Source organism: Paenibacillus sp. JJ-223 (assembly GCF_927798175.1).
Taxonomy (GTDB): domain Bacteria; phylum Bacillota; class Bacilli; order Paenibacillales; family Paenibacillaceae; genus Paenibacillus; species Paenibacillus hubeiensis.
This window is the reverse complement of record NZ_CAKMMP010000027.1, coordinates 1-51,316: the sequence shown is the minus strand read 5'-3', so window position 1 is coordinate 51,316 and position 51,316 is coordinate 1. Positions and strand designations below refer to the sequence as shown.

Here is a 51,316-nt window from a genome sequence, read left to right as displayed (position 1 = left end):
TTTTTAACGACGCGGGGTGGAGCAGCCCGGTAGCTCGTCGGGCTCATAACCCGAAGGCCGCAGGTTCAAATCCTGCCCCCGCAATTGAACTTATTTTAATAAGGGATCGTGGAACCGTGGTGTAGTTGGCCTAACATGCCTGCCTGTCACGCAGGAGATCGCGGGTTCGAATCCCGTCGGTTCCGCCACTTGAATATTCATCAGGGATGAGAATCCGTAAATGGGTTCGTCGAAGCATTCACTTCGAGAGCATAAGCTGCGCAGTCTCGAACGAAGTGAGAGTATCCCGTCGGTTCCGCCACTTTTATGATTTTGCCGGTGTAGCTCAACTGGTAGAGCAACTGACTTGTAATCAGTAGGTTGGGGGTTCAAGTCCTCTCGCCGGCACCATGATTTTCTTTTAGCGGTTTGAATAAAACCGGGTCCGGTTGGACAAACTATAATGTTCCTACATTGCGTTGGAACAACGTATGGCGGTCGTGGCGAAGGGGTTAACGCACCGGATTGTGGCTCCGGCACTCGGGGGTTCAAGTCCCCTCGATCGCCCTTTATCTTAACTTTATAGGGGATTAGCCAAGCGGTAAGGCAACGGACTTTGACTCCGTCATGCATAGGTTCGAATCCTATATCCCCTGCCATTATTTTTTCGGTGAGAGCCATTAGCTCAGTTGGTAGAGCACCTGACTTTTAATCAGGGTGTCGAAGGTTCGAGTCCTTCATGGCTCACCAGTTATATTATGCGGTCGTGGCGGAATTGGCAGACGCGCACGGTTCAGGTCCGTGTGGGCTAACCCCCCGTGGAGGTTCGAGTCCTCTCGACCGCACCAATCATATGCGGACGTGGCTCAGCGGTAGAGCATCGCCTTGCCAAGGCGAGGGTCGCGGGTTCGATTCCCGTCGTCCGCTCCAAATATGCGCCCTTAGCTCAGCTGGATAGAGCGTTTGACTACGAATCAAAAGGTCGGGAGTTCGAATCTCTCAGGGCGCGCCATATTTACTCTCAAGTATCGGGATGTAGCTCAGCTTGGTAGAGCACCTGGTTTGGGACCAGGGGGTCGCATGTTCAAATCGTGTCATCCCGATTTTTTATAAGATGCGGGTGTAGTTCAATGGTAGAACTCCAGCCTTCCAAGCTGGTAGCGTGGGTTCGATTCCCATCACCCGCTTAACGAATCGCAAAATAGCTCTTGCCTTGTGCAGGGCTATTTTTTGTTTTGTATCGAAAATATATGGTCATCCGATCAATGATTTGAATTTGATAACAGACGTGATCTTTGATTAAATAAATGAAGTGAATGAACAACGATCAGGGGGGATTCGAAGGATGAAGCGGGCACTTGTTATTGGAGGACATGGAACATTGGGCAAGGCGGTTGTTGCCAAGCTGCAGGAATGGTCAGTGGAAGTTGTAACTGCAGGCAGAAATTCGGGGGATTATACCGTCGATATGACTTCAACCGATAGTATCAAGACGCTTTTTGAAACGGTTGCCAATATTGACTACGTCATTGTGACAGCAGGCCAGACTCATTATGCCAAGCTGGCTGACCTCACGCCCGAGAACAACATGATCAGCGTGCAGAGCAAGCTGCTTGGTCAAGTCAACATTGTGCTCATCGGTCAACACTACATTAACGATAAGGGAAGTTTTACACTGGTCAGCGGAATTATCAAGGACCATCCGATCGAACAGGGTGCTTCCAGCGCGATGGCGAACGGGGCTATTGATGCATTTGCCAAGGCGGCTGCTTATGAACTGCCAAGAGGTATCCGTTTGAACTCCGTCAGTCCGAATCTGTTTGTGGAATCGGCCGAGAAATACCGTGATTTCTTCATTGGGTTTAACCCGGTGCCCGTTGAGCGCGTCGCCAATACGTTCATTCAAAGCGCGCTTGGCATTGAAACAGGGCAAACATTCAAAGTGTATTGATACTGCCACATTTATATAGGAAAAAGAACATCTGAAAAGGATCGTTTATCTCACCGCAAAGTGCTAGTGGACAAATAAAGGCCTCATTTCATTGATCTTAAGGATCAGAAATGAGGCCTTTGTTTCATGCTATTTTTACCAGCCAGCAGGTGGGTAATCGTTCCGGCTGTTCTGTCAAAAGTGGAGATGTATCAGAAACGCGATGCTCAAACAACATACCCCGTAGATTCCATTAATAACGTTCCAAAATAAGTTGGGTTTTCAGGCCGTCTCCCGGAAGAAGCCAGTTTTCGTTCTCCAGCAGCTGCATCAGTTGGGCACGGAGGCCGGATACCGTAGACGCGTCGTCTGTCTTGAAGGAGACCTCCACGATGTTCTCAACCCCCGTGCCAGCTTCATTCAGAATCGGCCACACTTCAAGCGTCATTTCTTGACCGTTCCAAGTCCCTTCATAACGCTCGAACGTAATCGGGCCGTAGGCACGGGAAGCGGACAATTGTTGTTTGCCCCAGTTGGAAGCAGACCAGTTTTTCAGTTTGCCCGGCAGTTTGTCGAGCAGCATTTCCAAAGCCTTGCTATCGGAAGGAAGCTGCGCGCCGCTTGTTATGGCATCGACTTTTTTGGTATTGGAGAAGCTCAGGGTCTGTTTGCCGTAGCCCCAATCGATTTCAGCCTCGTAATTATCGTCAGATGCGTCAAATCCCTCCTGGTTAGCCAGCGTCAACGCTGCTTCGACATCACCATTAATGATCGGGTAGCGCTTTTTATAGGTCAGCTCGTAATTGTTTTTATCTTCCTTCTTGCGGAAGCGTACGTTCCAGCCCTGCTCGTCCAATCCAAGGGAATCGGTGTCAAAATATTCTACGCCAATGGCTCGTGGCGAGCTGTCCAATCCAAGCGTTTGCAGTACGTCGCTGTTTGGTTTGCCGTCGGCATTCAGCACGGCTTCCGGCTTGGCCAAAAACTTGACTTCATAAGCGGGTACCGCGTTGGCCGCAGCCGATGCCTGAGGAGTTTCGAGCACCGTCAGTCCACTTCCCAGCGTCATGATGCTCAGCATGATTGAAGCGGTGACCTTTTTCCATGTTTTCAAAACATTCACTCTCCCTAAACTTGGATTAACGTACAGAACCAATGTAGCGTTCTAATATCTTGAATCCATCAAATGGAGGGCCTGTTTGCGTTAATCCTGCATAGATTTGATGAATGGTCCCCGATAGTTTTTATTCATAAGATCAAAAACGGACAGGCGGAAAGTGGGTGCTCATCTCGCGCAGCATTTCCTTAAAACGGTTCACCTGCACGGAGGCATGGCGTTCTTTATTATGCACGGCATAGATATGGCGGGAGGCCTGTTCTCCTGGAATAGGGAGCACCTGGACAAGCCCTTGCCGTTCCTCCCACTGCACGGCCATCCGCGACATGAAGGACACATGCCCGCCGAGTAGAACCAATTGTTTGATCGCTTCGAGCGAATCCATCTCCACGGCAGTGCGCAGACGGACGGCATGCTGCTCCAGCCATTGGTTGGTCAAACGGCGCGTGCTGGATTCATCCCCATGCAGGGCAAAAGGAATCCGCGCAATATGCTCGGGCTGCAATTCTTCCAGCTGCGTTAACGGGTGCTGCGGGGCACAGATCAACACCAGGTCATCCGCACACAGTGGCTCTGCGTGCAGTAAAGGTCTCACGAACGTTTCGGAAGAGATGATGCCGAGATCGATCTGGTGCCCGATGAGCATGTCGCGGATGGCGGACGAAGGTTTGACCGACAGCACGATGCGAATGCCCGGGAATTCCTGCGAAAATGCATTGAGCATGGCCGGCAGCAAGTAGGTTGCAGGCACATAGCTTGCCCCAATATGCAGACTGCCCCGATACAGGCTGTCATATTCCCGTACGACGCGGCGGGCTTCCTGGGTAAGGGCATTGATTTTGACGGAATAGTGCAGCAGGGCCTGTCCTGCCTCGGTCAGAAAGGTTTTGCCATTGCGCGATTCAAAAAGCCGCACGCCCATTTCTTCCTCCAATGATTTCATATGAAACGTAACAGTGGGCTGTTTAATGCCCAGAACTTCGGCGACGCTCGTCATGTGGTGATGTTTGTCGATCAGTTCGACGATTTGCAGTTTGATCAGATTCAAGCGAAAGGCACTCCTTCCATATTACATATCTCCTCTATAGATTTAATCTATGAACATCAACAGAATTCATCTAAAAAGTTAATTCCAATTTTACATTCGGCTCATACAAACCGCGAAGGCAGGCGTTAGACTAAGATCAGAACAGAGGACAGGCAGGGGTGCTCATGAAACTAGAAATCAGAAACGTGCAAAAATCGTTTAACCGGACGCCGGCGCTGTTTCCCACCGATCTGACGCTGGAGCATGGTCAGTTCACAACACTGCTCGGCCCGTCCGGCTGCGGCAAAACGACGCTGCTGCGTATACTGGCCGGATTGGAGCAGCCGGATGCGGGAGAGATTTATGCCGACGGCGAGTGTATCTATTCCGCAGACAAGCGAATCGATGTGCCTACGCATAAGCGAAATCTCGGCATGGTGTTTCAGGATTTTGCCTTATGGCCCCATATGACGGTATATGAGAACGTAGCATTTGGACTGCGGGCCGGCAGGCAAAAGGGCGAACTGCATCAGAAGGTCACTGAAGCGTTGGAGATGGTACGTTTGCAAGGCATGGAGGATCGTTATCCTCACCAATTGTCGGGCGGACAGCAGCAACGGGTTGCTTTTGCCCGGGCGGTGGCAGTCAAACCAGGCGTCATTTTGTTCGATGAACCGCTTAGTGCGTTGGATGCGGTACTACGGGAGGAAATGCGGCTGGAGATGATGGCCCTGGTACGCGACATGGGATTGACGGCGTTGTACGTCACTCACGATCAGGTCGAGGCGATGTCCATGTCGGATGAAATCGTTGTGATGCAAAAAGGGAGGATTATGCAAAAGGGCGCTCCCGAAACGATCTATTCCTCGCCAAGCAATGCATATGTCGCTTCGTTCATCGGCAAATCGAACTGGCTCACCACAGATCAATCCATGATTCGTCCGGAACATGTATTTTGGAGCAAGAGCGAGCATGATGACCTGTGCTATCAGGGCGAGGTGATCGATGTCAGTTATGTCGGTGAACGCTACGAAATTCGGGTACAGATCGACGGTCTTGGCATCTGGACGACCTACTCAAACAAAAGAGTGAAAGCCGGTGAGCGCGTCAAGCTGTATGTGTCGCCGGACCGGATTTGCCGTATGGGTGAAGAGCCTGCGGAGCGCAAGGTAGAACACAGCGCTAGCGGGGCTAGCGCATAGAGGACAGTACGGTAGCCATGCAATGTTACATTTTCGCTGAAATCGATAAAAACAAATTGAACAAAACCAAAGGAGAGGTATTCCAAATGATGAATGTTAAAAAACGCAAAAAAGGCGCCATGCTGCTGCTGACGGCAGTAATGAGCATCAGTTTGTTCGGCTGCAGCACGGGGAACGGGGCAACGGGCACAAGCGCACAGGGCTCTGGGGAGAGCAGCACGGCGGCGGCAGGGGCAGAGGCACCAGCCACATCGACTACCGGTGGGAAACTCGTATTGTACAGTGCCGGCCCGCAGAAACTGGCGGATAACATCATCCATGGTTTTACAGAGAAAACGGGCATTGAAGTCGAGATGTTCCAAGGAACGACAGGCAAAATTTTGGCGCGTATGGAGGCTGAGAAAGCCAACCCGGTGGCCGACGTTGTCATTCTGGCCTCGTTGCCTTCCGCACAAGCATTGAAAGCAGATGGCCTGACACTGCCATATCCAGAAGCCGCGAATAGCGACAAGCTGAACAAGGAATGGTCTGATGCCGAAGGCAACTACTTCAGCTCCAGCGCTTCTGCGCTTGGCATCGTGTACAATACGAAACTCGTCACAACGCCGCCAACGAGCTGGGCCGATCTGGCTACGGCAGCTTGGAAGGACGCCGTCAACATTCCGGATCCTACCCTGTCCGGGTCCGCCTTGGACTTCATCACCGGTTATTTGAGCGCAAACGGGGATAAAGGCTGGGACTTGTTCAGCCAATACAAAGCGAACGGCGTTGCCATGGCTGGTGCCAACCAAGAGGCGCTTGATCCGGTCATCACCGGAGCGAAAAGCATCGTAGCGGCAGGCGTGGATTACATGGCGTATTCCTCCAAAGCGAAAGGCGAACCGCTGGATATCGTATACCCATCGGAAGGAACCGTGGTCAGCCCTAGACCGGCAGCGATCCTGAAATCGAGCAAAAACGTAGAGAACGCGAAAGCATTCATCGATTATTTGTTGTCCGACGAAGCACAGAAACTGGTTGCAGATGCTTACCTGATTCCAGGACGCGAAGATGTGGAAGCGACTAACCGTGCCAATCTGAAGGATATTCCTCAGCTTAAAGTCGACTGGAACTGGATGAGCGAGAATGGCGACGACACAGCGGCACGCTTCTCGGAGATTTTCAAATAAACGGCTTCGCGATCTGAGGTGAACAAGCAGTGAGACCTGTTGCAGTGGACAACAACCGTATTTTTCGGAGAGTGGGCGTCATTCTCGCCCTCTTTCTGCTAACCGTAAGCATTGGCGTGCCGCTGCTGCTGATTTTCTGGCAGAGCGTGTACGTGGACGGGCAGTGGGATTGGATGGCCCCGCTAAGAACTATTGCCGGACACCAATTGTCCGGGGTGCTGTTGAATTCTGTTTGGCTGGGCATATGTGTAGCGGCGGGTACGACGCTCTTGTCGCTGCCGCTGGCTTGGATGATGGCAAAGACGCGCATGGGACGGCATCGCTGGGTCGACGTCATATTGATGATTCCTTTCATGACCCCGCCGTATATCGGCTCCATGGGCTGGATTCTTTTCATGCAAAAGGGGGGATATCTGCAGCAATGGTGGCCTTCTTCCGCAAGCTGGACCGAGCATTTCTTCAGCTTCTGGGGCATGGTGCTGATCATGAGCTTGCATCTGTTTCCTTTCTTGTACCTGCTGCTCAGGGATGCGCTGATCCGCATCGGCGGAAACCTGGAAGAAGCGGGAGCCGTGCATGGCGCGCCGGCAGGGTACCGGTTCAGACGCATTATTTTGCCGCTGCTGCTGTCTTCTTACGGCATGGGGATCATGCTTGTGTTTGTCAAAACGATTGCGGAATTCGGAACGCCGGCGACGTTTGGCCGCAAGATCGGGTATTACGTCATGACTTCGGAGATCCACAAATATATCTCCAGTTGGCCCATCGATTTCGGCAAGGCGACCTCGCTCGCTTCGATCCTTTTGTCGGTATGTCTCGTGATGTGGTATATGCAATCGGCCATGAGCCGCAAGTTCACGTACCGCTTGGTCGGAGGGAAAGGCCAGCGTTCCAAAACCTATTCCCTTCGCGGCGGAGCTGGCTGGTTGTGCGGTTTGTATATGGCGGCATTGCTCATATTGTCGGTCGGCATTCCCTATTTCTCGATCATTGCCGCTTCGACGATGAAACTGCGCGGCACGGGGCTCTCCTTCAACAATCTCACGTTGGAGCATTACGGCACCCTGCTCACATGGGGTTCGGTCAGTATGAAAGCGATCCTGAACAGTCTGGGATTGTCGCTCGCGGCTTCTACGGTGGCCGTTATTTTCGGCACGGGTTTCGCGCTGGCCATTGGCCGCTCGTCAACGCGCATGCAGCGTGTCATCGACCTGTTCAGCTTGTTGCCCAACACGGTACCGGGCATCGTTATGGTGGTGGGACTTATCTTGTTGTGGAACGCACCGTGGATGCCGGTTAATCTGTACAACACGTACGGTATGGTGGTGCTAACCTATGTGGTATTGTTTCTGCCCTATACGGTACAGTACGTCAAGTCGAGCTTTACCCAGATTGACGGCACATTGTTTCAGGCTGGTCAGGTGTTCGGCGGAAAGCCGCTATATATTTTGCGGCGAATCCTGGTGCCGCTCATCGTTCCCGGCATGCTGGCCGGATGGATGATGACCTTTACGATCGCGGCGCGGGAACTGGTTGCTTCGCTGCTGATCCTGCCACCTTCGATGCAGACATCGGCTACCTATATTTTCGCTCAGTTCGAGCAGGGGCAAGTATCGCTTGGCATGGCGATGGCCGTCGTATCGGTCGGCATGACGGTGTTGATGCTGCTGGGCATTGAGATTTTGAATTCAAAGAGAAAGTGGAATGCATCATGATGAAGTTGAAGGTATGGGGCGGAGCGGGCGAACATGGACGTTCTGCCTACCTCCTGAGCGGAAGCCATGTTCACCTTTTATTGGATTGCGGGGTGAAGAAGGAAGGAGCCGGGGAATACCCGCTGATCGATCCGGAAATGGTTCCGCAGCTTGGAACGGTATTGTTGTCCCATGCCCATGAGGACCATTCGGTGGCGATTCCCCTGTTGTACCGGATGGGTTATACGGGAGAAGTATGGACGACCCGGGAAACTCGTGAACAGCTGAAATCTTATTTTCAATCATGGCGAAATAACATGGAACGTGCGGGGAATGAGCTGCCTTATACCGAAGCCGACGAGCAGGCCATACGTTATCGTTACTTGGAAGACGAATCGGAGAGCGCGCAATGGTTCGAAATTCTTCCCGACGTTCAGGCCATGTGGGGAAAGAGCGGGCATCTGGCCGGTTCGGTATGGCTGGGCCTACGGATGGAGGGCAAACGTATTTTCTATTCGGGGGATTACACCTCCGAATCCATGTTGCTGCAGGATGACTGTCCGGCAGACACGTTACTTATGCATGATGATCAATGGATTCATGAGCAACGAACGGGTACAGAACATGGTGAACGTTTGGGCCGGGAAGGAGTCGCTGTATCGTCCAAGCATCGCCCCAAAACGCTGGAGCATGTCAAACCGTCGACGGAAATTGCGAGCTTATCGCACGAGGCATTTATCCCGCATGTCATGGATTTGACCATCATGGATGCCGCTTATGGGACCGATTCCGAAACGCAGCAGGACAAACTGATGCAGTTGCATGAGGCGTTGCGGCAAACGTTGGACCGCGGCGGCAAAGTGCTTCTCCCCATGCCTGCGGTAGGGCGCGGACAAGAGCTTGTGCTCTGGGCACGGCATCAGTTTCCGGGCGTACCCCTAATTGTGGAACCGAAACTGGCTGCAGGCATGATGCAGTTACTCCACTCCCCATACTGGTTGAAGAAATCCGGGGACTTGGGGCCAGGAACGGCAGTGGATGCCATCAAAAGGTTCCTGAACGAAGGAGGCTGGAGCTCGCCAACCACGAATGAGGAGCGCCAGCAGCTGCTGGAACGGACAGGACCGTCCTTATGGTTCATCTCCGACGGCATGCTGCAGTCCACGCTGGCACGGTGGTATTACAAGCAGTTTGCCGATGACAGCAAAAATCTTGTGCTGATTACCGGGCATGCCGCGAAAGGGACTTTTGCCCACCGGTTGTTGGAAAACCCCAAGGGGTACGGTGCTTGCGATGTACGGAAAATACGCTACAAGGTGCATCAAGGCGTGCGAGATGTCAGAGGTATGCTGAACCGGATTCCCGCCAAACACACGGTGCTTGTGCATGCGGATCGTGCCGAAACCGATCGGTTGAAGCAGACGCTGCTTAAAGAGCGTGACGGCTTGCAGCCGGAGAAGGGGCTTTTGCATTCATTGGGCCCTGGAGAAGAACTGATTCTATGAACCAATGACATGATGCGAATGGAATGACCTGCTGGGTGCTGGATGCACCTAAGCGGGCATTTGGCGTTATGTGCGGTTCGCCATACTTTTTGGGCGTTTTATCATATTGCAGCACAAAAAAACAACCTACATACGACCATCCATTTAGGTAGACCGAAACATATCGCTGAAATGATCCATTATTTACAGAAGGATCAAGAGCTTTGGGTTAATGGAAAGCAGCATACGATAGACAATGCTTGGGAGCTGCTGCAAGTCATGGGTTACTCCGATATGGAACCAATTTGGATCAAGCAATGGTAGTTGGAGTAAATCTAAGAACAATGCAGATTTGCCTCGTTTTCGAGGATAAGCGGTACATAAAGGAGTTGTTCCGATGTTTGGTATGAGTGTAATATAATTTCATATTATTATTGACTTGTGAAATTTTATATCATATACTGAGTAAAATTTGTTCGAGAGATCGGATTCAATCGGCTTGCGGGAGGTATGGGGGAATGGATCGTGGCAGTTTTCCGATGTGGGAACAGTATCGCAAGAAACGGGAACATTTGGTGATCGGCCTGATGTCGGGCACGTCACTGGATGGGACGGATGCGGCACTGGTGCGAATCCGGACGGATATAAGCGGTGCCTTGCAACAGATCGAGCTCGTTGATTTCATTTGCGTTCCGTATTCGGACACATTAAGAGAGCGGTTAATTCGGCTGTGTTCGCCCGAAACGGCCCGCATCGATGACCTTACGACCGCGCATTTTGGCGTTTCCGAGTGGTATGCGCACAGCGTGAGCGAGCTTATTCGTTCGGCAGGCATATCCCTTGCCGATGTCGACGTAATCAGCATGCATGGCCAGACGGTGTGGCACGCGCCGGAGGAAGCGGCTTTTCCCGGCCCGGCGGACACACTCCTTAACGTCAAATCGACTCTCCAGATCGGGGAGTGTGCCGTCGTTCGTGAACGGACCGGACTACCTGTCATCGGCAACCTGAGAGCCAGGGATATGGCTGCCGGAGGTGAAGGTGCGCCGCTGACGCCGTATGCGGATGCGCTGATGTTCCGAAGTCCAGCCGAAGGAAGGCTGGTACAGAACATCGGGGGAATCGGAAACGTAACTGTTTTGCCTCCGCTTTCTTCAATGGAAGAGGTATCGGCTTTTGATACGGGACCCGGAAATATGGTCATCGACGCGATTGTTCGACAAGTTACCGAAGGACGGCAGCATTATGACCCGAATGGCAGCATCGCTGCCAGAGGGAAGGTGGATACAATATTATTGGAGCAATGCCTGGACGATGAATATTTCCGCAAAATGCCTCCAAAGAGTACCGGCCGTGAAGTTTACGGGGCTGCTTACGCCGAACGTATCATGCAATGGGCACGGCAGCATTCATTATCGTTGGAGGACACACTAGCCACCACGACTTACCTTACCGCAGAGACCATTGTGCGGTCTGTGGAGAATTTCGTTCTGCCTAGAATGAACGTAGCTGCTATGCTGGCTTGTGGCGGGGGGACTTCCAACGCTACCCTGATGCGCATGATCCGCGAGCGCCTTCCCGCGAGTATTCGCCTTGAGCTTACAGCTGATCATGGCGTCCCGGATGACGCACGTGAGGCGATGGGTTTTGCGTTGCTAGGACATGAAGCGCTGATGGGAAGGGCGAATACCCTCCCAGCTGTGACAGGAGCGTCAGCCCCCGTAATTTCGGGCATCCTGACGTTATGACTCAGGTGGGATTGTACTCTTTACACTCAGATTAGACTTTTTAGAACGAATAAGACAAAATGATTGTACATGAATCAGTACGGAAGGGAGGCGCAGATGGAAGGCATGAAAGGCGGGCTTGTGCGTTTGCGCGCTATATTGGATGATTTGACCCCATCGGAACGGAAGATCGGGGCTTATATTTTGGAGCACCCTGAAGAAACGGTGCAGTCTTCGGTTGCGCAGCTGTCGGAGCGCAGCGGGGGCAGTCCGGCGGCGATTATCCGCCTGTGCAAATCGCTGGAGGTGACAGGCTTTCAGGAACTGAAGCTGAAGATTGCCGGGGATTTGCAGACAGGGGAGTCGTATGAATATACGGAGATACGTCCACAGGACTCCATGGAAAGCATCATTCAGCACGTCTCGGCGAACAACATTCAATCGATTAAGGACACGGTTCACATTTTGGATCCTCGCATGGTGGAGCAGGCAGTGGATGTGCTGCAGAAGGCAAACCGCATCTTTTTCTACGGCGTGGGAGCGTCCAATCTGATCGCTTTGGATGCACACTACAAATTTATGCGCATCAACCGTACGAGCTTCTCGTTCGCCGATCCGCACATGCAGATTTCATCCGCTACAACGCTCCGGGCAGACGACGCCGTCGTCTGCATCTCGTATTCGGGCGAAACGGGCAGCGTCGTGTCTTGCTTGAAGCATGCACGCGAAGGCGGAGCAGCGACGATCAGCATTACGAAATGGGGCAGCAATACGTTAAGTTCGCTTGCGGATGTTCCCCTGATGATTACCTCCATGGAGAGCAATATTCGCAGCGGGGCCACCTCTTCGCGCATTGCGCAGCTTAACGTGATCGATATCCTGTATCTGGCGGTCGCCAGCAGGGACTATAACCAATCGGTTCAGTATTTGGAGAAGAGCCGTCAGGCCATCCTGGAACACAAATAAATTGCAGTCAACCGGGCGCTCGATCCCTAGGGCAACACACTTCGGCAAGCCACGGCCAATAACCCTTTTCTAACGTCCGTATCGGCACGAACGTTAGAAAAGGGTTTTTTGTATTTTTGCCATATTGCAAAGCTGACCCATAGAGTTGAGTATTGGTCTACTCTATAAAAAAAAGAGCCCGGACCATGCCGGACTCCAAGCTGCAAGCTTCATCCTTCAGCCTGCAGCTCGCATGCGTATAAACGATTGCATGCCCGCTTGCGGCACGCCGCGCGTTCTGTATTGCCGTCATGAAGAGCCGGCAATGGCGCTGCGGACAAACCCGCCAGCCGTATCCAGCCTTTTCACAGCTTCCGTCGCGTCCACATTGGCCATCAGCATGACGATGGCCGTTTTGACGTGTCCGTTTGCTTCCGCGAACGCTTGCTCCACTTGAGGTTCGCTGGCATCCGTTGCCAATCGGATCATACGCTTGGCCCGATGGACAAGCTTTTGGTTCGATGGGTTCAGGTCGACCATGAGATTGCGGTATACCTTGCCGAGCCGAATCATGGCGGTGGTGGTCAGCATATTCAAAATCATTTTTTGTGCCGTTCCAGCCTTCATGCGGGTAGAACCCATCACTACTTCCGGGCCGACAACAGCTTCGATGCTAATGTCCGCCAAGCTGGACATGGGGGCGCCTGCGTTATTGCTCAGGCTGATCACTCCGGCCCCCAATTCGCGCGCCCGTTTCATGGCACCCAGCACGTATGGCGTTCTGCCGCTGGCAGCGATACCGACTACTATGTCATGATCATTCACGCCATGGTCATCGAGATCAGCCGCACCGGTTGATTCGCTATCTTCGGCCCCCTCGACCGGGTCCTTCACGGCACGGAAGCCTCCGGCAATAATACCTTGCACCATGCTGGGCGGCGTGCCATAAGTCGGCGGACATTCCGAAGCATCCAGAATGCCGAGCCTGCCGCTGGTGCCTGCGCCAACGTAGAACAGTCTGCCGCCGGAATGGAAAGCTTCGACGATGCGATCGGCCGCTTGGGCAATGACTGGAATAAGCGGCTGAATCAGCTCGGCAATGCGGCGATCCTCCCGATTGATCAGTTCAACGATCTCCGCAGAAGGCAGTACGTCGATCTGATCCGTTAGCGGATGGGGTTGTTCGGTCAGCAATGAGTTAAGCATGTGATTCATCAGTATGGCCTCCTTGTCTCTTCTATCTGGTATCGTGCAGGGAGCGATGGAACCGTGCCAAGCGTGCCGCGCCAATGGCCGGAGGTGGAGCATGCTCCGTCTGCACGTATTCGAGTCCTTCGTAGTACCGGGAAAGCTGCTGCATAAAGGCCTCTCGGTACAATGGAGAATGACGAAATAACGATCCGGACAATACGACGGGTGCTGCAGGGAACTCCGGGTCTCGGGCAATCAGCGCTCGTGCGGTCTCGGCGAGGTGCCTTGCCTCGTCAGTGACCAAGTCGCTCGCGACAGGGTCTCCCGCTTCAGCCGCCGCGATGGCGAGGCGGGCGAGCGAAGCGGTCTCCTTTTTTCCCCAACCGTTGTGATATACGCGATCCTTGAGCTCTGTTGGTTCCTTGAGCCCCAGTTCTTGCAAGAGAAGCGAAGTCAACCGGGTTGGTGGCAGAATGCCGTCATGGCTCTGCATGACCGATTGAAGTGCGCGCTGCCCGATGCGATAACCGCTGCCTTCGTCGCCCAGCAAATGTCCCCAACCACCCGTGCGATAACGGGTGCCTTCAGAGTTGAATCCATAGACGATGGACCCCGTGCCGGAAATGCAGAGAACGCCGCGCGTACTACCCAAAGAGGCCATAAGAGCCGTTTCTCCTTCAGTCACAATCCAGACAGGGCATGTGTTAAACGCTTCCGGTAAACGTCTTTTCATGTATTGAATCACGACATCACTGATCATCTGACGTTCTTGCATTTTGTCTATACCTGACATACCAAGACATATACCATCACATTTTGTCAAAAGCTCATGATTTGTGCCAAATAGTCGATCCAATACTCTTTCCAGCTCGGGAACGGCTTGCTCCAGCGACACGCTATATGGGTTGCTTGGTCCTCCGCTGACTTGAGCAACAATATCTCCCGTATCGGAAATCAGCGCTGCATCTGTATTGGTACCGCCTCCATCAATACCCGCATAGACACGCAAAGTGAATCACCTCGCTTGCTTCATTTTTCTTTGTTCATAGTATAGTGGCAGGGAACGAAAAAGTAAAATTAAATTTTATGATTAAAAATATTGTTGAATTTTTATTTCACAGCTCATATAATGAACTCAATCTACAATTTTGGAAGGAATTAATACTGTTAATGTCATCTAAATTGACGTTAAACTTTCATTAAAAAGATTTGATTAGCAAAGGGCGGGTCGAATCTGAAGGGGAGGATGCGGAGAGATTTCAAAGGGTCAGCACACAGATTGGAATTGGCTCAGATATTTACCAAAGGTAGATGACATGCGAAGGAGATGAAAGCATGAAGAAGAGAAGTCTGGTTTGGTCCATGCTGTTAATGATGATTCTGGTAACGGCCTGTGGCAATGGGGGGAGCAGCGCGACGGAGAACGATCCTGACGCAAACGATACGGTGACGGTATGGACGTATCCGGTTCATGGCACTTACGAAGACGAGCTAAAGGATCTCATTGCAGATTTTAATAAAGAGCATCCGAATATCACGGTGAAGACCGAAGTGCTCTCATGGGCTGAGGGACCGAAAAAATTCGATGTTGCGCTGAACGCGGGGAATCCGCCTGATCTGTATTTCCACAGCGTGGACGGAACTTATGTGAATACCGGGCTTGCCCTGGAGTTGGACTCTTATCTGACGCCGGAGATCAAGGACGATTACCTGCCGGGAACGCTGGAGCTAGGCCAGATTCAAGGCAAGCAATATGGTCTCCCTTTATACCAATTCCAGTGGGCGTGGGGCGGAAACAAGCGCATTCTGGAGGAAGCGGGCATTGACTGGCAATCCATTCAGGCGAACGGCTGGACCTGGACCGAATTCAAGGAGGCCGCCGCGAAGTTGACCAAAACGTTGGATGGCGGCAAAGCTCAGTATGCTCTCGTTACCGATGGCACGTCGCTTGATTTCATTGAAATGTTGACGCGTAATAACGGCATGATCGACGTATTGGACAAAGACGGCGTGTTCCAGTGGAACGATGGCCGCATTCTGGATACGCTTGGTTTCGTCAAAGAACTGATGGATCAAGGTTACATGCCGAAGGAAACGGCCGCAATCGCTCCGGCGAAACGCACGGACATGTTCTATGCCGGCGAAGCGGCAATCATCTCCAAAGCGATTCCTTATTACGACGTGATGATCCAGAATCGCAGCAAAGACATCGATGCGGGCAACGTGCAAGGTGAAAAAATCGACTTCGTGTTGTTGCCTGTGCCTCACAATGACGACCAGCCGGCTCAGACGACGATGGGTGGCGAAGGTTATGTCGCGTTCAGACAGAAAAACGACAAAGGCGAGCAGCATGCCAAAAATACATTTCTGGTCATGGAGGCGCTTAGCGGCGCGAAGGCGGGCAATTCGGCCAATGAGTTGGCACTGCCGTTCGTAAGAAAGTCCCAGGCGGACCTCTTCAGAGGCAAGGAGCTGGGCAAACCGGAAAATATCGCTGCTGCCAACCTTATGGCTGAGAACATTGCAATGCCGGTTGTACTGGAACTGGATATCGACAAGGCTGCCCAAATGAAACAGTTTAAGGAGCAGGTTGTGAAACCGAATATTCAGGCTTTGTTCTCGGGGGAGAAAACGCCTGAGCAGATCGCTGAAGACTTCAAAGGCAAAGGCCAGCAAATGTTTGGCCAATAAGCATCCAGGCATCATCATCTCGGAGAGGAGGATTCGCCATGCAGACCGCCCTTGCGCCAAAGCCGTCCGCGGCCCGGACTTCCCGGTTCGCCCGGTTTTGGCGGGATTACGGGTGGGCGTATTTGTTTATTTTGGCGCCTGTCCTGCTGTTTCTTGTGTTCACGCTGTACCCGGTACTGTCGGCACTGGTCATGAGTTTCCAGAAGTACAATATTATGAATTCCACGTGGGTCGGGCTGGACAATTACGAGCGTTTGGTCAAGGACGATACGTTCTGGAAATCCATCCGCAACACGATCATTTTCACGGTGGGCACCGTGCCGGTCAACATTCTGATTACGTTTGTGCTGTCTTATTTCATCTTTCAAATGAAAAGCAAATGGCAGACCTTCTTCAAAGCTACGTTATATCTGCCTGCCGTGGCATCCGGAGTAACGATTTCCATCGTCTGGCTTGCCATTTTCGATCCCACCGACTCCGGTTTGCTGAACCGTTTCCTGAGCCTGTTCGGCCTGGACCCGGTCATCTGGCTAGGGCAGTCGGGAACGGCGTTATTTTCGCTTATTCTGATGAACTGGCTCGGTTCGCATGGTGCGGGCATCATTCTGTATTTGGCGGCGATGGGCGGTATTCCGAAGTCGCTGTATGAAGCGGCGGACATTGACCATGCCAGCGGCTGGACCCAATTCAGCAAAATCACGTGGCCGCTCCTCAAACCGACGACGCTCTATCTGCTTGTTACCGGAGTCATTACGTCTTTTCAGGTATTCATTTCGGTATATCTAATGACACAAGGCGGCCCGAACTTTGCCACAACGACGATTGCTTACCTGATTTATGAGACGGCCTTCAAGTTCTACGAATTCGGATTGGCGTCGGCGCAGTCGTTCGTGCTCGCGGTGATCATCATCGTCATCTCCGTGATTCAATTCAAGTACTTCTCGAGCGATATCGAGTATTAAGCAATCGGAGGTGAATTTCATCCATGAAAACATCACGCCATAAGCTGCTGCTGATCATAGCTGCCGTTCTGCTAAGCGTGTGGACGATCGTGACAGTCATCCCCATGTACTGGATGTTGGTAGGCTCGGTGCAGGATAGCGCAATGTCGGCATCCTTTCGGCCGCAGATGCTGCCGAATCAGCTGTCCTTGTCGCCGTATGAACGCTTTTTTGCCAAAACGGACGCCTGGCGCTGGCTCTATAACTCGCTGTTGATTTCGGCTATCCTGACCGTGACCAACGTATTCTTTGCCTCGCTGGCAGGGTATGCGTTTGCCAAACTGAAATTTCCGGGCAGTCAGGCTGTCTTCTGGACGCTGCTCGGCACGATGATGATTCCTGCTCAAGTTACGCTGATCCCGCTCTACATTTTGATGGTCAACGTGTTTAACCTCGGCGACACATACATCGCCATTATTCTGCCTGCCGCGGTAAGCGTAGGCAACATCTTTTTGATGAAACAGTTCATGTCCACGCTGCCAACCTCGCTGATCCATGCGGCGCGCATCGATGCATGCAGCGAATTCGGCATCTTCTGGAAGGTGATTCTGCCTATGGCGAAGCCGGGGATCGCGGTGCTTGCGATTTTTACCTTCGTCGCTTCGTGGAACGAATTTTTCTGGCCGTTTCTCATTACCAATTCCAACGAAATGCGCACCATTCAGGTGGGGCTCGCATCATTCGTCTTTGCCGAATCGACCGATTTCGGGGCGATGATGGCAGGAGCGACGATCGGCGCGCTGCCGATGATCATACTGTTCTTCTCGCTGCAGCGTTACTTCCTGCAGGGAATTACCATCGGCGCGGTTAAGGGATAACCCCTCTAATCGGGCTATAACACATGCGACAACGCAAAGGGGGATCTGCCAATGGCACGCGTGGAGTTTCGCCAAGTACGCAAAGAATTCAAAGATGATCATAAAGGAACGTTCACGGCTGTCGCCGGGTCGGACTTTGTCATAGAGGATAAAGAGTTCGTGGTGTTCGTCGGTCCGTCGGGATGCGGCAAAACCACGTCGCTGCGAATGATCGCCGGGCTGGAAAAACAAACGAGCGGAGATATCGTCATCGGCGACCGGATCGTGAACGAGCTGCATCCGAAGGATCGCGATATTGCGATGGTGTTCCAGGACTATGCGCTGTATCCACACATGACGATCCGGGAAAATTTATCCTTTGGACTGAAAAACTTGAAGAAACCGAAAGCTTACATTGATGAAAAGGTAAACCATGCCGCAGCCATCCTGGGGCTTGAGGCGATGCTGGAGCGCAAGCCGCGCGAGCTTTCCGGCGGCCAGCGTCAACGGGTTGCCGTGGGCCGCGCCATCGTGCGCGACCCGCAGGTATTCCTGTTCGACGAGCCTTTGTCGAACCTCGATGCCAAGCTGCGCGTGCAGATGCGTGTGGAACTGGGCGAGCTGCACAAGCGCTTGGGGGCGACGATCGTATACGTGACGCACGATCAGGTCGAAGCAATGACGCTGGGAGAGCGCATCGTGGTCATGAACCACGGCGACATTCAGCAGATCGCTTCGCCGAAGGAATTGTACGCAAGTCCGCGCAACATGTTCGTGGCCGGATTCATTGGCTCGCCGGCGATGAACTTTATCGATGCGCGGCTGGATGGTGCGCAGTTGGTTTTGGAGGGCACGTCGTTTGCTTTGCCGGAGGATGTGCTTGAGCGTTTGCGCGAGTATCAGGGCAAGCGGTTGATTCTCGGCATTCGGCCAGAGCATGTTTTTGGCGAGGATGTTGCGCCGAATATTCCGAGGGACCATATGCTGCAGGCAAGAGTGCAGGTCGTTGAGCATCTGGGCTCCGAAAATTTGATTTATTTTCCGTTGGGTAATCGTACCGTTACCGCCAAGGTGCACCCTGAGACGCATACGTATGTGGGTATGGATAAAGTGTTTGTGCTGGACCTGCGTAAGGCGCATTTCTTTGACCCGGAAACAGAGCTTGCAATTGGACGCGAATAAGTGGTGGAACAAGGAAGGTGCAGAGAAGTCGGAGTCATTTGTGGCAACAACTGCAAGGGAGGAGAGCTGAAATATGCGTAAGCTGAGCGAGGTGCTGGTAAAGACGGGAGTTGAAATCTATCAGGACATGATTCGGGTTGCCTTGTACAGTGTGGCCAGTTCGGTGGTGCTTGTGCCCATCCTGCTGTTTGCGCCGCTGCCCGTAGCGTTACTGCTGCTTGTGGTCGCATACATGCCTGTGCTGTTTGGAGCCTGCTTTGCGATGCATCATCGGCTGGAACGCAAGGAGCAGCGGAACGGCCTGAAGGATATGTGGACAGGGACGTTAAAGGGAATCGTCCCCGGAGGGATGGTTGGCGTACTGTTTGCTGTGTTAAGCTTCATTCTTTGGTCGACATGGTGGTACTACGGCGGCCAGGGAAGCATGTTGGGCATGGCGGTGATCGCATTTCAGACCTGTTTTGTGCTGATGGCGGCGCTTTCCCAGTTCTATACGTGGCAACTGGTCATTCAGAAGGATATGGGGATCGTGCAAGCGATGGGAGAGAGCGTCAAGCTGTTCTTCCGATATCCGGGATACACCATTGCTGCCGCATTTCAGGCATTGTGTCTTGCTGCGCTGCTCCTGTTAACCGTTGTGGGATATGGCGCGCTGTTTGCGGGCATGTTTGCCGTTTATCAGCATAAGGTGGCGCGAAATGTACTGGAGCCGGAGGAAGAACCTGCCGTACTGCAGGGTAATGACCATCAACCGTCCACTTGGTTTGGCCAGAGTCAAGGGAGTGCGCGATGAACGGAAGTGAAGGACGGCGTAAGATTCCGAGAAAGGATGTGGTGAAGGGTTTAGGCTCGCGCCTTACAAAGGCAGGAGTGGTTAAGCCGATGTCTTCCAAGGTTCGGACAGGAGTTGATCTGCTGGCGGGAGGTCTTTCCCATCCATGGATTACCGGTTCGCGCATCGGGTTGATCACCAATCCGACGGGCATCACATCCCATTTCAGGTCTACCATTGAAGTATGCGCCGGACTGAAGGATGCCGAATTGGTGGCGCTTTATGCATGTGAGCATGGGCTGGACGGCGAGCTGCAGGCAGGCGTACGTTTCGGAGATACACTGCATCCGAAGCTTGGCATTCCCGTGTTCAGCTTGTACGGAGAACAGAAAAAGCCCACACCCGCGATAATGGCTGGTGTAGATACGGTATTGTTCGATATCCAGGATGTCGGCATTCGGTATTACACCTATGCATCGACGCTGTTTCAAATGATGGAGACGTGCGCGCAGGCGGGCAAGCGACTGCTTGTGCTGGATCGTCCCAATCCGTTGGGCGGATGCATCGTGGAAGGTGGCGTTTTAAACGCGGGGTATGAATCGCTTGTGGGTGCCTGGCGCATGCCGGTACGCCATGGTATGACGGTTGGTGAACTGGCGTTGTTCGTCAACAGTGAGCTGGAACATCCTTGCGAGTTGGACGTGATCGCCATGGAGGGCTGGCGGCGCAAGATGTCCTTTGCCGATTGCGGGCTGCCTTGGATGATGCCATCGCCGAACATGCCTACGCTGGACACGGTGCGGGTATACGCCGGAAGCTGTTTGCTGGAAGGTACTAACGTATCGGAGGGCAGGGGCACGACCCGCCCGTTCGAGTGGATCGGCGCGCCATGGGTCGATGGTGAGCGACTGGCCGAGCGCGTTCGTCAGCATGGGTTAGAGGGAGTCCATTTGCATCCCGTGTACATGTCGCCGACCTTTTCCAAACATGTGGGTGAGTTGTGCGGAGGCGTTCGTATTTTCGTGACAGATCCGGAGAAATTCCGCGCAGCGGACATGGGCTTGGTGCTTCTGCATGAGCTGATTTCGCTTGCGCAAAATGAGTTTCGATGGCTGGAGCCGCCAAAATCGGGTTCGCGGTACTTCATTGACTTGTTGACCGGAGGAAGCGTTGTCCGGGAAAACATTCATGATCCTGGAGTCCTGGAACGACTCAGACGGGAGTGGAAGATGCAGGCGATGGCTTGGAATGAGCGCCGGCAGCCGTTTTTGCTTGGTTATGAATGGGATTAATGCGAAAGGGGACGAAGGGATGATGGAGCAGAATCAAAGCGGTCGGAGCCTGCTGAAGCAGATGACGTTGCGCGAGAAAATCGGGCAGATGCTGCTGTGCGGTTTTCACGGCACGGAAGCTTCCGGAGATATTGAGCGCCTGCTGACGGAGGTCCCGATCGGCGGCGTAATCTATTTCGCGCGCAATGTGGAATCGCCGGAGCAGGTAGAGCGACTGTCGAAAGGATTGCAGCACATTGCCAGGGGCAGAGGGAATTTGCCGCTCTGGATATCTATCGACCAGGAGGGCGGTATGGTAGCGCGAATTACCGAGGGCATTTCGCTGATGCCGGGACAGATGGCGATTGCGGCAGCAGGCTCGCTCGAGGATGCGTACGAAGCCGCGCGTATCAGCGGCCTGGAACTGAAATCCATGGGCATTAACATGAACTTCGCCCCGGTACTGGACATCAACAACAATCCGGCTAATCCCGTAATCGGCGTACGTTCCTTCGGGGAAGAACCCGAGGCTGTAGCCGAATTCGGTGTACATACGATAAGAGGGCTGCAGGATGCGTGCCTTGCTGCAACGGCGAAACATTTTCCCGGTCATGGGGACACGGACATAGACTCCCACCTGGATCTTCCCGTCATCGCGCATGGGCGCGAACGGGTAGAACGCGTGGAGCTTGTTCCGTTTCGTGCCGCCATAGCGGCCGGCGTGGACGCGATGATGTCGGCGCATATTTATTTTCCGGCGCTGGAGCCGCAGCGGCTGCCAGTCACGTTATCTCCTGCCGTGCTGAGCGGACTGCTGCGCAAAGAGTTGGGATATGAGGGACTGATCGTTACGGATTGTATGGAGATGGATGCCATTGCCGTTCATTATGGGACGGTGGAGGCTGCGGTCATGGCCGTTGAAGCCGGAGCGGACCTCGTGTTGATCAGCCATACGGCAAAATTGCAGAGGGAGTCCTTCGGTGCGCTGGTACAGGCGGTAGAGAGCGGGAGAATTAGCGAAAAGCGCATCGACGAATCGGTCTTGCGGCTGCTCACATACAAAGCGAAGCGTGGACTGCTGCGGATGGATGCCGACGAGCCGGCAGCAGTGGCTGGCCGCGAAAAGGATAATGCCATGTCACTAGCTGCAGCTGCGCCTGAACAAGCAGAGCGCGTAGAGCGGGGCGATCGCTCGCATCTGGATGTGGCAAGGCGGATCAGCGAGAACAGCATTACGCTGGTTCGCGATGAAGAAGGAATGCTGCCGCTCAAGCTTGAGCGAACGCTGGTCATTACGGTGGCGACGGAGGTAACGACAATTGCTGACGAGCAGCTCGTCCAGGCACCGACGCTTGGTTCGGCACTTGCCGACTGTGGCCTTGAAGTAGTGGATCTGACGGTATCACCGGAAGACGTGGCGTCCGATTCAGCGCGTCTGCTTCAAGCCGCCGAAGCTGAGGGGGTCAAGCAGATTGTGGTGGGCACTTACAATGCCGTCAATCCCTCAGGCGACCCGCAGCGCAGATTAATCGGCCGGCTAAACAGACTGGGCAAGCCGGTAGCAGTGGTGGCGCTGCGCAGCCCTTACGATCTGCTGGCCATTCCCGATGCATCGGTATATGTGGCCGCGTACGAGAGCAGGCCGCTGGCTATGCAGAGCATTGCACGCGCGCTGACGGGGCAGATTCCTTTTGCAGGGAAACTTCCGGTGTCTTTGAAATAGCACGTCGCTCTAATCGAACCATTACTGCTCTGCGGGAATCGAAAGAAAAGCTCGTTGCCATAGGCACCGGGCTTTTCATCGCACATCCAGATCCAGGTTCCGCGTTGGTTTAGCGAACAACCACTCGAAAACCGCAGTTCCCGGACGAGCTGTCTGGCGTATTCCCGGTTCGCGCAGCTACACGATACCGATTGCAATATGAATGGTGGCACAAATAAGAGCCGCCGCGCATCGAAACCTTGTCCGACATTCCTGCAAACAACGGATTGCACGTTTCGGTGATTTCATGATACCTGGGCGTGAAACGGTCGAGGCACCATTCCCATACGTTCCCGGCCATATTGTACAGACCGTATCCGTTGGGACGGTAGGCATCAACGGGTGCGGTTCCCGCGTAACCGTCTTCTGCAGTATTTTCAGTCGGGAATCGCCCTTGCCAAATGTTGCATTGATGCTCTCCGTCAAGCAGCAATTCGTTGCCCCATACGTACGTTTTGCCTTCCAATCCGCCTCTCGCTGCATATTCCCACTGTGCCTCGGTCGGCAGGATGGTGCCGGACCACGAGCAGTATGCCAAGGCATCGTTCCAACTGACGTGTACGACCGGGTGGTTCTCCCTCCCCTCAATAGAAGAATCCCTCCCTTCGGGGCGGTGCCAGCACGCGCCTTCCACGACGAGCCACCATGGCACGCCGTAAGGCACGCGCTGCACTTCGTTTCGAACCTTCTCCGACGCGAGCAATTCGAAAACGTAAGACCAGCCGAATTGCTCCGCTTCGGTCATGTAACCCGTCTCCTTGACGAATTCCTTGAAATCCCGATTAGTCACTGCATAGGGTGACATAAGGAAGCTATCCACTTCCACAATTCTGGCCGGCCCTTCGCCGTCCGAGGCGAAACCGTTCAGATCATTGGTTCCCATGACAAAGGTGCCGCCTTCGATGCGGACCATACGTTCCAGCAGTTCGGGCCGCACAGTTTCGACGCTGGTCCCCAGATCTGCATGATGATTGGGGAGCTGCACGGTCGCTGCAATGGCGGAATTCCGTTTTACGGAGCAGCAGCATCCGTTTTTTGATGGTTTCATCCGTGTTCATGCTCCTTTCGTTCAAGATATAACTATCATTCCCGGCGTGCGCGCCGGTGCGGGACCACGTCGCAAGTGGATTGGTAAAAATCAAGCATGCGCTCCTTCAAACGATGCAATTCTTGCGCAAGGGAAGGATCGCTGATCCGGTTGCGGGTCTCTCCCGGGTCGAGAACGAGATCGTATAACTCGTCTTGTTCATCAAGTCTGCGCACGTACTTGAACCGATCCGTGCGGACCATCGTGGCTTTGGTATGCTCCGGTCCTTCGCTGCGCTGCGTCTCGCCCCTTGGCCAATACAGGCTGCGGGGGTCTTCGTTAAACGGCGTGGATTCGTTGCAGTGCGATTCGCCATGCAGTCTGCCGCCCTCACTGAATACGGCATCGCGGTGCTCCGTCAGCTGCCCGCTGATTACGCCGCGAAGGGAACGGCCAAAATGGGTGTATCCCTCGTCAATGCCTGCGTAATCGTATACCGTAGCGCATAGATCGACCAGCTCAATCATGGCGTCGGAGATGCCTGGCCGTACCGGAACGCCTGCAGGAGGTTTGATGATAAAGGGGACGCGGGTCAGGCAATCCTCAAACGTGTTTTGCGTCTTTTCCACCAGCCCGTAGTCCCCTGTGAAATCGCCGTGGTCCGAGAAAAAGAAAATGGCCGTATCCTCGTACATTCCCGTGTCCTTCAGAGCCTGAACAAGCAGGCCGAACTGCTCGTCTACTCTGGCGCACATGGCGTAATACGTTGCTCGCAGCTCGTCCCAGCGCTGCTCGGTCCAACCGTGCAGCTGCATCCTCTCCCGCAGTCCGGTTAACATGGACGGTTTGCCTTCCCAGACCGGCTCGGCGACGCGGGGCGGCAGCAAGGAACGGTCAATCGAACCGTACCATGGCTCTTCTACGGCATAAGGAGGGTGCGGGTACAGGATCGGCAAATAAATGCATACAGGCTGATCCGACCGGGCTTCCCGAATCAGATTAATCGCTCCGTGGATATGAGCCCAATCCGAGTCGGGATAATAGTCTTCCCCGTCCCCTTTGTCGATGTTGCCGACGTAAAACGAATAGAACGTATCCTCTTCCGGTTTGCCGCGCCTCCAATCCGGTCCGAACATGCGTTTCGTTGTGTCGGGCGGAACATACTTGACGTCGCAATATTCGCCATAGCCCGATTCGGGATCGACCAGATCGTTTTTTCCACCCCACCATACGTAATAACCAGCCTCTTTTAGCTTTTGCAGCAGCATGGGTTCATCCGGCTTGAGCATATGGTACATGGTCCGATGGCCCCTGACGTGCGGATACCACCCCGTCATAAAGGAGCAGCGGCTTGGCGTGCAGACCGGGTTCTGACAAAAAGCGTGACTGAACGATACGGCATCTTCGGCTACGAAACGGTCCAAATGCGGCGTTCGTGCTGCCGGATTTCCGAGATGGCCGAGCACATCGCCCCGCCATTGGTCCGGATTGAACAGGATGATATGCGGACGCTTCGGTTTCGCGGTCATGGACGATGCTCCTTTTCGCCTTCGGAAGCCGATTCCCCGGAATACGGCACTTTTGCTTCGCGGCGTGCGTTCGGTTCGAGTCCCAATCGTTCATATTGCTCGATCGGCGCATCGTTCTCTTGCATAAGACGGATGAGCAAAGCAACCATTTTGGCCTCAAGTTGTGCATCCTCGATTGGATGCTCCTGTCGCGGGTCCGTTTCCAGGTCGAACAACAGCGAGCCGAACTGATGCAGCGTTCCCCGGCCTGCGCTCCTTATTTTCAAGACCTGTGCTCCTTTGGTAAACGGAAGTGGTCCGGCAAGCTCCATGTCCTGCAGCTCGGAAGGGGAGAAGCGGCTTCGCATATGCGTGGGCATCAGGGTGTAGTCGAACAGCGGCTGGTTGTCCTCGCTTGCGGCTGCTCTCATATATACGTAACGCCCGTCTGTAACGCATACGTGGCCGCCATGCAATCCGAACAGCGCCGCTTCGCGCACAGGTTGATCGCTGGTTATGGTAGCGCGAAGGGATTGACCATGCATATCGGATGTAGGCTGCACGCCGAAATAATCGAGCAGCGTTACAGGCAGGTCGATGGTTTGAACAAGGCTGTTTCGCCGTTCCCCCTGAACGTTGCTGCGCGGGTCCCAGATAAACAGCGGCGTGTGGGCGACCTCGTTATAGAAGGGCTGCACGCATTTGGCCCAATGTCCGTGCTCGCCAAGCAAGAAGCCATGATCCGTATTCACGATAAGCAATGTATCTTTCCACAGATCCAGCTCGTCCATGACATCCAGCACTTTCCCAAGATGGTCATCACACATGGTGAGCAGGGCCGCATAACGATGCCGCATGCGCTCTACCTCGTCATCCGTTTCCTTCACGGGTCCGTAAGCCGGCCAATCGTTTCCACGATCCCCGATCAGCTTCGGATACAAGTTGCGGAACGATTCCGGACTGTAGAACGGTTCGTGCGGATCGAACGTCTCCAGCTGTAGGAACCAGCGTTCTTGACCAGCGTTGCGGCGGATGAAGTCGATACCTAGCTCAAAGGTCTGTGCCTGCGGAAATTGCTCCTCGGAAACGATGTGTTTGCGATTGATCCGGTCGTGATGAACAATTTTCTGGTACGTTAACGGGATGCCCGATCCCGCTCTTCCTTGGGTAGCCTCCTCGCTTACCTCACCTTTCCAAGGGTCTCCTTCCTGGCCGCGAACGAATTCAAAGCTCTCATATCTGGGGTGATATGTTCCTCCCCCGTCTTCCCAATAATGTTGGTGATCCGTGACCAAATGAGTGTACACTCCTGCTTGCCCAAGCAGCTCGATGGCGGAATCGTCGAACGGTTCCAGCGGGCCCCAGCTTCGGTGCAGGAAATTATGCCGAGCTGTGTGCAGTTCCCGGCGGGCCGGCATGCAGGGCATGCTGCCGATATAACTGTTCAGGAAAACGGCGCTGCGTCGGGCAAGCCTGTCGAAATGAGGCGTTTGTACCCAATCGGGCGCGCCGTAGGGGGAGAGCATATGCCGATTTAACGTGTCGAACATGACCATGATTGCTTTCATGCAAAAATCATCCTTTCACACCCGAGGATACCACGCTGCGGATGAATTGTTTTTGGAATAGGAAAAAGGCAATGACGATGGGCAAAGACACCATCAGTGTAGCGGCCATCAACAGGTTGTATTGCACCTGATATTCGCCCCGGAAAACTTGAAGGCCCAGCTGGATTGTTCGCATGGACGGGCTGCTGGTGTAGATGAGCGGGTGAAAGAAGTCGTTCCACACCGCAACGAATTTGAAAATGCCAAGTGTACCGAGCATCGGCCCGCTCAGCGGGATATAGATGTAGAAAAACAATCTCAGAATACCGGCTCCATCAATATATGCCGCTTCGTCCAGCGCCTTCGGCACCTGCTGGAAAAATTGCCGTGCCATAAAGATGCCGAACGCTCCGGACAGCTCGGGAATGATCAAGGCATAGTAGCTGTCCAGCCAGCCGGTCCCGCCGCTTCCAAGCCAGTCGTTCCCGCCGAAGAATGGAACAGACTTCAGCAGCAGGAATTGGGGAATGATGGTGACTTGCGCCGGAATCATGAGGCCGAGCAGCAGCAGCAGGAACATGAACTGGCTTCCTCGGAAGCGGAGCCTGGCGAAAGCAAATCCGGCAAGGGTATTTAACAACAGGCTGCCCGCTACAGCTGCAGCAGTAACGATAGCACTATTGCGGAAAAAGAGACCCCATTCCGCCATGCCCAACGCCCGGGCATAATTATCGAATTGCAAGCCGGAAGGCAAGATGGTCGTTCTGCCCAATCCAAACTCGTCATCCCCCTTCAAGGAGGTGAAGACAAGCACCAGGAGCGGCAGAATAGACAGCGCGGTGACGAAAGCGAGTGCGGCATAGGCTGAAATTCGTTCGAATGTTGTCGGTTTCATGTCATTCTCCTAATCTGAGGCAGAATTTCGTCCGCCCATCCAGTATTGCAGCAGCGTGACAGCCAGCGTGACCAGCAGCAAAAAGACGGCCATCGCCGAAGCGTATCCCATTCGGTATTCTTGGAAGCTGGCATTGACGATCTGGCTGACGATCGTTGTGCTCGAATTGGCAGGACCGCCGCCGGTCAGAATGTATACCAGATCGAAAACCTGAAACGACCGAATGGTTGCAATGATAAACAGGAACAACAGCATGGGCTTCAGGAGGGGAATCGTGATGTGAAAAAACTGACGTAATCCGGAAGCGCCATCGAGCGCGGCGGCTTCATACAGGCTGACCGATATGCCTTGAATGCCGCCGAGCAGCACGATCATGCAAAATCCGATGCCTGTCCATATGCCAATCACGATAATGGAAGCAAGGGACGTGTCCGGACTATTCAGCCAGTTGCGTCCGGCAACGCCCATGAAAGACAGCCAGCGGTTCACCGGTCCGCTGGACGGATCCAGCAGCCAGAGCCATGTCATGGCAACGGCAACGGAAGACAATGTGCCGGGCAAGTAGATCAAAGCCCGGAAGAGGGGCAGCAGCTTCAGTCGCATGGACATGAGCACAGCCAGAACAAGGCCGATGGCCATGGAGGGCAATACGGTGCCGAGCCAGTACCATGCGGTGTTGCCCACCGATTTGGCGAACAGCGGATCTTGGAGCAGGCGTGCATAATTGTCGAGCCCTTTCCATACGGGAGGCTGCAGCATGGAGTAGTCAGTGAAGCTCAGGTAGACGATCCAAGCGATTGGAATCAGCCCAAACCATACGAATAGCAGCATGCTCGGAAAAACGAACAGATACGGGAAAACGCGATTCAAGCCTTTATTCATCGTTACACGTCCTTTGGGCCATGGAGATGCCCCTAATCCAGCCATGATACCGAATTAGGGTGCTCATGTTTACTTGATGGACTTGATTTCGTCCCGCGCAAGCTCGGCGTTAGTAGTCAAAGCATCTTCCGCCGATTTGGAGCCATTATAGGCTTCTTCGAGGGCCGTTCTCAGATATTTGATGTTTACTGACCAGTATTTGGAGGCGATATACCCTTGTGCATCGTTCATCGCTTCATAGATCACTTGATTTTGCGGGAAGTTCGTCAGATATTCGTCTCGAATGGATTGCAAAGGCGGAAGTGCTCCGGTCTTGGAAGTATAAGCCATTTGATTGTCCGGGCTGAACCAGAACTTGATGAAAGTCCAAGCTTCCTCCGGATGTTTGGAAGCCTTGGCTGCTGTCAGGAACGTGCCCAGCATCAGCGATGTGCGTTCTCCGTTCGGTCCTGCTGGCGGAAGGGCCCAATCCACTTGCTCCTTTCCGATGGATTGAATCAAGGATGCGGTATTGGAAGGAGAGACGAATGCCATCGCGGCCTGACCTTGAGCGAAAGGTGTCCCTCCGGTCTGCTGCTGATTGCTTGCCGTGAATACACGCGCTTTGTATAGCTCGACCAGTTTCTCAACCAGAGCGATGGAGGTTTCCGAATCAAAGGTCGGATTGCCTTCCTTGTCGTAAAAATTCTCTCCGTATAGGAGCAGGAGGGATAGATAGGATTGCTCTCCGTTGCTCGTCTGAATATCCAAGCCGGAGCGTACCGTCTGGCCGTTTTGCACGACTTTCAACCGATCGGCGTACTGGAACAGCTCATCGAGGGTTTGCGGCGGAGATTCCGGATCCAGGCCGGCTTCGGCCAAATAATCTTTACGCCATGCCAGTGGGCGGAGATCCGGTATCAACAGCCCGTATTGTCCATTCTCCCACTGGCCTGCTTTGAGGATATCGGGGTAGAAGTCGGTTGTCCCTTCCCACTGGTCTTTGTCGATGTATGGCTGCAGGTTCAGATATTTGCCCTGATCTACCGTGGAAATGAGCTGACCGAAGCCGAGACCATGCACATCCGGTTGCGTTCCACCGGAGTACGCGACGGCAAGTTTCTGGAAATATTGGTCCCAAGGGACAGAGGTTAGATTTACCTTAATATTTGGGTTCTGCTCCTCGAACGTTTCGATAGACGCCTTTACAGCGTTTACAGTCACCTGATCCGTCCCCGGAAACCAGAAGCTCAGTACAATTTGTCCAGCGTTCTCTACCTTATCGGTGCTGGAAGCGTTAGGTTGGCCACTGCTCGTCAGACCGCATCCGGCAAGCAGCAGACTTAAGGCGGTCATTGTCAGGATGGCGCGAATGAGTGAATTTGCTTTCAACATGTTTCCCCCCAGATATGTTCGTTATCGTCGTTTACAGTCTGCGTGCTTCTCCGTACGTACGGTCAAAACACATATCAAGTATTCCGACTGAAATACTTGATTTTTGAATATTTAATGCCTATGATTATAGCATTCAGAGGTACAAGCGTATGTACTCAAAAAACGTAAATCGTTACCCATTATGCAGATTTGCACAATTAAGAATAGGGAGGGAGGATGTTGCAGAGAACCGTCCCTGCTGTCGATTCCATCTCAAAGGACCGGATTGACCGCTGGCATTCCCAGACCCGGCAGAGTCTTGAATTCGAGACTCGAAACTTGCTGGAACAGCTCTCCATCCAGATCCGATGGCTCAAGGAGTGGGATGTGCGGGAAGGCCATTCCGGCCGGTTTGTTTTCCCGTATACCGCCATTTGGCTGGTTACCGGAGGAAAAGCAACCATCCTGTACGATCAAACCCCTTACATCATCGGAAAAGGGGACATTGTATGCATTCCTCCTCAAACTTGCCAGTCGTGGCAGAGCATTGATGATTCGGAACCTTTTCATTATTATGCGTTTGCTTTGGAGGCCAAGATCGGGCTTCTGGATTTCATTCGCCTGTACCGTTTTCCAAGGGTAGCGTCTGCGGTTGATCCGTCCGCCTTCGGCAAACTGCTGCAATCATGGCACAACGTCGCCGATCAATGCATGTCGTACACCGAAACGATAAAGGAAGAGCGGGTGAACGGATTGCAGCAAGCGAGGTTGGACACGAACCAGGCCATCCAGTATTTGAAGATGCAAACGCTGGGCTTGTCGTGGCTGCTCCAACTGTTCGAGACGCTGCGTTCCTTCTTGCCTGAACGACCTGTAATGTACGACCACCGGATTTTCCAAATATGCAATTACGTCGCGGCGCATTTGTCCGATCCGATGACGCTGGATGATCTGGCGGAGCGTGCCGCTCTCGGCAAGGAGCAATTCAGGTCCCTGTTCCAGCAGACGCTCGGGACGTCGCCCATGAAATATGTGCAATTGATGCGCATGCAGCGAGCCAAGGAGCTGCTTTCGTTGACCGTCTATCCGATCAAGGATATCTCGGCGCAGGTCGGGTTCGAGAGCCAACACCATTTCTCGCGTGCCTTTCGCAAACATGCCGGCATATCACCGCTGGAGTATCGCAGGCATCATACGGAGTAGCATGAACGCAAAAGACGATCCCCGGGAGGATCGTCTTTTTGCGTTCATGCTGATTATTGGGAATCGGTATTATTGCAATTGCAGAGCTTGGGCCGTTCGGGATTCCACCTCGTCCATCAAGGCAGTCATGTCCATGCCTGCATGGTTGCCCAGCAGAATGATAGTCACATCATCGGACAAGTTGCGCGAGAGGGCTGTGGAGAAACCGCCGCCGCTACCGTTATGAAAGACCGTTCTTTTGTCGCCGTTCTCCTTGAGGATCCAGGCGTAACCGTAGTTTTTGTCCGAGTACGGTTCGTACATCGTTTCGATCGTATCCTGGCTCAGGATCTGGTCTGTATACAGTGCGCGGTCCCATTTCAGCAGGTCGTCTACGGTGGAATAGATCGTGCCCGAACCCGACTGGGATACGTAATAAGGGGCCTCGACCCATTCTCCGCCGGACTGCACGAACCCGCTGATCGTATTCACTTTAGGGGACGCTTCGCCGGAGTTTTTCATGTCCAGCGGTTTCAAAATCGTTTGCTGCACGTAATGGGCATAGCTCATGCCGGATACTTGTTCAATAACATAGGCGAGCAGTACGTATCCGCTGTTGCTGTACAAATAGGCAGAGCCCGGTTCGAATTTCAGCGTTTTATGGCGAATTTCTTCCACAGTCTCTTCAAGGGTGGTGCCTTCGCCACGGCCGAAAGCGGATGGCAGGCCTGACGTTTGGGATAACAGCATATGGAGGGTGATTTTGTCTCCCTCCGGTATGCCGGAAATATATTTGGAGATCGGGTCCTGCACATCCAGCTTTCCTTTTTCCGCCAAACTGAGAATGGAGGCTGCCGTAAACGATTTGCTCAGGGAAGCGATGCGCGTTTTCCGGTCAGGACGATTCAGCGTGTGCGCATCGGCAAGACCATATCCTTGCCGAAGCAATACTTCGCCTTTATGAGCAATGAGCGCGATGCCGGGAAACTGGATTTCGCGCAAGTAGTCGTCCACGCCGGCGACTTCGCTGTGAAGCAGGCTGACTTGGTCCGATCTGATGCTGACTCGCATTTGGCCCGCATCCGTCCGCGCTACGTGAATATCTGCCTTGAGCGCATTGGCCATCATGCGTACAGGCAGCATCAACGTTCCGTTCAGGTTGCGGGAGTGAGTGGCAGCCTTCATCTGTAAGCCATTGACCTCGATCACATCGGTCCCTGCCTTGTGGACCAGCGTGTCCCGGCCTGAGGTGATGGTGGCCGACTGGGTCCGTTGATCCCATTTCAAAGAACCTTGTAACGATTGAACGACATCGCGCAATGGAACAAACGTCGTGCCTTGAATGATAAGCGGTTTGTTTTTCCAAAGCTGCCGAATGCCATCGACCTCAATGTAAACATCCTTTGTGCTTTGCGCGGCCGCTGCTGGCGAAGTCTGACCGATCCATGCCGGGGAAGCGACCAGAACAAAGGCGAGCAGGATGCGCAATACGGGCAAAAATACAGAAATAACGCCGTCCTGCACCTGAAGCTTGCGTAAAATTCGAATCCTCTCCTTCCAAACGTTTCATGTTTGTCCAACTTTAAGGGTTATTGTAAACGATCTTGGAAAGGGGGTCAAAAAAGCGGTCACAATCTGCAAAGTGGGGCGGGCAACTCATCTATTGGATTACTTGCTGAAAGGGCATGCCGATATTTCATGAAACCATTTTGCTGCATCCATAATGTTTTCATGGAAACTGTCCGATAAATGAAAGGTGAAGCTAAACGATGGAGGCTATTTTATAATGAAGAAAAAGATACAAGGCTGGCTGAGGCCAACCGTAAAAAAACGGCTAGTCGCCGTATTGCTCCTATTTCTGATCGTGCCCAGCGTAACGGTGGGGTGGTTATCCTATCTGAAAGCGGCGGAAAGGGTTCATGAGGAACTTGTATCCACGGCACATGCCAAAGCGGAAATGTTGAACTTTCAAATTACCCAAATGCTGGACATGGAGAAACAAAACGCGGCGCAGCTTGCTGCCGGGGTATCTTCGAAAGACGTTATCGATAAATCGCCTGCCCTTCAACGAAAGATGGACCAGATGTCCGCTGCCCATGAGGAGCTTGGCGTATTGACAATTGGGGCAGAAGACGGCAGCTGGATGAAATCCCCGGACCCGGGCAGTCAGGTCTATGATCCGCGCGAACGCAGCTGGTACAAAATGGCGATGGCGAGCGATGAACCGATCATTTCGGATACGTTTCAATCTGTAACGACGGGCGAGTGGGTAGTAACCGCAGCAGTCAAGCTGCCTGACGGAAAAGGCGCGTTCGGGGCCAACGTCAGTCTCAATCATTTGAAAGCCTCGGTCGAAGAGGTGCACATCGGTAAAGCGGGCAAGCTGTACATGCTGGATAATGGCGGAAAATTCCTGTTCCATTATGATATTGAATCAGGAAGTCAGTCCGACCAGAGCTACATCAATGAAATGTACACCCAGGAACGCGGAACCGTGAGTTATACGTATAACGGGCAGGACATGATCGCCGTGTACGATACCAATCCGGTGACAGGGTGGAAAATCGTTGGCGAGCTGGTCGCTTCCGAAGCGCAAGAGGCCGTAAGGCCGATTATGATTCGTACGTATACACTGGTCGGAAGTGCCCTGATCATTGGCCTTGTTGTGCTTGTCTTCGTGATTCGCAGCATCCATAGACCTTTGGCCCAACTGACGCAGGCGGCATCCAAAGTAAGTTCCGGCGACTTAACCGTGCAGGTAGGGTTGAAGCGCAAGGACGAGTTCGGCAAGCTTGGAGACAGCTTCGATGCGATGACCTCATCGCTGCGCGGCGTACTGGGCGAAGTGCATGATACGTCAAGCCAGTTGGCGGCGTCATCCGAACAGTTGATGGCGAGTTCCGAGCAAACCTCCAGGGCTACCGAGCAGGTTGCCGAATTGATGCAGGATGCCGCGACGGGAACGGGAAAACAAAATGACAGTCTCGCGGCTACGGGACAGCTTGTGGAGGAAATGTCCCATGGCGTCAAAGAGATTTCGGCAAGCGCGGAGGATGCGGCACGGATCGCCGGGGAAGCTTCAGCGAAATCGGAAGCAGGCATGGTTACGGTGGAAGAGGCCGTGGCGCATATCCGGCAGGTGAATGGCGAAAGCGAAGCCGTATCGGCGGTGATTGAGGATCTGCGTTCCAAAAACGATGAGATCGTGGCGATCGTTGCCGATATTACGGCGATTGCGAAGCAGACGAACATTCTGGCGCTTAATGCGTCGATCGAAGCCGCGCGGGCCGGCGAGCATGGCCGGGGATTTGCGGTTGTTGCCGAAGAAGTGAAGTCCTTGGCCCAACATTCCGGCCGTTCCGCCGGACGCATCAGCGAACTGATGCGTGAGATGCATGAAAAAACGGATGCGGTGCATTCGGCTTTTGCCCGGACAGGAGAAGGCATGCTTAAGGGTTCCGCTTTGATCACGGAAGCGGGCGAAGCTTTCCGCACTATCCGAAGCGCCGTGCAGCAAGTTGCCGCGCAGGTCCAGGAGGTATCCACGGCGTCCCGAGCCATTGATGGGGGAATGGGCCATGTGACCAAAGCCGTCAACGATACGATTCAGCTGTCAGACCAGATCGCTGCCGGTACGGAGGATGGATCTGCCGCCGCCCAGCAGCAATTGGCCACGATGGAAGAGGTGGCAGCCTCTTCGGCTGCGTTGTCCAAGATGGCGGAAGATTTGCAAGAGATGATTGAACGATTCAAGTTGTAGCAAACATGGCGCAAGTCGTCGCAAAAACATGACAGAACCGCAGGGAGCAGAAATCCCTGCGGTTTTTTCGATTTGAGCTTTGGGGAAACCATGATCCGAGTGATGCGTCTTGCGTGAGTTGGAATTGGGAAACAGCTTGTTTTTGGAGTTTTGTTTGACAATTAATAAACAAAACAATAAAATGTCTATAAATAAACAAACGATTAGGCGGTTATTTTATGGAAAATATAGAATCTTTGCTGCAGGCCGCTTCGCTGGAAGAGATTAAGCGGGGATATCGACAGCAGGGAGAAGTTTTTGTATGCGTCTGCTGCGGCTACCAAACCGAGTCGGGAATTGTTTACCCGGAAGACGGGGTGCTCTATGAATCGGAACGATATATGCGTGTGCACATCGAGAAAGTCCATGGGTCGGTATTTGAGTATTTGCTGGGGCTGGACAAAAGCGTCAACGGACTTTCCGACGTGCAGCGTGGCCTGCTTGGTCAGTTTTATGAGGGAAAAAAGGATGCCGAGGTGCAAGCGGCCCTCGGGATCGGCAGTGCATCGACCATACGCAATCACCGGTTTACGCTGAGGGAAAAGGAACGGCAGGCCAAAATTTTTTTGGCTCTTATGGAACTGCTTCGAAGCAAGGATACCCACAAGCCTGCTGAGCTGGCGCAGCCCGTTACACGCAAGATGAGCATGATTGACGCGTCCTTGTTCGACATTTCCGAAGAGGATCGGGAAAAGGTGCTTCTCAAATATTTTCCGGAAGGCACGGACGGTCCGCTGGCCAGCTTTCACATGCAGCAGAAACATAAATACATTGTGCTTTGCGAAATCGCGAGGCGTTTTGAATCCGGAAGGACGTATACCGAGAAACAGGTGAATGAACTGTTGGGACGGGTGTACCCCGATTACGCGGAGATCAGGAGATATCTGGTCGACTACGCGCTGTTGGATCGCAAGCAGGATGGCAGCGAGTATTGGCTGCGTGACTTGGGGGAGAGTTCACAAAATAACGTCAAAGCGGCGAAAGGTGCAGCGAAAGGAGAGAAAAAAGGAATGAATCGACGCAAAGAACTGCAGGAGCAGGCCAAAGAAGTCAAAATCGAAGCAGGTATATATTGTATCCGCAATGAACGTAACGGGAAGGTGTTCGTAGACAGCACGCCGAATCTGAAAACGATAAACGGACAGAAATTCATGCTCCAGATGGGCACACACCTCAATCGCCAGCTTCAGGCCGAATGGAAGGAGTACGGCGAGCAGGCATTTACGATCGAAGTACTCGAGGTGTTAAAAAAAGAAGATAACCCGTATTTCGATGCCAAGGATGCTCTTGCCAAATTGCTGAAACGTTGGATGGAACAGCTCGAGCCTTACGGCGACAAGGGATACCATAGTTGACTGGGGCATGCAAAAGGGTAAAACGTACAAAAGGTCTTAACCGGCAATCGCGGTTAGGACCTTTTTTATTTCGTGGCAATTCGGCTTACAGCTTGAACTGCTCAACCAGCTTTTGCAGCTTATGCGCCAGATGGGCCAGCGAATCGGCCGAAGAGGAGATTTCCTGCATGGAAGCGACCTGCTCCTCCGTTGCTGCCGAAATGTTTTCGGTGCCATCGGCATTTTGTTCAGAAATTCCATGAATGTGGTCGATCGAATTCACGACTTCAGCCGTGCTCGCAGACATTTGCTCGGAAGCGGCTGCGATGTTTTCGAGCTGTGTATTTACGCTGTTGATCGCTTGATGGATCTGAGAGAACGCTTCATCCGCAAAGCGGACGGATTGCATGCCACTGCTCACCTCGCGTTTGCCGTTCTGGGCTTCTTCGTTCGCTTGCACGATTTCCTTCTGAATGGCTGCGACAAGTTCGACGATATGTTGGCCGGATTGACTGGATTGCTCGGCCAATTTGCGGACTTCGCTGGCGACGACCGCGAATCCCCGGCCGTGTTCTCCTGCCCGCGCAGCTTCGATGGATGCGTTCAGGGCGAGCAAATTGGTCTGCGCCGCGATGCCGGTGATTGCAGACACCATCTCGCCAATGGCCGCCGAATGCCGGCCGAGCCGTTCCGAGGTTTGGGCCATGTTGTCCACCAACAGGCTTACCGCACCCATCTCGGCAACGGCACTCTGCATGGTTGCATTGCCCTGTTGGGCAAGTTCGCTGGCATGCATGACCGCTTCGGACACTTGCTGCGTGCTACCGGTGACCTGGCCTACGCCTTGCGCAAGCTCGTTCATTTGATGTGCCGTATGCTTGAGGCTGCTCGCCTGCTTCTCGATGCCGGCGGCGGATTGCTCCGTAATCAGGGCGACTTGTTCCGTGGCTCTCGTCGTTTCCGAGGAATTGACGGCCAGCTGGGCGGAAGAAGCTGTTAGTTCTTCGGCCGTATGCCGTACATCCTGAATGACTCCGCGGAGGGATTCGCTCATTTTGTTAAAGCTGGCGCTAAGCATACCGAGTTCATCGTTGCCTTGAACAGGCACCTCGATGGCCAAGTTGCCTTCGCTGATTTCGTTCGTGGCCTGGACCAGACGGTTCAACGGCCGGGTGACCGATCGCACGATCCAAAAAATGATGCCGACGCTTACAACGATCGCAATCGCAATAACAACCAGGGTGGTGTACAAAATCGGACGTACCGATGCCGTGACTTCACTGTCATCGATAACACCGACAACGGTCCAGCCTGTCGTAGCGTTTGTTTCAAAGAAGGCATGCTCCGCATTTCCGTTCAGGGAGTAGGAGATGTTTCCGTTCTTTTGCTCGTAAATATCTTTATACGGTGACATCGTGCCTTCGGTACCGGGTTTCTCGGTAGGATGCACGATGATCTTATTTTGATCGTCAATGATGTAGAAATAACCCTTTTCTCCAAGTTTCGTACCGTTCACGGTTTTGGCAAGGCCTTCTAACGATAGACTGACCGAAACAACGCCATGACCGTCATCCGTCGTTTGGGCTATTGCGGCAACGACATTATTCGTGATACTTGAGATGTATGGAGTGATTACTGTGGGGTTGTCCTTGTTGGCTATGGCGGCTTGATACCACGGGCGTTCCCGGGGGTCGTATCCAGCCTTGTTGACCGCGGTAACCGGAGAATTGACATAAACGCCCTTATCCGTGCCGATTGAGGCAAGTTCCGCATCGTTGTGGCTTTCTTTGTATGCATCCAGAAGCGTTCGGATCGTGTCCGTCTCATCGCCCTGCTTAGGGCCGACGTTGCCTGGGTCCAGCTGACTTGCCAGCAGATCGACGTTTTTCTGAGTTGCGCCGATAATCTGGTCAATAGTCTGGTTGAGTACCTTGACGCTGCTCATCGCACTATCGAACATCTTTTGTTCCACTTTGGCCTCCGCCGTTTGGAAGGAGATGATGCCCAGGCTGATTGTTGGGATCAACAGTACCAGCGTAAACGATAAAATCAGTTTTTCTCTCATTTTCAGTGCTCTGGCCGTCCTGTGCTTCGTTCCTTGTTTCATCCGATTTCCCCCTCGGTTGGCATGGCATTTCCGCATGCCCCTAAATGTGATCATCATCTCCATATGTAAGGCCAAGTCATTTCTACATCTGGAAAAACATGCATTTTCAGATGGTTCTGGTGCTATAGTATGACATATTTCGAGTTTATTCAACATAATTTTAAATGGCTTTGCATGAAAGTTGCTATGGATTAGTTCTTATGGATCATATCTGTTCTGTATATGGCATATCTGTCTCTTTCGAAACCGCCAACATGTGGTATATTTCTGGAATTAAGCAGCCTGCATCATAATTTGATTTGATGAAGACATCGGAAAGGAGTTGCATTACTTGAATAAAACGGTACCGGGAATGGACGCTAATGGAACGTACCGTGCTGAAACTTTGGACGAGGCCTCCTTCATGCAGGGCGTGAAGGATTGCGTTCCAACCCTTCTCGGATATTTGAGCATCGGCTTCGCCGCAGGAGTCATTGAAATGACGGCCGGGCTTAGCCTGGCGGAAACGGCGTTAATTAGCCTTATTCTGTATGCCGGTTCCGCGCAGTTCATCGCGGCGGGCATGCTGGCCTCCAACGGGTCGGCGGCAGCGATCATATTTACGATCTTTTTCGTCAATCTGCGCCACCTGCTGCTCAGCGCGGCAATCTCGCCGTATTTCCGCCACCTGACGCCGCTCAAAAACATGTGGATCGGCTCGCTGCTCACGGACGAGTCGTTCGGCGTGGCGATGACGCGGGCCATCGGACGCACGTCGCTGAGCCAGCGGTGGATGCATGGTCTGAACATTACAGCCTATCTGAATTGGTTTGCCGCCAATATGGCAGGAGCCTATTTCGGAAGATGGATTGCTAACCCCGAAAGATTAGGGCTTGATTTTGCGCTGCCTGCCATGTTTATCGGCCTGATCGTGCTTCAACTCGCCCAGCGGAAAAACAGAAGATTGCATATCAGCGTGGCGGTGATTGCCGTAGTCTGCGTCGTTGGGGCAAGCATGGCATCGCTGGGCAGCATGAGCATTATTGTGGCGGCGGTCATCGCTGCAACGATGGGGGTGCTAATGGAACGATGGAAATAAGATGGGACGTATTCTGGATCATTATGGGGGCGGCGCTGCTGACCTTCCTGCCGCGTGTGCTGCCGCTCATGCTCTTCAGCCGCATACCGATTCCGGGTTGGCTTCTACGCTGGTTGGAGTATGTGCCCGTAGCGGTCATGGCGGCACTCATCGGTCAGGAATTGTTTATGTCGGGTAACCAGCTTATCCCTATTACGCAAAATGCTGCGTTGTGGGCAGCGCTCCCTACGTTTGCCGTGGCCATCTGGACGCGCAGTCTGCTCGGAACGGTGCTTGTCGGCATTGTTGCCATGATGGTTTTGCGCTACTGGTTAGGGTAAATGCAGCATTGAGCGGGTTGCAGGCGCTTCGCAACCAATGAAAAGCGGCTCGGGGCAGCGTGCGAAAATGTGGCAGACGGACAGATGCCGATCATTCATCTAAGCCTGCGGGTAACTCCCTCTTTTCTTCGGTTAATAATGAAACATATGGCGTACCTGACCATTGGGTTTAACGTCTGACTTCACCAGGGAAGGGAGTAAGAGAGATGGAGTTACCAAGGCGAAAATTGTTGATCACCGGCGCAGCCGGCGTTATTGGACGCGCATTGCTGGATGGGTTGCAGGCATTGGACAGGTATGAAATCGTGGCGGCCGATCTGCGGCCGGATCATGATGCAGGCATCGTTGCGCTGGACGTGACGGATGCCTCGCGTTTGCGGGAATTGACCGAAGGTGTACACACGGTGCTGCACATTGCGTGGGCGAAGGACGAGGAGGACTTTTTGGGCAAGGTGCTGCCGATTAACGTGACCGGAGCCTACCATTTATATGAAGCAGCCCGGCTGAACGGGGTAAAACGCGTTATATTTGCCAGCTCCAATCATGCGACGGGCTTCTACAAAACAGGCGAGGCGATCGAGGCAGATGACCCGTACCGTCCGGACAGCTTCTATGGGCTCAGCAAATGTTACATTGAGCTGCTCGGCAGGTATTATGCCGACAAATACGGTCTGTCCTCCTTCAATATCCGTATAGGCAACTTTTCCGGAGACAATCACCCGCATTCCGAGCGAGCTTCGCATATTTGGATTTCGCCCAGAGACATGGTGCAGCTGGCTTCATGCTGCATCGAAGCGGACGAGTCCATGAGATTCTTCAATCTGTACGGAACCTCGGCCAATGCCGACAACTATTACGATATCAGCGATCTGGCGGACAGCATCGGATATCGCCCCGAGGATGACGCTGCGGTGCTATGGGAAGAGGCAAAACGCAGGGGAGAACCGGATAAGCAGGACGAGACGCCGTATCAGGGCGGAGGTTACGTGGCCAAGGAGCAACCGAAACGGTAATGGTACCTCTGGTCAAAAGAGGGCAGTAGAAATTCGTTTGAACGACGAAGCTTTCAAGAAAACCATGGTAACGGCCTCGGCAAATGAATGTGAAAACGCTATTTTCTATTGGACGGGAAAGGTCTACAATGGAAACAGGGCGTTATCGAAGTTCATTTTACATAGCGAGGAAGGAAAGAACATATCATGGTGAAAAGTCCGTCCGTTATTTTGTTTCAGGGAGATTCGATTACCGATGGAGGCCGCTCGCGCAATGACGATCCGAACCATTTTCTGGGCCACGGTTATGCGTACCTCATCTCCAGCAAGCTGGGCATGGAATTGGCAGGCAAGCAGCCGATTTTCTATAACAGGGGCATTAGCGGGGATCGCGCTTCCGATCTGTACGCACGTTGGAACGAGGATACGATCAGCCTGAAGCCGGAGCTCCTCAGCATTTTGATCGGCGTGAACGATCTTTGGCGCACGATGAAAGGGGAAGCGAGCGGCATTACGGACCGTTTCGAACGCGCTTATCGCCATCTGCTCGAAGAGACGCGTGAAGTGCTGCCGGATACCGGTCTGGTCTTGATGGAGCCGTTCATCCTGAACACGGGCGCGCCAGCGGAACAATGGGACGTCTGGGAGAGGAAAATGGCCGCTTACCAGCGAATCGTTGCCGGGCTGGCGGAGGAATTCGGGGCCGTGTTCGTGCCGCTGCAGCAGGTGTTCGACGATGCACTGAAGCAGGCCGACGCCGCATACTGGCTCTGGGATGGCGTTCATCCGACGGCAGCAGGACACGAGCTGATGGCACGGCAGTGGCTGAAGATCGTGCAGGAAAGTCCGCTGAAAATCCAATAGCAAGGCAGGCGAGCAGAGAGGCATATGACATGCCCTCTGCTTTTTAATTGTTTTCAACTATTAAAACCATTTTTAGAAATAAAATGTTTAAATAACAATAGGAGGGGTAAATAAAAATCGTAGCACATTATATTCAATACCCGATAAGGAGTGAATTCAAATGGCACAAAACAATCAAAACGGAAAAATGAGCCGTGAAGAAGCAGGACGTAAGGGTGGAGAAGCAACCTCAAGAAACCATGACCGCGAGTTTTATCAAGAAATCGGCAGCAAAGGCGGAGAGGCAACGTCCAATTCGCATGATCGCGAGTTTTACCAAGAGATCGGCAGTAAAGGCGGAGAAGCGACTTCCAACAACCATGGCAGAGAGTTTTACCAGGAGATCGGCCGTGAAGGCGGTCGTGCGAACGGGAACAACCAGGACAATGACGATGGCAAAATGAGTCGCGAGGAAGCCGGGCGCAAAGGCGGACAGGCCCGAGCCCGTAATCGAAACGATTAAAGACCTGGTCAGGACATGAACCGCCCTGACTAAAAAAATAAACAAGGCCGGACTTCAACCCGAACGAACGGGGTGAAATCCGGCCTTGTTCATTTGGCGGTATTTCAAACGGCATCCATGAAAGCGACGGAAGCCATACTCAGGCAATATGCTGCTCCACAGCTTGGCGATGGCTGAACAAGGACTCGTCAACGATGGTGCGCAGAAATATCGGATCGATATCCGGGAGCAGTGCTTCGGCATATCTCCACGCGTTTTCTTCGATGTGCAGCATCACTCTGAACCGATCCGCAGGAGCAGACGACGTGTCGAGAAGTCCTGACAGATACTCCAGCTCGTTGTCCTCGGCATGCCCCAGTTCATGAGCCAGGATGACGCGTATATAGGATCTCAAAGGTTCGAGCGAACCGAAAAGCAGCTTGCATTGCTCTATGATTTCTTCTTCGTAAAGAAAAACCGTATGGCTGGCAGCATGGTATTTGCCGCCGACTAGACGTCCATCCGGAAAACATGGTTCGATGCGGACACGAACCCGGCTTCCGGAACGCTGTACAAGATCGTCTGCCGCTTGGCGGAAAAATTCATGATACAGTGTTGTTCACCTATCCTTATAAAATGAATAAAAAGGCACGATCTGATGCTGATCGACAATGACATGTACGAGGTAGCGGGTCAAAAGGTTGCACCTTTTTTCCTATTCCAGCCATAAAATTTCCAGTGTCATTGTCTCCCTGTGTCGTTGGGGAAACATCGGACGAATTCGATCCGTCTGTGTAGGAGTTGCAGGAAATATGATTATTTTACGCAGTTTTATCAATAAATATCTGGTTTCGGAAATCCCCTTCATTTTTGCGACGTGATGGGCTAGAATGAAATCGGTTACATAAAACGGGGAGGGATGGCGATGACTGTTCATCCAGGCTTCGCTTGGCCGACGGATCAGATGAAACAAGCGCTTCGCACCGCAAGACCGGCTGCGTTGAAGAGTGTGCAGAGTTGGAGGGAACGGGTGGCTGATACGCTCCATAGCGCGGCTTTTTCTGATTTTCGCGCAGACCTGCTGGCGTATGAACAAAAGGCTCGCGAAGAGGCGATGCCTGAGCTAAGCTTTTCCCTTTATCGCGAATTCAGGGATACGGGTGAGCGCAAGGCATACGAGCAAGCGTATTTCGAACGGCGGGGGAGAGTTGTCGCGACCGGTCTGCTGGCTGCATTTTCACCGGAGCCGGAAAGGCTGGCTTTGCTGGAAGATCTGATCTGGAACGTGTGCCAGGAGCTGACCTGGTGTTTGCCGGCCCATATCGGTGCCGGTGAGGAGGCGCGGTCGGGGATACAGATCGACCTGTTCGCCGCTGAAACGGCCCAAATGCTGGCGGAAATGGTCGTCATGCTGGGCGATGAGCTGGATGAACGCGTCGGCAGGCTTGTACGCGGGGAGATTGATCGGCGCATATTCGCTCCGTTGTATCGGGACAATGCCCCATTCGGTTGGGAGAGAGCGGACCATAACTGGTCGGCGGTATGCAGCGGGGGATGCGGTATTGCGGCATTGCTGCTTGTGGAAGACGAGGAGCTGCTTGCAGCGGCAGTCCGGAGAACGCTTGGTTCCATGGTGGCTTTTCTGAGCGGCTACGGCATGGATGGCGGATGTGCGGAAGGCATCGGCTATTGGGTGTACGGTTTCGGATTTTATACGTATTATGCCGACATGCTTCATTTGTTCAGCGGGGGAGAACTTGATCTGCTGTCCGGTCCGAAAATTGAAGCCATTGCCGCTTATCCTCGCCATATTCATTTATCGGAGGGTATCTTCGTCAACTATTCGGATAGCCGGGAACGGGAGGTGCTCCCGTCAGGCTTGTTGTCCTATTGGGCTTCCCATACCGGCAAGCCGGCAAGTCTCCCTTTTGAGCTGCCGCTGCTGACGGGCGATCCTTGCCGCCGCTGGGCACATGCCATGCGCAACGTGCTGTGGAGCGATCCGGTTTGGTTTGCGGCAGAAGGCCAACCTGCGAACCAGGCGACAACGGTCCATTTGGAAAACTTGTCATGGACGATTTCCCGAGGGACGGTGCAGGCAGAGAACGGCGCAAGTTGGACAGCTGCTTTTTCGGTCAAGGGCGGGCACAATGATGAGCCTCATAACCATAATGATCTGGGGCACTTTCTTCTGCATGCAGGCGGAGAAACGATTCTCTGCGATCCGGGTTCGGGAGAGTACACCAAAGCTTATTTTTCGCCGGGACGCGAATCGATCATGCAGATCGGCTCGCAGGGGCACAGCGTTCCGGTCATCGAAGGCACCTATCAGGTGTCGGGACGGAATGCAGCCGCGCATACTCTGGCGGCGGATGTAACTTCGCCGGGAAGGGCGGAGATCGCCTTCGACCTAACGTCGGCCTATGGGGAAGCGAATAACCTTGCAGCCTGCTTCCGTCATTTGAAGTGGAACGGTCCAAGAGGAAGCGAGGATGCGGAATTGGTTGTGGAAGATCGATTCGTATGGAAGAACGCAATCGATGAGAACACTGGCGGGAAACGTCAGGCGCTTCCTTTCGTGGTTGAACACCTGATTAGCCGATTCGAGCCGGTATCGGAGCGTGGACGGATTCGATGGGCGGGCCGACGCGCTGCCGTGACCTTGCATTACGACGCTGCTTGTTGGGATGCAAAGGTTGAGGTATTGGATGCCGTGGATCATGATCACCGCCCGTTGAGATTGTATCGAACGGCATTGTCTTTGAGCCGGGCGGGGTCGATGCCGGAATCCGGGCAAGGAGCTGGCCCCGGCTCGCCGGTCACCGAATGCAAGATGAGATTTGTCGTATCCCCGCGAGGTGAAGGCGGCAAAGGATAGCGATGGGGTTGTGCGAGTTGTGACAGCAAAAGGGAAAATCCGATCTTAAGGAGGTCTGTCTCTTGTTAACGTATACAGCCGGGACTTCTTATCCTTGGAAGCGGGAGCTGGAGGAGTTTCGGGCATTGTCGGCGCAGGCGGATGGGATTGAACCGACCGGATGGAATCGCAAGCGGAAATTGGCGCTCATTGAACAAATTGTGCGTGCGTACAGGGTTTATCAACAGGAAAATGGGGCGATCGAAGACCCATACTCAGGCAGGGAGCGGTATTACTCAACCCCAGCTTATGCGATGGCGGCGGCCGTGTTGGTTAAGGAAGGCCATGCGGATCTGCTGCCCTCAGCGTCGGCCGCCCTCACGCGAAGCATATCGGCCGTCGTGCAAGGGGAAGCTCCGGATTCCCATCCGGATTTTTTTCCAGTCTTGATGATGCGCGCTTATATGCTGCTCAAACCCTTCTTGCCTGAGCAAGCGGAGGTTTGGGCCGGGATGTTAAGACAGATTGAGCCGGAACGGGACTATGTATTTACGATGAGCAAAATGAACAATCCGAACCGTATGATCAATTGGAATGCCATCATGATTTCGGGCGAGGTTCTGCGTTGGAAGGAAGGACTGGCCGGGGAAGGGACCGAATGGATGGACCGTTATTTAAGCGCGTATCATCTGACGCGGTTCACGCCGCTCGGCCTTTATCAGGACGGCCCGCTCGATCGTCCGAATTGCCCGCTCGCCTATGACATCGCTACGCGTTACCATCTGGGCATCATGATTGATGCCGGATATGAGGGGGAGTGCGCCCCTGTACTTGCCGAATGTCTGCGGCACGGTGCCTTTTCCTCGCTGCTTACGCTCTCGCCGCTCGGAGAGATTCCCCCGCGGGGACGCAGTTCCCAGCATCAGTGGAACGAAGCGGCTGCCGCGTCCGTGTTTGCGAGCCAGGCTTCGGCTGCATTGAAGGCCAGGGATCGCGGAATGGCCGGCATTTTTGCCCGCGCCGCCAACTTGTGCTTCGATGCCGTGGCCCGCTGGAGCATGGAAGACGGACGCTTGCATATCGTTCGAAATTTCTACCCTCCGGAGAAACGACACGGATATGAGGTATATACGAATCATACCTGCTATAACTTGTGGACGGTGGCGGCATTAGCCAATGCATACCTATGTGATCCGGGGGACGGGCTGAAGGAGCGGCCGATCCCTTCCGAGGTTGGCGCACGCGTGCTTCAGATGGACGGCTGGTTCGAGACGATTTCCGCTTCAGTGCCGGGTCAGCAGATCATCCTGCATACCGCGCTAAATGATCCCTACACGGTGCCGGGCCTGGTTCGCATTCATCAACAGGGGTTGCCTGGAGGCATCGGTCCCGCAGCGGCTGGACATGCGAATGCGGGATTCACCGAGTTCGGCGAAGGGGAGACGCTGCCGTTAAGTTACTGCCCGGCTTGGCAGACGCCTGACGGACAGTGGCATACGCTGGCAGAGGGAATTTCGTCCGGCGCGGAATACGACAGGGATGCAGGCATCGATCCGGCACTCGGTGGAGGCTCGGTCAAGCTGGAGGTGGAATCGGAAGCATTCCATGGCGAGCGGGCTCGGGAACATTTTTGCCGTAATTCATTCACGCTGAAGTGGCATGGCCCGCTGCAAGGATTGCAAGAACTGCGTATGCATGTTTTGCAGCAGCAGGGACTGCTGCAGATCACCTACGAGTTCGAGGGGCAGATTCAGGCGGCGGGTGCTGTCATTCCGCTCATGTTCGGCGACGGTGAGCAGCAGGCAGAGATCACTTGTTCCGACAATCGTGTGCGCACGGAATTCCGCGGGGCCTATGCAGAATCGAAATTGGTGGACAGCATCGGGCGAGTGCATGTTCAGGACGGCACGGTGGCCTCGCGGAATGGCCTTCTGCGATTCGCCAGAATGGAAGTGCCGGAGAGCCGCACGTTGACGTTTACGGTGGAACTGGGCGCGTCGACAGGGAAGGCATGATGGGGTGCTTCTCTTTACAGGGGGATGCAGGTGCTTAATGAGCGGCTTGGTGATGTTGTCAAGTGGTGGCACGTAAAGAAAAGATAAAGGGGGAGTATTACAATGGCAGCTATGGCAGAAGAAACGAATTGGGCAGAAGAGGCATGGCAGCAGGGAGTGCTTAAAACCGTCAGAAACGCGCAGCGGATCAAGGATACGTTCCCGCATACCTCGATTCAGGGGGAATATGACCAGAACGCGCCGGAGTGGTGGACGGCAGGGTTCTGGCCGGGACTGTTGTGGCTTGTGCAGAGGGAAGCGGGGACGGCTCAGGAAGCCGATTCATTGTCCCGGATCGCGTTGAGTTGCGAGAAACAGCTGGAGGCCTGTTTGCGTGATCCGGATCTGGTGGATCACGACCTTGGCTTCGTCTGGCTGCTTAGCGGCGTTGCCCATTACCGCCAAACCGGAAACGCGGACGGACGGAGGCGCGGGCTGCTTGCGGCCAACCTGCTCGCCGCCCGCTTCCATGTGCGGGGGCGGTTCATCCGTGCCTGGAATTTCGATTCGGCGGCCATGGATACGCGCGGCGTGGCGATCATCGACAGCATGATGAACCTGCCGCTGCTCTACTGGGCATCCGAGGAGAGCGGCGACCCGCGCTTCCGCTGGCTGGCCGAAGCGCATGCCGATACCGTCGCGCGCGAATTCGTCCGCGGCGACGGGTCCATCTGCCACGTGGTGGAATTCGATCCGACCACGGGGCAGAAGGTACGGGAGCATGGCGGGCAGGGCCATGCTCCGGGTTCCGCCTGGGCGCGCGGCAACGCCTGGGCGCTGTATGGGTTTGCGCTGTCTTTCCGGTACACGGGCGAAGCCCGCTATCTGGAGACAGCGGAGCGCGCGGCCGATGTCTTCCTCGCCATGCTCGGGGAAGACATCGTGCCGCCATGGGATTTTCGCGCACCTGCCGAGCATCAGGTGGCGTGGGACTCGTCCGCTGCAGCCATCGCTGCCAGCGGACTGTTGGAGCTGGCGAAGCTGTCGCCGCGAGGCGAGGCGTATGCCGCAGCCGGAGAGCGCCTTGCGCGCGGCTTATACGAGCGCTACAGCTCCGGGGCCTCGTCCGCGGAGGAGGGGCTGATCCTGCAGGGAACCGTGCATTACCCTGAACGGCGCGGCCTGAACGTGCCGATTATTTATGGCGACTACTTCTATATGGAAACGCTGGCGAAGCTGCGCGGGCGGGAAGGATGGTTCTGAATCCCAGGGCTTCAGCTTCATGGTTGTTCAGCCGAAGGGGCGAATATATGCAACCGTCAGGAGCGAGCGAGGCATCCCATGTCGCATGGCCTGTTTTTAATATGTTCTGTAGGGGGAGCTGTCTTTCGGGACGGCTCTTTCGCTTGGGCCAAACTTGCGGTATTTCCGGATCAGATATGCGCGGATCACAGGCGTGCTGGGCATACATGCGGTTCCCTTAAGAAGACGGTGCTTTTCGTGTTGTTTTCCTAAAAATCCACCGAAAGTCTAAACATCTGGAAAGTTCATGCCGACATTAAAGATATGGAAAAAAATGATCGCATTCAGGGGGGAAATGATGTTTAAGCCAAGATGGACCAAGTACATGGTGTTGATGCTGGTAATGATTTTGAGTATTTCCAACGTAGGCATGGTCGCTGCGGCAGACAAAGAGTTGTCCAAAATCGTCTTATCCAAGAATGAGCTGTCTCTTGAAGTGGGTGACTCCGGTTCAGTGACGGTGACGGGTGTATATAGCGATAATTCGTCGGCAAGCGTAACGCTCGGCTCCGATTGGAGCAGTAATTCGGATGCTATTGCTTCCGTGTATAGCGGGACGATTACAGCCAAAAAAGAAGGAGAAGCTACAATTACGGCTACGTATCAAGGTAAAAGCCAAACGTTGACCGTGCATGTCACGAAAAAGGTCAAAGCACTGTCCAAGAACGTGCAGACCCTTGATTTGCGGACCGGCGACACCAAAGAGATCGCCCTGACGGCAACGTACAGCGACAACTCGACAGATACCGAAGCTTCCAAAATTGCGGAATGGTCTTCCGACAACGAGAAGGTTGCTACGGTCGTCAACGGCAAAGTTACCGGACAAAGCGCCGGTACGGCAGTAATTACGGGTAAAGTCGGTAAACAAAGCGTCACCGTGGATGTCAACGTCGAGGTTGTTAAACGTGTCGATGTGGACAAAAAGAAAATCAGCTTGCTGTTGGACAAAAGTGAAGATGTCAAACTGACAGCGACCTATCCGGACGGTTCCACCAAAGACGTTACGACGCTGGCCGAGTGGACCTCCAGCAATGAGAAAGTGGCTGACGCCATTCAAGGCAAAATCACCGGTTATGCTGCCGGTTCTGCGAAAATTACGGCAAGCTATGGTACCAAATCGGTAACGATCGATGTAGACGTAGACCTGACAAGCAAGATCAGCGTGGAGAAACAAAGCATTTTCTTCCGCCTGGCCGATACCAATAAAACGGCAAGCATGACTCTGACCGCTTCGTATCCAAACAGTGCGGATGTAGACGTGACCACTCAAGCCGAGTGGACTTCCAGCAACGAGAAAGTAGCCACCGTGTACCAAGGCAAAATTACGGCGGTGGGTGCAGGATCGACTACAATTAAAGCAAAATACGGGGATAAATCGGTGGAAATCGCCGTAGACGTGGATACGGCACGATATCTCGACATTAAAGGCGTAGAAGAAAAATTGACGATGAGTCTCGGGGATTCCACCAAAACCAAGACGCTTGAAGCCAAAGCGGAATATATCGATGGCAGCACAGAGGACGTGACTAAAAAAGCAACCTGGACATCCAGCGATGCGGACGTAGTTTACGTTTCCGAAGGCGACTTGATCGCTTACAAATCCGGTACGGCAACAATTACCGTGGCATACGGCGGCAAAACATCCAAATTCACCGTGAATGTGGACGTTCCGGACAAGTATCAAATGGAACAGAAAAAGGCTTCCGTTTCCGTTGGCGGCAAATTTAACGCCAAAGTACTTGCCATCTACGGCGAAACGTCCAAGGATGTGTCCGAGGAGGCGGAGTGGAGCAGCAGCAGCGAGAAAATCGCTGAGGTCGACAGCAAAGGTGTCGTTACCGGTGTTGCAGTAGGTAAAGCAACCATCACCGCCAAAATCGGCGGAAAATCCCTTACGCTGCCGGTTGAAGTTGGCATGGCCAGCGGACTTGAAGCAGATTTGAACTATGTGGTGATGTCCGCCAAAGAAACCCAGCAAATCGTGTTGACGGCAACGGACGAGAATGGATTGACGCAGGTGGTAACGACGGAAGCCACTTGGAAATCGAGCAACTCCCGCGTTGTTGACGTCAAGAAAGGCGTTATTACGGCTAACGCGAGCGGTAAAGCGAACATCACGGCTGAATACGGCTCACAAAAAGTGACGATTCAAGTAGAAGTGGACGTGATTACCCGCCTCGTGGCTTCCGTTCCGGCATTGTCCATGAAATCCGGAGATTCGGGAGAGATCACCGTGACCGCAATCCTGGGCGATGGCACCGAGCGGGATGTAACCGACAAAGCCGACTGGAAGACAAATAGTTACAAGGTTGCTCAAGTAAGCAAAGGCAAAGTAAAGGCCGTCGGTTACGGCAAAGCGAAAGTAACCGCCAAATACGGCAGCAAATCGGTGAGCGTCGCCGTTGACGTAGATACGCTCAAGTATTTGCAAACCGATAAAGTAACGCTTACGATGAAACCGGGCGACAAAGTGACGGTAGTAGCTACCGCAACTTATGCGGACGGATCGGAAGCCGACGTATCCAAGCCGGCCCTATGGACGTCTTCCAAGATTGCCGCCGCAACCGTGAAGGATGGCGTCATTCAAGCAAACGGCAAAGGGAAAGCGACGATTACCGTGAGCTTTGCCGGCAAAAAAACCAAAGTGACGGTTATTGTAGAAGCGAAGTAATGTGAGCATTACCCGCATTCACATGCACCGACTAGAAAAGATAAAGAAAAAGGGTACTCGCATTAGGCGGGTACCCCTTTTTGCATTGGGCGTGCCCAGCTAAGCACGCATCTTCTAGCCGGTGAAAGTCCGGTCGCAGGAGGGGCCAAGCCCCTGCGTAGCTAGGATACTTGCGTATAGCG

39 protein-coding genes and 11 tRNA genes are annotated in these 51,316 nt (G+C 53.5%); 37 read left to right on the top strand and 13 right to left on the bottom strand.

Annotated features, from left to right (window positions below; translation table 11 throughout):
- The first annotated feature begins 10 nt into the window (after nucleotides 1–10).
- From L6H98_RS30570 to L6H98_RS30515, 12 genes are all read left to right on the top strand, one after another.
- Nucleotides 11–84: transfer RNA gene (locus tag L6H98_RS30570), tRNA-Met, on the top strand.
- A gap of 26 nt (nucleotides 85–110) precedes the next feature.
- Nucleotides 111–188 (top strand) — tRNA-Asp (locus tag L6H98_RS30565).
- 126 nt (nucleotides 189–314) lie between these two features.
- A tRNA-Thr gene (locus tag L6H98_RS30560) sits at nucleotides 315–390 on the top strand.
- Between the two features lie 83 nt (nucleotides 391–473).
- A tRNA-His gene (locus tag L6H98_RS30555) sits at nucleotides 474–546 on the top strand.
- Between the two features lie 17 nt (nucleotides 547–563).
- Nucleotides 564–638 (top strand) — tRNA-Gln (locus L6H98_RS30550).
- A gap of 15 nt (nucleotides 639–653) precedes the next feature.
- Nucleotides 654–729 (top strand) — tRNA-Lys (locus L6H98_RS30545).
- Between the two features lie 10 nt (nucleotides 730–739).
- A tRNA-Leu gene (locus tag L6H98_RS30540) sits at nucleotides 740–827 on the top strand.
- 7 nt (nucleotides 828–834) lie between these two features.
- Nucleotides 835–909 (top strand) — tRNA-Gly (locus tag L6H98_RS30535).
- 5 nt (nucleotides 910–914) lie between these two features.
- A tRNA-Arg gene (locus L6H98_RS30530) sits at nucleotides 915–991 on the top strand.
- 17 nt (nucleotides 992–1,008) lie between these two features.
- A tRNA-Pro gene (locus L6H98_RS30525) sits at nucleotides 1,009–1,082 on the top strand.
- A 13-nt stretch (nucleotides 1,083–1,095) separates the two neighbouring features.
- Nucleotides 1,096–1,166: transfer RNA gene (locus L6H98_RS30520), tRNA-Gly, on the top strand.
- 158 nt (nucleotides 1,167–1,324) lie between these two features.
- Nucleotides 1,325–1,930: a short chain dehydrogenase gene (locus L6H98_RS30515; protein ID WP_236421468.1), complete on the top strand. Its 606-nt coding sequence runs from the start codon at nucleotides 1,325–1,327 to the stop codon at nucleotides 1,928–1,930.
- 232 nt (nucleotides 1,931–2,162) lie between these two features.
- Here the strand turns inward: L6H98_RS30515 and L6H98_RS30510 are convergent, their stop codons facing one another.
- Complete coding sequence (locus L6H98_RS30510; RefSeq protein WP_236421467.1) at nucleotides 2,163–3,032, bottom strand: CYTH domain-containing protein; 870 nt, start codon at nucleotides 3,030–3,032, stop codon at nucleotides 2,163–2,165.
- Nucleotides 3,033–3,165: 133 nt separating this feature from the next.
- The gene (locus L6H98_RS30505; protein ID WP_236421466.1) at nucleotides 3,166–4,074 is read right to left on the bottom strand and encodes a LysR family transcriptional regulator; all 909 of its coding nucleotides are present in this window, start codon (nucleotides 4,072–4,074) and stop codon (nucleotides 3,166–3,168) included.
- A 164-nt stretch (nucleotides 4,075–4,238) separates the two neighbouring features.
- Between L6H98_RS30505 and L6H98_RS30500 the strand changes: the two genes are divergently transcribed.
- From L6H98_RS30500 to L6H98_RS30475, 6 genes are all read left to right on the top strand, one after another.
- Nucleotides 4,239–5,255: an ABC transporter ATP-binding protein gene (locus tag L6H98_RS30500; protein WP_236421465.1), complete on the top strand. Its 1,017-nt coding sequence runs from the start codon at nucleotides 4,239–4,241 to the stop codon at nucleotides 5,253–5,255.
- 86 nt (nucleotides 5,256–5,341) lie between these two features.
- Entirely contained in the window at nucleotides 5,342–6,424 is a 1,083-nt protein-coding gene (locus L6H98_RS30495; RefSeq protein WP_236421464.1) for an ABC transporter substrate-binding protein, read from the top strand.
- 29 nt (nucleotides 6,425–6,453) lie between these two features.
- A complete protein-coding gene (locus L6H98_RS30490) occupies nucleotides 6,454–8,139 on the top strand; it encodes an iron ABC transporter permease (RefSeq protein ID WP_236421463.1) in 1,686 nt (561 codons plus the stop codon).
- Nucleotides 8,136–9,623, top strand: coding sequence for an MBL fold metallo-hydrolase (locus L6H98_RS30485; protein WP_236421462.1), 1,488 nt, complete (start codon nucleotides 8,136–8,138; stop codon nucleotides 9,621–9,623). Before L6H98_RS30490 ends, L6H98_RS30485 begins: the two co-directional genes overlap by 4 nt.
- Before the next feature lie 497 nt (nucleotides 9,624–10,120).
- A complete protein-coding gene (locus tag L6H98_RS30480) occupies nucleotides 10,121–11,350 on the top strand; it encodes an anhydro-N-acetylmuramic acid kinase (RefSeq protein ID WP_236421461.1) in 1,230 nt (409 codons plus the stop codon).
- A 105-nt stretch (nucleotides 11,351–11,455) separates the two neighbouring features.
- Nucleotides 11,456–12,295 (top strand): MurR/RpiR family transcriptional regulator, encoded by an 840-nt coding sequence (locus tag L6H98_RS30475; RefSeq protein WP_236421472.1) that lies wholly within the window; start codon nucleotides 11,456–11,458, stop codon nucleotides 12,293–12,295.
- A 288-nt stretch (nucleotides 12,296–12,583) separates the two neighbouring features.
- Here the strand turns inward: L6H98_RS30475 and murQ are convergent, their stop codons facing one another.
- On the bottom strand, nucleotides 12,584–13,489 hold the full coding sequence (gene murQ, locus L6H98_RS30470) for an N-acetylmuramic acid 6-phosphate etherase (RefSeq protein ID WP_236421460.1): 906 nt from the start codon (nucleotides 13,487–13,489) through the stop codon (nucleotides 12,584–12,586).
- A gap of 22 nt (nucleotides 13,490–13,511) precedes the next feature.
- Nucleotides 13,512–14,474 carry a BadF/BadG/BcrA/BcrD ATPase family protein gene (locus L6H98_RS30465; RefSeq protein ID WP_236421459.1) on the bottom strand — a complete coding sequence of 321 codons (963 nt, stop codon included), beginning with the start codon at nucleotides 14,472–14,474 and terminating at the stop codon, nucleotides 13,512–13,514.
- Nucleotides 14,475–14,800: 326 nt separating this feature from the next.
- On the opposite strand from L6H98_RS30465, the gene L6H98_RS30460 reads away from it, so the two are divergent.
- The 7 genes from L6H98_RS30460 to nagZ all read left to right on the top strand — a co-directional run bounded on the left by L6H98_RS30460 (nucleotide 14,801) and on the right by nagZ (nucleotide 22,902).
- Nucleotides 14,801–16,156 (top strand): extracellular solute-binding protein, encoded by a 1,356-nt coding sequence (locus tag L6H98_RS30460; RefSeq protein WP_236421458.1) that lies wholly within the window; start codon nucleotides 14,801–14,803, stop codon nucleotides 16,154–16,156.
- Nucleotides 16,157–16,194: 38 nt separating this feature from the next.
- Nucleotides 16,195–17,118 carry a sugar ABC transporter permease gene (locus L6H98_RS30455; RefSeq protein WP_236421457.1) on the top strand — a complete coding sequence of 308 codons (924 nt, stop codon included), beginning with the start codon at nucleotides 16,195–16,197 and terminating at the stop codon, nucleotides 17,116–17,118.
- Nucleotides 17,119–17,141: 23 nt separating this feature from the next.
- The gene (locus tag L6H98_RS30450) at nucleotides 17,142–17,975 is read left to right on the top strand and encodes a carbohydrate ABC transporter permease (protein ID WP_236421456.1); all 834 of its coding nucleotides are present in this window, start codon (nucleotides 17,142–17,144) and stop codon (nucleotides 17,973–17,975) included.
- Between the two features lie 51 nt (nucleotides 17,976–18,026).
- On the top strand, nucleotides 18,027–19,136 hold the full coding sequence (gene ugpC, locus L6H98_RS30445) for a sn-glycerol-3-phosphate ABC transporter ATP-binding protein UgpC (RefSeq protein ID WP_236421455.1): 1,110 nt from the start codon (nucleotides 18,027–18,029) through the stop codon (nucleotides 19,134–19,136).
- A 73-nt stretch (nucleotides 19,137–19,209) separates the two neighbouring features.
- Entirely contained in the window at nucleotides 19,210–19,929 is a 720-nt protein-coding gene (locus tag L6H98_RS30440) for a hypothetical protein (RefSeq protein ID WP_236421454.1), read from the top strand.
- An 89-nt stretch (nucleotides 19,930–20,018) separates the two neighbouring features.
- Complete coding sequence (locus tag L6H98_RS30435) at nucleotides 20,019–21,200, top strand: DUF1343 domain-containing protein (protein ID WP_236421453.1); 1,182 nt, start codon at nucleotides 20,019–20,021, stop codon at nucleotides 21,198–21,200.
- Nucleotides 21,201–21,219: 19 nt separating this feature from the next.
- On the top strand, nucleotides 21,220–22,902 hold the full coding sequence (gene nagZ / locus L6H98_RS30430; protein WP_236421452.1) for a beta-N-acetylhexosaminidase: 1,683 nt from the start codon (nucleotides 21,220–21,222) through the stop codon (nucleotides 22,900–22,902).
- Between the two features lie 109 nt (nucleotides 22,903–23,011).
- On the opposite strand, the gene L6H98_RS30425 is transcribed toward nagZ, so the two are convergent.
- From L6H98_RS30425 to L6H98_RS30400, 6 genes are all read right to left on the bottom strand, one after another.
- On the bottom strand, nucleotides 23,012–23,989 hold the full coding sequence (locus tag L6H98_RS30425; RefSeq protein WP_356724978.1) for a formylglycine-generating enzyme family protein: 978 nt from the start codon (nucleotides 23,987–23,989) through the stop codon (nucleotides 23,012–23,014).
- Nucleotides 23,990–24,024: 35 nt separating this feature from the next.
- A complete protein-coding gene (locus tag L6H98_RS30420; protein WP_236421451.1) occupies nucleotides 24,025–25,497 on the bottom strand; it encodes a sulfatase-like hydrolase/transferase in 1,473 nt (490 codons plus the stop codon).
- On the bottom strand, nucleotides 25,494–27,044 hold the full coding sequence (locus tag L6H98_RS30415) for a sulfatase (protein WP_236421450.1): 1,551 nt from the start codon (nucleotides 27,042–27,044) through the stop codon (nucleotides 25,494–25,496). Before L6H98_RS30415 ends, L6H98_RS30420 begins: the two co-directional genes overlap by 4 nt.
- 7 nt (nucleotides 27,045–27,051) lie before the next feature.
- Nucleotides 27,052–27,918, bottom strand: coding sequence for a carbohydrate ABC transporter permease (locus tag L6H98_RS30410; protein WP_236421449.1), 867 nt, complete (start codon nucleotides 27,916–27,918; stop codon nucleotides 27,052–27,054).
- A 9-nt stretch (nucleotides 27,919–27,927) separates the two neighbouring features.
- Nucleotides 27,928–28,800 carry a sugar ABC transporter permease gene (locus L6H98_RS30405; RefSeq protein WP_236421448.1) on the bottom strand — a complete coding sequence of 291 codons (873 nt, stop codon included), beginning with the start codon at nucleotides 28,798–28,800 and terminating at the stop codon, nucleotides 27,928–27,930.
- A 69-nt stretch (nucleotides 28,801–28,869) separates the two neighbouring features.
- Complete coding sequence (locus L6H98_RS30400) at nucleotides 28,870–30,174, bottom strand: ABC transporter substrate-binding protein (RefSeq protein WP_236421447.1); 1,305 nt, start codon at nucleotides 30,172–30,174, stop codon at nucleotides 28,870–28,872.
- A 216-nt stretch (nucleotides 30,175–30,390) separates the two neighbouring features.
- On the opposite strand from L6H98_RS30400, the gene L6H98_RS30395 reads away from it, so the two are divergent.
- On the top strand, nucleotides 30,391–31,356 hold the full coding sequence (locus L6H98_RS30395; RefSeq protein ID WP_236421446.1) for an AraC family transcriptional regulator: 966 nt from the start codon (nucleotides 30,391–30,393) through the stop codon (nucleotides 31,354–31,356).
- Between the two features lie 69 nt (nucleotides 31,357–31,425).
- Here the strand turns inward: L6H98_RS30395 and L6H98_RS30390 are convergent, their stop codons facing one another.
- Nucleotides 31,426–32,859, bottom strand: coding sequence for a serine hydrolase (locus tag L6H98_RS30390; protein ID WP_236421445.1), 1,434 nt, complete (start codon nucleotides 32,857–32,859; stop codon nucleotides 31,426–31,428).
- Nucleotides 32,860–33,121: 262 nt separating this feature from the next.
- Here L6H98_RS30390 and L6H98_RS30385 point away from each other — a divergent pair, with 262 nt between their 5' ends.
- Together L6H98_RS30385 and L6H98_RS30380 are read left to right on the top strand one after the other, a co-directional pair.
- Nucleotides 33,122–35,095, top strand: coding sequence for a methyl-accepting chemotaxis protein (locus L6H98_RS30385; protein ID WP_236421444.1), 1,974 nt, complete (start codon nucleotides 33,122–33,124; stop codon nucleotides 35,093–35,095).
- 218 nt (nucleotides 35,096–35,313) lie between these two features.
- Nucleotides 35,314–36,489: a DUF2087 domain-containing protein gene (locus L6H98_RS30380; RefSeq protein ID WP_236421443.1), complete on the top strand. Its 1,176-nt coding sequence runs from the start codon at nucleotides 35,314–35,316 to the stop codon at nucleotides 36,487–36,489.
- A gap of 85 nt (nucleotides 36,490–36,574) precedes the next feature.
- Here L6H98_RS30380 and L6H98_RS30375 read toward each other — a convergent pair whose 3' ends face one another.
- Nucleotides 36,575–38,575 (bottom strand): methyl-accepting chemotaxis protein, encoded by a 2,001-nt coding sequence (locus tag L6H98_RS30375; RefSeq protein ID WP_236421442.1) that lies wholly within the window; start codon nucleotides 38,573–38,575, stop codon nucleotides 36,575–36,577.
- A 352-nt stretch (nucleotides 38,576–38,927) separates the two neighbouring features.
- On the opposite strand from L6H98_RS30375, the gene L6H98_RS30370 reads away from it, so the two are divergent.
- From L6H98_RS30370 to L6H98_RS30350, 5 genes are all read left to right on the top strand, one after another.
- Nucleotides 38,928–39,653, top strand: coding sequence for an AzlC family ABC transporter permease (locus L6H98_RS30370; protein WP_236421470.1), 726 nt, complete (start codon nucleotides 38,928–38,930; stop codon nucleotides 39,651–39,653).
- Nucleotides 39,644–39,973 (top strand): AzlD domain-containing protein, encoded by a 330-nt coding sequence (locus L6H98_RS30365; protein WP_236421441.1) that lies wholly within the window; start codon nucleotides 39,644–39,646, stop codon nucleotides 39,971–39,973. The genes L6H98_RS30370 and L6H98_RS30365 overlap by 10 nt, the downstream gene beginning before the upstream one ends.
- 206 nt (nucleotides 39,974–40,179) lie before the next feature.
- Nucleotides 40,180–40,986 (top strand): NAD(P)-dependent oxidoreductase, encoded by an 807-nt coding sequence (locus L6H98_RS30360; protein WP_236421440.1) that lies wholly within the window; start codon nucleotides 40,180–40,182, stop codon nucleotides 40,984–40,986.
- Between the two features lie 186 nt (nucleotides 40,987–41,172).
- Nucleotides 41,173–41,829 carry an SGNH/GDSL hydrolase family protein gene (locus L6H98_RS30355; protein ID WP_236421439.1) on the top strand — a complete coding sequence of 219 codons (657 nt, stop codon included), beginning with the start codon at nucleotides 41,173–41,175 and terminating at the stop codon, nucleotides 41,827–41,829.
- 160 nt (nucleotides 41,830–41,989) lie between these two features.
- Nucleotides 41,990–42,331, top strand: coding sequence for a general stress protein (locus tag L6H98_RS30350; protein ID WP_236421438.1), 342 nt, complete (start codon nucleotides 41,990–41,992; stop codon nucleotides 42,329–42,331).
- 139 nt (nucleotides 42,332–42,470) lie between these two features.
- On the opposite strand, the gene L6H98_RS30345 is transcribed toward L6H98_RS30350, so the two are convergent.
- The gene (locus L6H98_RS30345; RefSeq protein WP_236421437.1) at nucleotides 42,471–42,725 is read right to left on the bottom strand and encodes a hypothetical protein; all 255 of its coding nucleotides are present in this window, start codon (nucleotides 42,723–42,725) and stop codon (nucleotides 42,471–42,473) included.
- 510 nt (nucleotides 42,726–43,235) lie between these two features.
- Between L6H98_RS30345 and L6H98_RS30340 the strand changes: the two genes are divergently transcribed.
- From L6H98_RS30340 to L6H98_RS30325, 4 genes are all read left to right on the top strand, one after another.
- The gene (locus L6H98_RS30340) at nucleotides 43,236–45,188 is read left to right on the top strand and encodes a heparinase II/III family protein (protein WP_236421436.1); all 1,953 of its coding nucleotides are present in this window, start codon (nucleotides 43,236–43,238) and stop codon (nucleotides 45,186–45,188) included.
- Between the two features lie 62 nt (nucleotides 45,189–45,250).
- Complete coding sequence (locus L6H98_RS30335; protein WP_236421435.1) at nucleotides 45,251–47,182, top strand: glycosyl hydrolase; 1,932 nt, start codon at nucleotides 45,251–45,253, stop codon at nucleotides 47,180–47,182.
- A 111-nt stretch (nucleotides 47,183–47,293) separates the two neighbouring features.
- On the top strand, nucleotides 47,294–48,424 hold the full coding sequence (locus L6H98_RS30330) for a glycoside hydrolase family 88 protein (RefSeq protein ID WP_236421469.1): 1,131 nt from the start codon (nucleotides 47,294–47,296) through the stop codon (nucleotides 48,422–48,424).
- Between the two features lie 337 nt (nucleotides 48,425–48,761).
- Nucleotides 48,762–51,134, top strand: coding sequence for an Ig-like domain-containing protein (locus L6H98_RS30325; protein WP_236421434.1), 2,373 nt, complete (start codon nucleotides 48,762–48,764; stop codon nucleotides 51,132–51,134).
- Nucleotides 51,135–51,316 lie beyond the last annotated feature (182 nt).

Bases quoted from the DNA above. Each gene is read 5' to 3' on its own strand.
- L6H98_RS30515 (WP_236421468.1), top strand. From the start codon at position 1,325: ATGAAGCGGGCACTTGTTATTGGAGGACATGGAACATTGGGCAAGGCG.
- L6H98_RS30500 (WP_236421465.1), top strand. From the start codon at position 4,239: ATGAAACTAGAAATCAGAAACGTGCAAAAATCGTTTAACCGGACGCCG.
- L6H98_RS30495 (WP_236421464.1), top strand. From the start codon at position 5,342: ATGATGAATGTTAAAAAACGCAAAAAAGGCGCCATGCTGCTGCTGACG.
- L6H98_RS30485 (WP_236421462.1), top strand. From the start codon at position 8,136: ATGATGAAGTTGAAGGTATGGGGCGGAGCGGGCGAACATGGACGTTCT.
- L6H98_RS30480 (WP_236421461.1), top strand. From the start codon at position 10,121: ATGGATCGTGGCAGTTTTCCGATGTGGGAACAGTATCGCAAGAAACGG.
- L6H98_RS30475 (WP_236421472.1), top strand. From the start codon at position 11,456: ATGAAAGGCGGGCTTGTGCGTTTGCGCGCTATATTGGATGATTTGACC.
- murQ (WP_236421460.1), bottom strand. From the start codon at position 13,489: ATGAATCACATGCTTAACTCATTGCTGACCGAACAACCCCATCCGCTA.
- L6H98_RS30460 (WP_236421458.1), top strand. From the start codon at position 14,801: ATGAAGAAGAGAAGTCTGGTTTGGTCCATGCTGTTAATGATGATTCTG.
- L6H98_RS30455 (WP_236421457.1), top strand. From the start codon at position 16,195: ATGCAGACCGCCCTTGCGCCAAAGCCGTCCGCGGCCCGGACTTCCCGG.
- L6H98_RS30450 (WP_236421456.1), top strand. From the start codon at position 17,142: ATGAAAACATCACGCCATAAGCTGCTGCTGATCATAGCTGCCGTTCTG.
- ugpC (WP_236421455.1), top strand. From the start codon at position 18,027: ATGGCACGCGTGGAGTTTCGCCAAGTACGCAAAGAATTCAAAGATGAT.
- L6H98_RS30440 (WP_236421454.1), top strand. From the start codon at position 19,210: ATGCGTAAGCTGAGCGAGGTGCTGGTAAAGACGGGAGTTGAAATCTAT.
- L6H98_RS30435 (WP_236421453.1), top strand. From the start codon at position 20,019: ATGTCTTCCAAGGTTCGGACAGGAGTTGATCTGCTGGCGGGAGGTCTT.
- nagZ (WP_236421452.1), top strand. From the start codon at position 21,220: ATGATGGAGCAGAATCAAAGCGGTCGGAGCCTGCTGAAGCAGATGACG.
- L6H98_RS30425 (WP_356724978.1), bottom strand. From the start codon at position 23,989: ATGAAACCATCAAAAAACGGATGCTGCTGCTCCGTAAAACGGAATTCC.
- L6H98_RS30420 (WP_236421451.1), bottom strand. From the start codon at position 25,497: ATGACCGCGAAACCGAAGCGTCCGCATATCATCCTGTTCAATCCGGAC.
- L6H98_RS30415 (WP_236421450.1), bottom strand. From the start codon at position 27,044: ATGAAAGCAATCATGGTCATGTTCGACACGTTAAATCGGCATATGCTC.
- L6H98_RS30410 (WP_236421449.1), bottom strand. From the start codon at position 27,918: ATGAAACCGACAACATTCGAACGAATTTCAGCCTATGCCGCACTCGCT.
- L6H98_RS30405 (WP_236421448.1), bottom strand. From the start codon at position 28,800: ATGAATAAAGGCTTGAATCGCGTTTTCCCGTATCTGTTCGTTTTTCCG.
- L6H98_RS30400 (WP_236421447.1), bottom strand. From the start codon at position 30,174: ATGTTGAAAGCAAATTCACTCATTCGCGCCATCCTGACAATGACCGCC.
- L6H98_RS30395 (WP_236421446.1), top strand. From the start codon at position 30,391: ATGTTGCAGAGAACCGTCCCTGCTGTCGATTCCATCTCAAAGGACCGG.
- L6H98_RS30385 (WP_236421444.1), top strand. From the start codon at position 33,122: ATGAAGAAAAAGATACAAGGCTGGCTGAGGCCAACCGTAAAAAAACGG.
- L6H98_RS30380 (WP_236421443.1), top strand. From the start codon at position 35,314: ATGGAAAATATAGAATCTTTGCTGCAGGCCGCTTCGCTGGAAGAGATT.
- L6H98_RS30375 (WP_236421442.1), bottom strand. From the start codon at position 38,575: ATGAAACAAGGAACGAAGCACAGGACGGCCAGAGCACTGAAAATGAGA.
- L6H98_RS30370 (WP_236421470.1), top strand. From the start codon at position 38,928: ATGGACGCTAATGGAACGTACCGTGCTGAAACTTTGGACGAGGCCTCC.
- L6H98_RS30365 (WP_236421441.1), top strand. From the start codon at position 39,644: ATGGAAATAAGATGGGACGTATTCTGGATCATTATGGGGGCGGCGCTG.
- L6H98_RS30360 (WP_236421440.1), top strand. From the start codon at position 40,180: ATGGAGTTACCAAGGCGAAAATTGTTGATCACCGGCGCAGCCGGCGTT.
- L6H98_RS30355 (WP_236421439.1), top strand. From the start codon at position 41,173: ATGGTGAAAAGTCCGTCCGTTATTTTGTTTCAGGGAGATTCGATTACC.
- L6H98_RS30350 (WP_236421438.1), top strand. From the start codon at position 41,990: ATGGCACAAAACAATCAAAACGGAAAAATGAGCCGTGAAGAAGCAGGA.
- L6H98_RS30340 (WP_236421436.1), top strand. From the start codon at position 43,236: ATGACTGTTCATCCAGGCTTCGCTTGGCCGACGGATCAGATGAAACAA.
- L6H98_RS30330 (WP_236421469.1), top strand. From the start codon at position 47,294: ATGGCAGAAGAAACGAATTGGGCAGAAGAGGCATGGCAGCAGGGAGTG.
- L6H98_RS30325 (WP_236421434.1), top strand. From the start codon at position 48,762: ATGTTTAAGCCAAGATGGACCAAGTACATGGTGTTGATGCTGGTAATG.